At 44.9% G+C, this 57,671-nt stretch carries 48 protein-coding genes and 1 tRNA gene (2 of these 49 cut by a window edge); 37 read left to right on the plus strand and 12 right to left on the minus strand.

All coding sequences use genetic code 11. The features are described from left to right. Positions 1 to 1,111 carry the 3' portion of an aspartate--tRNA ligase gene (aspS, locus tag ZX61_RS22560; RefSeq protein ID WP_049846824.1) on the plus strand. 668 nt of this gene lie to the left of the window's left edge, so 1,111 of the gene's 1,779 nt are visible here — the last part of the coding sequence; the start codon falls outside the window, past its left edge; the stop codon is at positions 1,109 to 1,111. A gap of 71 nt (positions 1,112 to 1,182) precedes the next feature. Here the strand turns inward: aspS and pulA are convergent, their stop codons facing one another. Both pulA and ZX61_RS22570 read right to left on the minus strand, forming a co-directional pair. Continuing rightward, a complete protein-coding gene (pulA, locus tag ZX61_RS22565; RefSeq protein ID WP_235431373.1) occupies positions 1,183 to 5,550 on the minus strand; it encodes a pullulanase-type alpha-1,6-glucosidase in 4,368 nt (1,455 codons plus the stop codon). Positions 5,551 to 5,869: 319 nt separating this feature from the next. Next, on the minus strand, positions 5,870 to 6,562 hold the full coding sequence (locus ZX61_RS22570) for a pseudouridine synthase (protein ID WP_049846825.1): 693 nt from the start codon (positions 6,560 to 6,562) through the stop codon (positions 5,870 to 5,872). A 293-nt stretch (positions 6,563 to 6,855) separates the two neighbouring features. Between ZX61_RS22570 and ZX61_RS22575 the strand changes: the two genes are divergently transcribed. After that, a complete protein-coding gene (locus ZX61_RS22575; RefSeq protein WP_049846826.1) occupies positions 6,856 to 9,081 on the plus strand; it encodes an NADP-dependent isocitrate dehydrogenase in 2,226 nt (741 codons plus the stop codon). Positions 9,082 to 9,163: 82 nt separating this feature from the next. On the opposite strand, the gene cspD is transcribed toward ZX61_RS22575, so the two are convergent. Beyond that, on the minus strand, positions 9,164 to 9,385 hold the full coding sequence (cspD, locus tag ZX61_RS22580; RefSeq protein ID WP_049846827.1) for a cold shock domain-containing protein CspD: 222 nt from the start codon (positions 9,383 to 9,385) through the stop codon (positions 9,164 to 9,166). 516 nt (positions 9,386 to 9,901) lie between these two features. Here cspD and clpS point away from each other — a divergent pair. Both clpS and clpA read left to right on the plus strand, forming a co-directional pair. Next, positions 9,902 to 10,222, plus strand: coding sequence for an ATP-dependent Clp protease adapter ClpS (gene clpS / locus ZX61_RS22585; RefSeq protein ID WP_049846828.1), 321 nt, complete (start codon positions 9,902 to 9,904; stop codon positions 10,220 to 10,222). Between the two features lie 42 nt (positions 10,223 to 10,264). Continuing rightward, positions 10,265 to 12,532: an ATP-dependent Clp protease ATP-binding subunit ClpA gene (gene clpA, locus ZX61_RS22590; protein ID WP_049846829.1), complete on the plus strand. Its 2,268-nt coding sequence runs from the start codon at positions 10,265 to 10,267 to the stop codon at positions 12,530 to 12,532. A gap of 142 nt (positions 12,533 to 12,674) precedes the next feature. On the opposite strand, the gene ZX61_RS22595 is transcribed toward clpA, so the two are convergent. The 3 genes from ZX61_RS22595 to ZX61_RS22605 are packed head-to-tail and all read right to left on the minus strand — an operon-like array spanning position 12,675 to position 15,036. Beyond that, a complete protein-coding gene (locus ZX61_RS22595) occupies positions 12,675 to 13,310 on the minus strand; it encodes a YdcF family protein (protein WP_049846830.1) in 636 nt (211 codons plus the stop codon). Between the two features lie 17 nt (positions 13,311 to 13,327). Next, positions 13,328 to 14,149 carry an NAD(P)H-binding protein gene (locus tag ZX61_RS22600; protein ID WP_049846831.1) on the minus strand — a complete coding sequence of 274 codons (822 nt, stop codon included), beginning with the start codon at positions 14,147 to 14,149 and terminating at the stop codon, positions 13,328 to 13,330. Beyond that, positions 14,146 to 15,036: a LysR family transcriptional regulator gene (locus tag ZX61_RS22605; protein ID WP_049846832.1), complete on the minus strand. Its 891-nt coding sequence runs from the start codon at positions 15,034 to 15,036 to the stop codon at positions 14,146 to 14,148. The genes ZX61_RS22600 and ZX61_RS22605 overlap by 4 nt, the downstream gene beginning before the upstream one ends. Before the next feature lie 89 nt (positions 15,037 to 15,125). Here ZX61_RS22605 and ZX61_RS22610 point away from each other — a divergent pair, with 89 nt between their 5' ends. Further along, a complete protein-coding gene (locus ZX61_RS22610) occupies positions 15,126 to 15,545 on the plus strand; it encodes a PACE efflux transporter (RefSeq protein WP_049846833.1) in 420 nt (139 codons plus the stop codon). Between the two features lie 66 nt (positions 15,546 to 15,611). Then, positions 15,612 to 16,391 (plus strand): substrate-binding periplasmic protein, encoded by a 780-nt coding sequence (locus ZX61_RS22615; protein ID WP_049846834.1) that lies wholly within the window; start codon positions 15,612 to 15,614, stop codon positions 16,389 to 16,391. Here ZX61_RS22615 and ZX61_RS22620 read toward each other — a convergent pair. Beyond that, positions 16,384 to 16,617: a TIGR02647 family protein gene (locus tag ZX61_RS22620; protein WP_049846835.1), complete on the minus strand. Its 234-nt coding sequence runs from the start codon at positions 16,615 to 16,617 to the stop codon at positions 16,384 to 16,386. The genes ZX61_RS22615 and ZX61_RS22620 overlap by 8 nt on opposite strands. Before the next feature lie 501 nt (positions 16,618 to 17,118). Here ZX61_RS22620 and focA point away from each other — a divergent pair. Further along, a complete protein-coding gene (gene focA / locus ZX61_RS22625; RefSeq protein WP_049847004.1) occupies positions 17,119 to 17,964 on the plus strand; it encodes a formate transporter FocA in 846 nt (281 codons plus the stop codon). A gap of 42 nt (positions 17,965 to 18,006) precedes the next feature. On the opposite strand, the gene ZX61_RS24290 is transcribed toward focA, so the two are convergent. Together ZX61_RS24290 and ZX61_RS22630 are read right to left on the minus strand one after the other, a co-directional pair. Next, positions 18,007 to 18,147, minus strand: a complete 141-nt coding sequence (locus ZX61_RS24290) for a hypothetical protein (RefSeq protein ID WP_157633180.1) — start codon at positions 18,145 to 18,147, stop codon at positions 18,007 to 18,009. 216 nt (positions 18,148 to 18,363) lie between these two features. Continuing rightward, positions 18,364 to 19,158, minus strand: coding sequence for an ABC transporter permease (locus ZX61_RS22630; RefSeq protein ID WP_049846836.1), 795 nt, complete (start codon positions 19,156 to 19,158; stop codon positions 18,364 to 18,366). Between the two features lie 440 nt (positions 19,159 to 19,598). Between ZX61_RS22630 and torE the strand changes: the two genes are divergently transcribed. From torE to torA, 3 genes are read left to right on the plus strand one after another with little or no spacing between them, the layout of a single operon-like run. Continuing rightward, positions 19,599 to 19,778, plus strand: a complete 180-nt coding sequence (torE, locus tag ZX61_RS22635) for a trimethylamine N-oxide reductase system protein TorE (protein ID WP_049846837.1) — start codon at positions 19,599 to 19,601, stop codon at positions 19,776 to 19,778. A 50-nt stretch (positions 19,779 to 19,828) separates the two neighbouring features. Then, entirely contained in the window at positions 19,829 to 21,013 is a 1,185-nt protein-coding gene (gene torC / locus ZX61_RS22640; RefSeq protein WP_049846838.1) for a pentaheme c-type cytochrome TorC, read from the plus strand. 24 nt (positions 21,014 to 21,037) lie between these two features. Then, the gene (torA, locus tag ZX61_RS22645; RefSeq protein ID WP_049846839.1) at positions 21,038 to 23,500 is read left to right on the plus strand and encodes a trimethylamine-N-oxide reductase TorA; all 2,463 of its coding nucleotides are present in this window, start codon (positions 21,038 to 21,040) and stop codon (positions 23,498 to 23,500) included. Between the two features lie 67 nt (positions 23,501 to 23,567). Here the strand turns inward: torA and ZX61_RS22650 are convergent, their stop codons facing one another. Beyond that, complete coding sequence (locus ZX61_RS22650) at positions 23,568 to 24,308, minus strand: substrate-binding periplasmic protein (RefSeq protein WP_049846840.1); 741 nt, start codon at positions 24,306 to 24,308, stop codon at positions 23,568 to 23,570. Between the two features lie 355 nt (positions 24,309 to 24,663). Here ZX61_RS22650 and ZX61_RS22655 point away from each other — a divergent pair, with 355 nt between their 5' ends. The 19 genes from ZX61_RS22655 to ZX61_RS22740 all read left to right on the plus strand — a co-directional run bounded on the left by ZX61_RS22655 (position 24,664) and on the right by ZX61_RS22740 (position 42,918). Beyond that, positions 24,664 to 25,635: a porin gene (locus ZX61_RS22655; RefSeq protein ID WP_049846841.1), complete on the plus strand. Its 972-nt coding sequence runs from the start codon at positions 24,664 to 24,666 to the stop codon at positions 25,633 to 25,635. A 254-nt stretch (positions 25,636 to 25,889) separates the two neighbouring features. Then, entirely contained in the window at positions 25,890 to 27,629 is a 1,740-nt protein-coding gene (locus ZX61_RS22660; RefSeq protein ID WP_049847005.1) for a glycoside hydrolase family 36 protein, read from the plus strand. A 53-nt stretch (positions 27,630 to 27,682) separates the two neighbouring features. Next, complete coding sequence (ruvC, locus tag ZX61_RS22665) at positions 27,683 to 28,204, plus strand: crossover junction endodeoxyribonuclease RuvC (protein ID WP_049846842.1); 522 nt, start codon at positions 27,683 to 27,685, stop codon at positions 28,202 to 28,204. 138 nt (positions 28,205 to 28,342) lie between these two features. Beyond that, positions 28,343 to 29,794 carry a methyl-accepting chemotaxis protein gene (locus tag ZX61_RS22670; RefSeq protein ID WP_049846843.1) on the plus strand — a complete coding sequence of 484 codons (1,452 nt, stop codon included), beginning with the start codon at positions 28,343 to 28,345 and terminating at the stop codon, positions 29,792 to 29,794. 78 nt (positions 29,795 to 29,872) lie between these two features. Beyond that, a complete protein-coding gene (gene ruvA, locus ZX61_RS22675; protein WP_049846844.1) occupies positions 29,873 to 30,490 on the plus strand; it encodes a Holliday junction branch migration protein RuvA in 618 nt (205 codons plus the stop codon). 15 nt (positions 30,491 to 30,505) lie between these two features. Next, positions 30,506 to 31,510, plus strand: coding sequence for a Holliday junction branch migration DNA helicase RuvB (gene ruvB, locus ZX61_RS22680; RefSeq protein ID WP_049846845.1), 1,005 nt, complete (start codon positions 30,506 to 30,508; stop codon positions 31,508 to 31,510). Between the two features lie 457 nt (positions 31,511 to 31,967). Next, positions 31,968 to 33,554 (plus strand): cytochrome ubiquinol oxidase subunit I, encoded by a 1,587-nt coding sequence (gene cydA, locus ZX61_RS22685; RefSeq protein ID WP_049846846.1) that lies wholly within the window; start codon positions 31,968 to 31,970, stop codon positions 33,552 to 33,554. Positions 33,555 to 33,567: 13 nt separating this feature from the next. Further along, a complete protein-coding gene (gene cydB, locus ZX61_RS22690; protein ID WP_049846847.1) occupies positions 33,568 to 34,704 on the plus strand; it encodes a cytochrome d ubiquinol oxidase subunit II in 1,137 nt (378 codons plus the stop codon). Positions 34,705 to 34,716: 12 nt separating this feature from the next. Then, the gene (gene cydX / locus ZX61_RS23880; protein WP_000270284.1) at positions 34,717 to 34,824 is read left to right on the plus strand and encodes a cytochrome bd-I oxidase subunit CydX; all 108 of its coding nucleotides are present in this window, start codon (positions 34,717 to 34,719) and stop codon (positions 34,822 to 34,824) included. Then, positions 34,817 to 35,119, plus strand: coding sequence for a cyd operon protein YbgE (ybgE, locus tag ZX61_RS22695; protein WP_049846848.1), 303 nt, complete (start codon positions 34,817 to 34,819; stop codon positions 35,117 to 35,119). Before cydX ends, ybgE begins: the two co-directional genes overlap by 8 nt. A gap of 174 nt (positions 35,120 to 35,293) precedes the next feature. After that, a complete protein-coding gene (gene ybgC, locus ZX61_RS22700; RefSeq protein ID WP_049847006.1) occupies positions 35,294 to 35,698 on the plus strand; it encodes a tol-pal system-associated acyl-CoA thioesterase in 405 nt (134 codons plus the stop codon). Then, the gene (gene tolQ, locus ZX61_RS22705) at positions 35,688 to 36,386 is read left to right on the plus strand and encodes a protein TolQ (protein ID WP_049846849.1); all 699 of its coding nucleotides are present in this window, start codon (positions 35,688 to 35,690) and stop codon (positions 36,384 to 36,386) included. The genes ybgC and tolQ overlap by 11 nt, the downstream gene beginning before the upstream one ends. Before the next feature lie 5 nt (positions 36,387 to 36,391). After that, positions 36,392 to 36,835, plus strand: coding sequence for a protein TolR (gene tolR / locus ZX61_RS22710; RefSeq protein ID WP_049846850.1), 444 nt, complete (start codon positions 36,392 to 36,394; stop codon positions 36,833 to 36,835). Positions 36,836 to 36,846: 11 nt separating this feature from the next. Beyond that, positions 36,847 to 37,872 (plus strand): cell envelope integrity protein TolA, encoded by a 1,026-nt coding sequence (gene tolA, locus ZX61_RS22715; protein WP_049846851.1) that lies wholly within the window; start codon positions 36,847 to 36,849, stop codon positions 37,870 to 37,872. A gap of 52 nt (positions 37,873 to 37,924) precedes the next feature. Beyond that, on the plus strand, positions 37,925 to 39,241 hold the full coding sequence (gene tolB, locus ZX61_RS22720; RefSeq protein ID WP_049847007.1) for a Tol-Pal system beta propeller repeat protein TolB: 1,317 nt from the start codon (positions 37,925 to 37,927) through the stop codon (positions 39,239 to 39,241). A 34-nt stretch (positions 39,242 to 39,275) separates the two neighbouring features. After that, complete coding sequence (pal, locus tag ZX61_RS22725) at positions 39,276 to 39,803, plus strand: peptidoglycan-associated lipoprotein Pal (protein ID WP_049846852.1); 528 nt, start codon at positions 39,276 to 39,278, stop codon at positions 39,801 to 39,803. Positions 39,804 to 39,818: 15 nt separating this feature from the next. After that, positions 39,819 to 40,589 (plus strand): tol-pal system protein YbgF, encoded by a 771-nt coding sequence (gene ybgF, locus ZX61_RS22730; protein ID WP_049846853.1) that lies wholly within the window; start codon positions 39,819 to 39,821, stop codon positions 40,587 to 40,589. A 130-nt stretch (positions 40,590 to 40,719) separates the two neighbouring features. Next, positions 40,720 to 41,781, plus strand: a complete 1,062-nt coding sequence (gene nadA / locus ZX61_RS22735; RefSeq protein WP_049846854.1) for a quinolinate synthase NadA — start codon at positions 40,720 to 40,722, stop codon at positions 41,779 to 41,781. Between the two features lie 102 nt (positions 41,782 to 41,883). After that, positions 41,884 to 42,918: a potassium channel protein gene (locus tag ZX61_RS22740; protein WP_049846855.1), complete on the plus strand. Its 1,035-nt coding sequence runs from the start codon at positions 41,884 to 41,886 to the stop codon at positions 42,916 to 42,918. 34 nt (positions 42,919 to 42,952) lie between these two features. Here the strand turns inward: ZX61_RS22740 and ZX61_RS22745 are convergent, their stop codons facing one another. Next, entirely contained in the window at positions 42,953 to 43,522 is a 570-nt protein-coding gene (locus ZX61_RS22745) for a UPF0149 family protein (RefSeq protein ID WP_049846856.1), read from the minus strand. Between the two features lie 127 nt (positions 43,523 to 43,649). On the opposite strand from ZX61_RS22745, the gene ZX61_RS22750 reads away from it, so the two are divergent. The 4 genes from ZX61_RS22750 to ZX61_RS22765 all read left to right on the plus strand — a co-directional run bounded on the left by ZX61_RS22750 (position 43,650) and on the right by ZX61_RS22765 (position 48,074). Further along, positions 43,650 to 46,088: an ATP-binding protein gene (locus ZX61_RS22750; protein WP_049846857.1), complete on the plus strand. Its 2,439-nt coding sequence runs from the start codon at positions 43,650 to 43,652 to the stop codon at positions 46,086 to 46,088. Positions 46,089 to 46,311: 223 nt separating this feature from the next. After that, on the plus strand, positions 46,312 to 46,761 hold the full coding sequence (locus tag ZX61_RS22755) for an L-alanine exporter AlaE (protein WP_049846858.1): 450 nt from the start codon (positions 46,312 to 46,314) through the stop codon (positions 46,759 to 46,761). Positions 46,762 to 46,906: 145 nt separating this feature from the next. Then, positions 46,907 to 46,994: transfer RNA gene (locus ZX61_RS22760), tRNA-Ser, on the plus strand. 240 nt (positions 46,995 to 47,234) lie between these two features. Beyond that, positions 47,235 to 48,074: an HNH endonuclease gene (locus ZX61_RS22765; RefSeq protein WP_049846859.1), complete on the plus strand. Its 840-nt coding sequence runs from the start codon at positions 47,235 to 47,237 to the stop codon at positions 48,072 to 48,074. 262 nt (positions 48,075 to 48,336) lie between these two features. Here ZX61_RS22765 and ZX61_RS22770 read toward each other — a convergent pair whose 3' ends face one another. Next, complete coding sequence (locus ZX61_RS22770) at positions 48,337 to 49,494, minus strand: phospholipase D family protein (protein WP_049846860.1); 1,158 nt, start codon at positions 49,492 to 49,494, stop codon at positions 48,337 to 48,339. Between the two features lie 223 nt (positions 49,495 to 49,717). On the opposite strand from ZX61_RS22770, the gene mads1 reads away from it, so the two are divergent. From mads1 to ZX61_RS22790, 4 genes are all read left to right on the plus strand, one after another. Next, positions 49,718 to 49,891: a methylation-associated defense system helix-turn-helix domain-containing protein MAD1 gene (mads1, locus tag ZX61_RS22775; RefSeq protein WP_049846861.1), complete on the plus strand. Its 174-nt coding sequence runs from the start codon at positions 49,718 to 49,720 to the stop codon at positions 49,889 to 49,891. A gap of 92 nt (positions 49,892 to 49,983) precedes the next feature. After that, on the plus strand, positions 49,984 to 52,653 hold the full coding sequence (locus ZX61_RS22780) for a type I restriction-modification system subunit M (protein ID WP_049846862.1): 2,670 nt from the start codon (positions 49,984 to 49,986) through the stop codon (positions 52,651 to 52,653). Further along, positions 52,646 to 53,896, plus strand: coding sequence for a restriction endonuclease subunit S (locus ZX61_RS22785; RefSeq protein ID WP_049846863.1), 1,251 nt, complete (start codon positions 52,646 to 52,648; stop codon positions 53,894 to 53,896). The genes ZX61_RS22780 and ZX61_RS22785 overlap by 8 nt, the downstream gene beginning before the upstream one ends. 59 nt (positions 53,897 to 53,955) lie before the next feature. Then, positions 53,956 to 57,671, plus strand: partial view of a type I restriction endonuclease subunit R gene (locus ZX61_RS22790; RefSeq protein ID WP_049846864.1) — the 5' portion only. The gene runs 259 nt beyond the window's last position; the window shows 3,716 of its 3,975 coding nt (coding positions 1-3,716); it begins with the start codon at positions 53,956 to 53,958; its stop codon lies off the right edge, out of view.

Below are 57,671 nucleotides of genomic sequence, written 5' to 3' on the forward strand. Positions count from 1 at the left end.
TGACCGTCAGCCAGAATTCACTCAGATCGATATCGAAACGTCTTTCATGACAGCTGACGAAGTTCGTGCAACCACTGAAAAAATGGTCCGTGACATGTGGCAAGAGCTACTAAACGTAGACCTAGGTGAATTCCCTGTGATGCCATTCTCTGAAGCGATTCGCCGTTTCGGCTCTGACAAACCAGACCTACGTAACCCACTAGAGTTAGTTGACGTTGCTGATCTAGTAAAAGACGTTGAGTTCAAAGTGTTCTCTGGTCCGGCAAACGACGAAAAAGGCCGCGTTGCAGTGATCCGCGTTCCAGGTGGTGCGTCTCTAACTCGTAAACAAATTGACGGCTACGGAGAGTTCGTAGGTATCTACGGCGCGAAAGGCCTAGCATGGATGAAGGTTAATGACCGTGCAGCCGGTGCTGAAGGTGTTCAATCTCCAGTGGCTAAGTTCCTTAACGAAGATGTGATCAATGGAATTCTCGACCGCACTCAGGCTGAGTCTGGTGATATTATTCTTTTCGGTGCAGACAAATCACACACTGTTGCAGAAGCAATGGGCGCGCTGCGTCTGAAGTTAGGTAAAGACTTAGAGCTAACAGATGAGTCTGCATGGGCACCGCTATGGGTTGTTGACTTCCCGATGTTCGAAGAAGATGACGAAGGTAACCTACATGCAATGCACCACCCATTCACATCGCCTTTAGGTGTGACAGCAGAAGAGCTAAAATCGAATCCTGCAGCTGCGAACTCAAACGCATACGACATGGTTCTAAACGGTTACGAAGTTGGTGGTGGTTCAGTACGTATCCACAATGCTGAAATGCAGGCGGCTGTATTCGATATTCTAGGTATCGAAGCAGAAGAGCAGCAGCTCAAGTTTGGCTTCCTACTCGAAGCATTGAAGTTCGGTACGCCACCGCACGCAGGTTTAGCATTCGGTCTTGACCGCCTAGTTATGCTGCTATGTGGTACAGAGAATATCCGTGATGTTATTGCATTCCCTAAAACAACAGCCGCGTCGTGCTTACTTACCGATGCACCAAGCCTGGCTAACCCAGCAGCACTTGAAGAGCTAGCGATCGCAGTGAAAGCCGCTGAGAAGAAAGAAGAACAGTAAGTCTCTCTTTCCGTTGATAATAAAAAGCCGCTTCATACCAATGAAGCGGCTTTTTTACGTCTGTAGATTCTCTACAGAGTACTAATGGTAAGAGCTTTGGTTAAGACGTTAAACTGTACTTGGAAAGCTCCATCACTGTCAGGAGTGAAGCTGATGTTTCCTGAGTTACTGCCAAATGGCAGAGAATTTTCTCCTGCAATAACTGCGTCAAAACCATGCTCGCATTGTCCCCAATCTCCACAGGTGAATTTGAAGTCGTAACTTGTACCACTTGTTAGCGTTGAGGTGGTAAACGTAGCCAGACTACTTGTTGTTAGGTCCATCTTGCGAGCGACAGTATGATCCCAACCACCGGATAGAGCGCCTGGAATGAACCACTCTTTGCCTTCATAGCTTTCGACAAGCTGTGCCTCAATGACGTTTGGAGATACGGTGTTAGTGGCATCAAGCTTGAATTGGTACATCCCCAATTCTTGATAGTTTGAAGGGCAATTGCCACCACCACAACTGTACTGCTCATCCCAAGAACCCATGGTGAACTTGTAACCGGTATCGCTATCTAGCCCAAGTGTCACACCATAGATACCTTCGCCTAGGTAAGGAACTTCAATTGTTGCTGGGTCCCAAACTGAGAGAGGAAATCCTCCAGCGATGTACACTTTACGTGCGCCAAATGGTGGCAGATCACCTTGCTTTTCTGAAACAGGCAGGCCAAGCCCTCGTTCAACTGCGCGAGCTTGTTCGAACACAGCCACTGACCAAGCAGGTACTTCAAATGTTTGTTTACTAGCGTTGAAGTAAGCACCATTAGACATGTTGCCTTGACTATGTGTATCACTAAGTTCAAAGCCGCTAAGCTCAATACGATTACCCAAATGGTCATTGAAATGACCGAATGACTGATGGTTCGGTGTTGCATTAATCATAACTACCAAGGCATCGAGGTTAGGATCCATGTCTGAACTTTGCGTGATACCGTTATCCACAGTCATGACGATTAGACCTGGTGTTTGTGCGCTGCCAGTATTGCGGAAATCGACGCGACTAATGATTTCGTCACCACTTGGCAATGTGAATAGTTTGCTTGATTGACGTAGTTGAAGCAGCTCCTTGTAGTTGGCGAACATCGCATCAATATCAGACGGAGTAGGGTGTGTGTTCGCGTCTGCAATGGCACGCTCAATTTGTTCGTAGTTAGCCAGATCCTTTTCTGCCGCGGGTAAGCCTTTATTCCAGTTGTTGTCTGAACGGTCAAAATCGACAAGATTGTACCAATCACCAAAATCGTAAGAGTCACGCTGCATTGATTTTGAACGAAGCAGTTCACCACCCATATGGTTGAACGGCATTGCTTGTCCTAGTAAAACAGTTGCGGTGCCAATGGTCTGCATTCTGACTCTTACATCAGTGCTTGCTGATTCTGCCACCTTATACATGTTGATATCCCAAAACGTCTGGTTATCGTGTTTAGAGACGTAGTTTTGGATCTCCCAAGGTTGGTCTGCATAGCCTGCCGCTTGACCGTTGTAGTCAACGTCTTGGCCTAACAGCGTTTGGTTACTAGAGTCGATAAGCTTGAACGTTTTTAAGTTGCCTGCCATACCTAGACGAATTAGGTCAGCTTGGTGCAGTGCTCGCGCAAGCTCAGTTTCGGCTTCATTACCGCTATAGTCCGTGAGTTCATTTGCTAGCACTGCGGCACCTGTCGCAAAGCCTTGCATACGACGGATGTCATCGCCAGACTCAAACGGGCTTCCTCCACGAGCGGCGTCGCGCAATCGGTCTGAAAATGATCCTATTCCAGTGCCACCTAAGTGCTTTTGAGTGGCTTGAATAAAGCGTTTGTCATCCGCGACTTCACCAAAGTTCCACCCTTCGCCGTAGAAGTAAACGTCAGGATTAATATCGCGCGCGGCGGCCAGTGTTTGTTGGATCTGACTTAATGGGTGATGCCCCATAAGGTCCCAACGGAATGCATCGATTTTATAGTCACGAACCCATGTTTGGATGGAGTCATCAATAAGCTTGGCAAACATGGCATGTTCAGGTGCCGTGTTTTCGCAACAGGTCGAGGTTTCGACTACCCCCGTATCTGGAACGAGGCGGTGGTAATAAAGCGGCACAACTTTATCAAGTACAGATTTATCACTCTGATAGCCCGATGCATTAGTGTGGTTGTAAACAACATCAACAACCACGTTCATGCCAATATCTTGTTTCACGGCTTGAACCATTTCGCGGAATTCAACGATACGCTGAGTACCTTCCGCGTCCGTCGCGTATGAGCCTTCTGGAACCGTGTAATGGAATGGGTCATATCCCCAGTTGTAGCTGTCTACTGTGCGTACATATTGAGTGAGATCTTGAACCAGTGGAGTCGATTTGTCATCTGAGGTTAAGATTTCAGAATAGACATCAGCGATGGATAGGCCGGTTTCACAGTAGCCACTAAAGTTTGCGTCACTGTTAACCTTTGGTACTAAGTTACATAGCTTGCTAAATGGCTCATCAATGTTTGCTACCTGATCAGGGTCTTCGTTTATGGTAGCAATATCAAATACAGGCATGAGGTGTAAGTGGGTCATGCCTGCTTGCTCAAGTTCTTTAAGGTGGTTAACTGGTACGCTGCCACTTTCAGTGAACGCAAGGTACTTCCCTTTGTTGACGGTTGACGCGTCATGAGCAGAAAAATCTCTTACATGTGACTCGTAAATTGTAAGGTTAGCCAAATCACCGTTGTCTTCATTTTGTGAATGAGGAGCTTGGAGAGCGTCCCATCCCGATGGTTTTAACTCGCTTGCATCAAGATTGATCGCTTGGCTGTGAGTTGAGTTCATTGCCAAGCTTACTGAGTATGGATCCGTGACTTCATATTCAGCGGTAAGTTGCTCTCTAGGCTGAAATACCTTCATAGCATAGCGGTAGTATTTACCGTCGACTGCTTTTACCCGCTTGCGCACGCTCCAACTACCTGAATAGATATCTTCGGTCATTGGGTAGCGTTTGAGTTCAACTTTGTTCTGGTCATAAACCACTAACTCGACATTGTGGGCAGTTGGTGCCCAAAGTCGGAACGTTACTCGGTTATCATCATAAACAGCACCATACTCAAGTTCAGTTGCCTCTTGTGCGAACATGGCGTCAAGTGCACCAGCGTATTGAACGCCGGTTACCGCTCGAAGAGTCGAAGGCCTCTCAGCCCCGCTACTATTAGACGCAACTGCCACCAGGCTGGTTTTTACCAAACCATATAACGCGGCGGGTACCTCATAAGCAGGGTAGTCGGCAAGATGTGGGTAGCGGGTTTTTTGTTCACTGCTTAGCGATGTTGGAGTCAGCTTAATTGAAAGTGCACTTACAATTCCTTGCTCCGAAACTTGGTACTTACCTTGCTCAGAGAACATGAGTTGCACTTGATCGGCACCTTTGGCACCTTTCCACACAAGGGTACGCTCATCTAATAAGATAGCTCCCACCGTATCTACATTGAAGCCTAGGTCAAGGTTGTTGTATACAAAGGTTCGGCTTGCGTAGGCAGTGCTGTCTCCAGGAACAAAAGTCACCGAAGGGTGGGTATCCATGGCTGAAATATCGATAGCAAGGTCGGATCCGATGATTTTGTCTTTGTTTCCATTGCGGACAATCGCGTTGAAACACTGGCTAGGGTCGTCGGTTACGGGCACGTACCAAATTGGACCAAAATGATCAGCCGCATCTGGTGTTATCGAAGTATCGTCCCAACCGTTGTTGAATCCAGCAGGATCGCCTGCAGCGCAAGGCGTTCCATTGTTCCACAGGTGCAGGTTGTAGTTAGCGTAGCCGTTGAGAGCTTGTCCCACCTCTTGATAATCGCCCATAGGATCATAGAGTTGAATGGCGAAGTGGCCTGCTGGTGGTGCAGCGAGCTCTCCCGGAGCATCAATTTGTGGAAGCTTAACATCTGTCCCTTGTTGATCGAGCCCTAGTGATGTTAACAGGGTTGCACGGCGGTTCTCATTAACCACTTCACCGTGTTCTGTGATGCCTTGAAATTTGGCTTGAGGATCAAGAGTCACCGAGATGACCTCGGAGTCCTTGTGGTTGATGGTACATGCGCCAGTTGTTTTTCGGGATTTAAGTAGCCAGTATGGGCCGTACTCATCCGAGCCACTTGCGCGATATTTTTTGTTGCCACATTCTAGTACCCAATCTCGCTTTTTTGTGCGATGCGAAAGGTGCGAGCTACTCTCTTCGGGAGCCATGATGTAGCTAATTAAGCGCCGTTTTTCCTTTACCTCCGGTTCTATTGGCATCTCACACCATGCTGGGATGTTGATTTGATCTGCAGATTGCTGAGGAGAGGTACAGTCGGTTTCTTGCTGGCAAGCCATGAGCAACGGTACTGTGAGTACCGGTAGCATTGCTTTGGTTAGTGTTGACAAGTTTAGTTGTTGTTTCACGATTCACGTCCATTGTTATAGTTAAGCGTAACGATTTTAGGGGGATCGTGAGCCAACAATGTGTGAGCGATTTAAGCTAAGTTATTTCTTAGTGCGAAAATTACCGTTTCGGGGCTCGCTGTCACAAATCGTGCAGTGATAGGCAACTGAATGCGTGATGTGGGATCGATTGTTTCAGCAAACTTACGCTTGGGGACGTAGAGAGGGAGGAGGATAAAACCTCAATCTCATCCCTAACGTAATGTGATGTGTATGCATAAAATGAGCAGCTTGTTTTGCTATACAAAAAAGCTAACTCAATGATAATTGGATTAAAGTCTTAGATCTGGATTTGTTTCCATTCTCCCGGTAACAGGTCACCTAGCTTTATATCCCCCATTGAGTAGCGAATCAAACGCAGGGTAGGAAAACCGATATTTGCCGTCATTCGACGGACTTGTCGGTTGCGTCCTTCAATAATGGTAATCGCTAGCCATGTAGTAGGAATGTTGGCTCTAAAACGAACGGGCGGGTTGCGATCCCACACTTTTGGTTGCTCTATTACTTCTACTTTTGCAGGAAGTGTCATGCCATCTTTTAACTCTACGCCCTTACGCAGTTTATCTAAGTCAGATTTTGACGGTGCGCCATCAACTTGCACCCAATAGGTTTTTGGTGACTTAGATTGAGGCTGGGTGAGCTTAGCCTGCAAGATACCGTCATTGGTGAGTACCATTAAACCTTCACTGTCACGATCAAGTCTGCCAGCAGCATAGATGTCTTTAACAGGGATAAAGTCAGCCAAGGTTTTTCTACCTTCACCGTCTGTAAACTGGCTAAGAGTGTCGAAAGGCTTGTTGAATATAACCACCTTGCGATCCTCAGGTGCTATTCTTGGCTTATTGCTGGCCAGCTTCTGGCGATTTCGAGACGAATGTTTATTGCTCTTTTTTGCCGAAGAAGGGCGTTTAAAACCGGGATTACCGTGACGTGTTGAAGACGGTTTGGACTCACGGTGTGAGCGTGGGGACATGTTAACTACCTTGCAAAAATGTAAACGAAGTGTGGGTATAACTTTTAACGAGATGCCAAATAAGCTACCATTTGCGCGCCCGAAAACAGGATTGGCGAACAAGATAATAGACTATTCTTGTCATTTTGTTTAATTATAACGAATCGCTCTCAAGGATGTCGCTGACTAAGTGACGAAAACAAAAAGAGACGGACAAAGCGCAACAAGTGAGGGGATTATTCATAACTTGTTAGCGGAAACACACACAGGATCACTTCTCAAAGCGATCCGGTTAGAACAAATAGGGAAATTTCATGCCTACAGAAAAACCTACAATCATTTACACGATTACTGACGAAGCACCTGCGCTAGCGACATACTCACTACTACCAATTATTCAATCGTTTACTGCTTCTTCAGGTATCAATGTTGACACTCGTGATATCTCTCTTGCTGGGCGTATTATCGCAAACTTCCCAGAGCATCTAACAGACGAGCAACGCATTGGTGACGCACTAGCTGAATTAGGCGAACTAGCGAAAACACCAGAAGCAAACATTATTAAGCTGCCAAACATCTCAGCTTCGATTCCTCAGCTCAAAGCTGCAATTAAAGAGCTGCAAGATAAAGGTTACAACCTACCTAACTATCCTGAAGAGCCTAGCACGTACGAAGAAGAAGCGATTAAAGCGACCTACGATAAGATCAAAGGTAGTGCAGTGAACCCTGTGCTACGTGAAGGCAACTCTGATCGTCGTGCACCGCTATCTGTAAAGAACTACGCCAAGAAGAACCCGCACTCAATGGGTGCTTGGTCTGCGGACTCTAAATCACACGTTTCTAGCATGGCTGGCAACGATTTCTTCGGTAGTGAAAAATCGCACACGGTAGTAGGCGCAACTGACGTTAAGATTGAATTTGTTGTAGCTGATGGCTCGGTGAAAGAGCTAAAAGGTGCTTTCCCACTCCAAGACCAAGAGATCATCGACTGCTCTGTAATGAACAAGAAAGCGCTAGTCGAGTTCTTTGAAGCACAAATCGCAGAAGCGAAAAAGCAAGATGTATTGCTTTCACTGCATATGAAAGCGACCATGATGAAAGTCTCTGATCCCGTGATCTTCGGTCATGCTGTTAAGGTTTACTACAAAGACGTTTTCGCGAAATACGGAGATGTGTTTGACAAGCTAGGCGTTGATGTAAACAACGGCATTGGCGACGTTTACGCTAAGATTCAAGCGCTTCCTACTGCTCAGAAAGAAAAGATCGAAGCGGCTCTACAGGCTGTTTACGAAACTCAACCGCCATTAGCGATGGTTGATTCAGACCGCGGTATTACGAACTTGCATGTACCAAGCGACATTATTGTTGATGCGTCTATGCCTGCAATGCTGCGTTCATCAGGTCAGATGTGGGGCCCAGATGGCAAACAGAAAGATACCAAAGCGCTAATCCCAGATCGTAGCTACGCAGGTATCTACCAAGCGGTTATTGATTTCTGTAAAGAAAACGGCGCATTCGATCCAACTACAATGGGTAGTGTGCCGAACGTGGGCCTAATGGCTCAAAAAGCTGAAGAGTACGGCTCGCATGACAAAACATTCATTCTAGACGCTGCTGGTACGGTGCGTGTTGTTGACGCTTCTGGTGCTGCTCTACTCGAGCAAGCAGTAGAAGAAGGCGATATTTTCCGTATGTGTCAGGTTAAAGATGCGCCAATCCAAGACTGGGTTAAGCTTGCGGTAACTCGCGCTCGTGCAACGGGTGTACCGGCAGTCTTCTGGTTGGACGAAAACCGCGCACACGATGCTCAGTTAATCAAAAAAGTAAACGCCTACTTACCTAACCACGACACTTCAGGTCTAGAGATTAAGATCTTAGCGCCATTAGAAGCATGTCAATTCTCTCTAGCTCGAATCAAACAGGGCCAAGATACAATTTCTGTAACGGGTAACGTACTTCGTGACTACCTAACTGACTTGTTCCCAATCCTAGAACTTGGTACTTCAGCTAAGATGCTGTCAATTGTTCCACTGATGAACGGTGGTGGCCTGTTTGAAACGGGTGCTGGTGGCTCGGCTCCGAAGCACGTTCAACAAGTTGAAAAAGAAAACCACTTACGTTGGGACTCACTGGGTGAATTCCTAGCGCTAGCAGCCTCTCTAGAGCACTTAAGCACAGTAACGGGCAATGCGAAAGCACAAGTTCTTGCTGATGCTTTAGATAAAGCAACAGGTGATTTCCTCGACAACAACAAGTCTCCATCACGTCGTGTGGGTGAGCTAGATAACCGTGGTAGCCACTACTACCTAGCGACATACTGGGCACAAGCATTGGCTTCTCAAAGCGCGGATGCGGAGCTAGCTGCGGAATTCGCACCAATAGCACAGGCACTATCTGCAAATGAAGAAAAGATTGTTGCAGAGCTAAACGACGCTCAAGGTGTGGCGGGTGAACTAGGCGGTTATTACGCGCCGGTATTTGATAAAGCAGCACCACTGATGCGCCCAAGCGCAACACTTAATGGTGTAATCAATCGCTAAACTTAGCGAGGCAAATAACAAAACCCGCCAACTGGCGGGTTTCTTTTTTTGATGATTTAAACTTAGTTTAAGTTGGCAGCGATTATTTTGCTGGTTGAGCTTCAACCGGAACCACAGAGCTAGCGTGGTAGCCTTTAGGTCCTTCTTCCACTTCAAAACTCACTTGTTGGCCAGCTTTCAGAGTACGATAACCGTCCATTTGAATTGTGGAGTAATGCGCGAACACGTCTCCATCTTCTCCCTCAGGACAAATAAAGCCAAATCCTTTGGCGTTGTTAAACCATTTTACTGTACCTGTAGCCATGCTATACATCCCTCATGCATATTGTTACTGATGTTGTTAAGGTGTTTACATTGATTCCTTGTAAACAGAAAGTGAATTTTCATTCAGCCGCTGCCAAAATTTCAGTCACTATTTGACCAATGTAGCCAATGATGGGTGACAGTCAATAGGAAAAAGGTATTACAGTCTACATATTTGCAAGCAAATCGCTTTTGAGATTTACATTTTTGCAACTAATGATTTTGTTAATTATGCATAAATATAGATGAGGTGAATGGTTTTTGGTTTCTTTTTAATCAATTAGATACAGCTCTTCCGATAAGTGAAATCTTTTATTTGCAGCGACTCTAATGCTGCATTAGTCTCTAAGTAAGGGCAAAAAAAGTTTGACGTATTTTGTCTGAAGCTATGCTGGTCTTTCTCGCGAAAATCAACCATGTAAGATAAACAAACCGTTAATAGTTAGAACTAAATTCGAAACTTACGCTCAATGAAGTGGTAAAATTAACAAAGATAAAACAGCAGCAACGATGAGTCATGAGCAAACATTTTGAATGGGTCACTCCCGGTTCCGATTTACTGGAGTTAGAAAAAACAAAAATTAAGCCGCCGTCCATGTATAACGTTGTGTTAAACAACGATGATTACACCCCGATGGACTTTGTGATTGAAATCTTAGAACGTTTTTTTTCTATGGATATCGACAAGGCGACACAAGTGATGCTCAAGGTGCATTATGAAGGCAAGGCAATTTGTGGCACGTATACTGCAGAAGTTGCTGAGACGAAGGTAGCGCAAGTTACTATGTATTCGAAAGAGAATGAGCATCCTTTGCTTTGTACAATGGAGCAAGCATAGCGCTTGTTCGAGCAACCTAAGTTGTTCTTAAAGGAGGTACTTATGCTGAATAAAGAATTGGAGTCGAGTCTGAATGGCGCATTTGCTCGCGCTAGAGACAAAAGACATGAGTTTATGACCGTCGAGCACCTCCTGTTAGCATTGCTAGAAAACGATGCTGCGCGTGAGGCCCTGCAAGCGTGTCAGGCAGATATCGAGGCCCTTCGAGGTGAACTCGATGTATTTATCGATCAAACAACACCTCTTATCCCAGAAAACGACGAAACTCGCGAAACGCAACCCACTTTGAGTTTTCAACGCGTTTTGCAAAGAGCAGTGTTCCATGTTCAGTCTTCAGGACGCAGCGAAGTCACAGGTGCAAATGTACTGGTGGCAATTTTTAGTGAACAAGAATCTCATGCGGCTTACCTTCTTAAGAAAAATGATATTAGTCGCCTAGATATTGTTAACTTTATTTCTCATGGAATTACGAAAGCTTCTAGTTCTGGTGATGAGCCTTCTTCCGATTCATTTGGTAGCGAGAGTGCTGAAGATACGGGTTCAGAAGAGCGTCTAGAAAGTTTTGCAACCAATCTCAATCAATTAGCCAAACAAGGTCAGATTGATCCACTTATCGGGCGCGATAAAGAGCTTGAACGGACGGTTCAGGTTTTGTGTCGTCGCCGTAAAAACAACCCACTTCTTGTTGGCGAGGCAGGTGTAGGTAAAACTGCAATTGCAGAAGGTCTAGCATGGCGTATTGTCGAAGGCCAAGTGCCAGATATCATTGCTGATAGCGTTATTTATTCTTTAGATATTGGCTCTTTACTCGCTGGTACTAAATACCGCGGAGATTTTGAGAAGCGGTTCAAGGCGATTTTGAAGCAGCTTGAAAAAGAAGACGACGCCATTCTATTTATTGATGAAATTCACACCATTATCGGTGCGGGTGCGGCATCGGGTGGCCAAGTAGATGCGGCTAACTTAATTAAACCTCTACTGAGTAGTGGTAAGCTACGTTGTATTGGTTCAACGACTTACCAAGAGTACAGTAATATCTTTGAGAAAGAGCGTGCTCTGTCTCGACGTTTCCAAAAAATCGATATTGTCGAACCTTCTTTGGATGACACAACTAAGATTTTGATCGGTCTGAAACCAAAATATGAAGCTCACCATGAAGTCCGCTACACCAACAAGGCACTTCGTGCTGCCGTTGAGTTGTCGGCGAAATACATTAATGAGCGCCATTTGCCAGATAAGGCGATTGACGTCATTGATGAAGCCGGTGCACGCAGCCGTTTAGCGCCAGCAAGCCGTCGTAAGAAGACGGTAAGCGTAGCCGATATTGAAGCAATGGTGGCGAAAATGGCCCGTATTCCTGAAAAATCAGTGTCGTCTTCTGATAAAGAGATTTTGCAAAAGCTTGATGAGAAGATGAAGATGCTGGTGTTTGGTCAAGATGATGCGATTGATGTGCTAAGTGAAGCGATCAAACTCACGCGTGCAGGCCTTGGAGCGGACAACAAACCTGTTGGTTCATTCCTGTTTGCAGGCCCGACAGGCGTAGGTAAGACAGAAGTAACTGTGCAGCTTTCTAAACTGCTCGGCATCGAGCTATTACGCTTTGATATGTCTGAATACGGTGAGCGCCATTCTGTGAGCCGTTTGATTGGTGCCCCCCCAGGTTATGTTGGTTATGACCAAGGTGGTTTGCTAACAGATGCTGTTATCAAACATCCTCATTCTGTTGTGCTATTGGATGAAATCGAGAAAGCTCACCCAGACATCTTCAACTTGCTGTTACAAGTCATGGATAACGGTACATTAACTGACAATAATGGTCGCAAAGCTGACTTCCGTAACGTAATTGTCGTGATGACTACTAACGCGGGTGTCCAGATGACAGAGAAGAAATCGATTGGTTTGATCCAACAAGATCATAGCCATGATGCGATGTCTGAAATTAAGAAAGTGTTTACACCAGAGTTCCGTAATCGTCTTGATAATATCATCTGGTTTAACAGCTTAGATGAGCATGTTATTCACCAAGTGGTTGATAAGTTTATCGTTGAGCTTCAAGCTCAACTGGATGCTCGTGGTGTATCCCTTGAAGTCTCTGATGATGCTCGCGACTGGCTTGCAACTAAAGGGTACGATAAAGCGATGGGCGCTCGTCCTATGGGTCGTGTGATTCAAGACCAGCTTAAGAAACCACTGGCCAACGAATTATTGTTTGGTTCTTTAATTGATGGCGGCACGGTGAAAGTAGATCTTAAAGGTGACGAGCTTAGGTTTAAATACTTAAGCGAGAAAGAAGCAGCGATTCACTAAGTAGTCGTAGCAGAAGTAAGGAAAAGCCAGAGCAATCGCTCTGGCTTTTTGTTGTGTGGTTTACTTAAAACCCTAATGACGCAAAGCTGGATCTGTTCTAATAACCTCGCTAAAGGCTCTAGCCATAAGTTTGCAGTTGTATTTATCCAAATACTGTCTTGAGCAAATGATAAGAGTCATCGATTTCTTGAGGAATTTTTTGCTCGACCTGAAAGCCAAGGGCAGGGTATGTCTTAATCCTTTCAAAGTCTCCTAGCATTGCAGTGACTGTTGTTTCAAGATCAATATCTTCGTTGAAATAGTCGCAGAATTTGGTCTTGGGAGATGTTACACAGATGGCCTCATATGGGATTGGCCACTGTTTCGTAAATGTGGCATAAGTTCGCCTTTCCATATAAGGTTTTTGAACGAGGATAAACGAGCGGAACTCTTCGCCCAATTGGTTCATCAGCTCATATGTAAAACGAATGTTTTCGCCCGTGTTGGTGGCCTTATTTTCAATAATAATACAGTCGCTAGGAACGCCCATATCGCGCGCAAGGGCTGCGAACGTCAATGCCTCGGTTGATTCAAATATCCCGTCGGTAAGGCGTCCGACGCCGCCAGAAAATATCAGCTTACCTGCCCAACCGTCTAAGAAAAGCTGCGCGGCATACTCAGCCACACGTACATCATTACTTCCCAAAACAAAGATGCAATCCGATTTCGTCAATGTATGGTTAAGTTGCATATATGACCATAGACGCTCGATATGTTGGTATAGCTTAAGTTTACTCATCATCGACTCTTTGACTGTTAAACCAATTCTAAGGTGTGTTGATAGTGGAAGCGGTAACCCAACTCAATCAGTTTACCTGCGATAATTCTTTTATCGGCTTGCTGGGAGATGGGGGGTAATGGCTCTGCGGAACCGACACTACTTAGTGCCGCCTGATAAAACTCAGCTTTGCTGACTGTGTTAGGTGTCGTTGCATTTACTGTGGTCGATTTCGCGCAAAAAGCCATGTGACTAACAGCGCCAATTGCATCTTGCAGATGAATCATATTCGCGGGGGCTTGTTGGCTAACCTGTTTTAGCTTGGCGGCAAACCTTGAAGGGTGGCGGTCTGGACCGACTAGCCCACTACAGCGAACAATAGCGAAACTCAGCCCTGAATTGATTAACGCATCCTCTGCTTGCAGCATAGTTGTCGCATTGTCGCTAAAATCTGGACTTCCCTTCGCAAGCGCGAGGGTAGCATCTTCTTCGGCCATCTCTTTAGCAATGTTTGGATAGACAGTTGTCGAACTCACCATGACAACGCGAGAGACCTCCTGTTGCTTAGCAGACTCAATCAGGGCAGCCCACTGACTAACGTATTGCTTTCCTCCACGTTTTCGGAATCCTGGTGGAAAACAGCCAATCACTATCTCGCTCGGATGGTTATTTAGGTGAGCGGTAAGTGCTTCGCTACCACCATTTAGGTCGCATAGAAAGCTGTCGATTCCTTTACTGCGCAGTTCATGAACACCTTCGGCCGTCGTCTTGCTTACATAGACTTTATGACCGATAGAAGTAAGGTATTGACCAAGAGGCTGACCAAGCCAACCTCCGCCGACGATTGAGATCGTTTTCATTGCTCTGTCCCTGATAATAACTTACGCAATTCACTACGTAAAAGTTGGTGTATCGGCTTAAAACCGTATGCTTGATGTTGAATCACATCGACATTAGCGTGCCAACATAGTTGTTCGTAGCGAACCGGAATTTTGGTAATTTTCCCACTTTGCTCATACACAGATGCGATATGAGTAGGTAAGAAGCCCCAGCCAAAGCCATTGCTGATCAACTCCAGCAGAACGTAGTAGCTGTCTGCATACCACAGGTCTGGACTATGTGCTTGCTGGAAACCACTAACTTTTGCATTTTTAGAGCGTAACAACAATTGTCGATGAAGCAATAGCTGGTCGACATTTTCGGACTGTTGGTTGGCAAGTGGATGAGTATGTCCAACATAGAGATCAAACTCAATATGCCCCACTGACTCAAAATCGACATTTGGTGGAAGTTCAATCTCAGAAAAAATGAGCCCAGTGGTGACCCGTTTATCTGCGACTAGCTCAATAATGTCGATACTTGAAGCGACGAGAACTTCCACTTTTAACTCGGGATAGCGGCTTGAAACGGAATCGAGTGCGCGCGAAAAGTTTTCGACCGGAATGCCCTCATCAATAGCGATGCTGATGTTCGACTCTTCTTCTTTAAACAATGATGCTGAGCACTCGACCAACCTTTTATGCTGTTTTAAGGTGGCATTCGCATGTGGAAGAAGGCGTTTACCTGCTTCGGTTAATGTAGGGTAGCGACCAGCACGATCAAACAGATCAACACCGCAATCAAGTTCAAGGTTCATAATATGCTGACTGATGGCCGATTGGACTTTATTCAATTGACGAGCCGCTGCTGAAAATGAACCTGCCTTAACGGTAGCCACAAAGGCCTCTAGTTGCTCAATACTAAACATATCGCTTTTACTGATGGTATCTAACTTTTTAATATCGTTATTATAGATGAAAATAAGCTCATCGTTTGTGACTAAAGAGAGAAATTAACATGCAAACTAGAGAACGTATTTTCCACGCACTATTTTTTGAATTGATTGCGCTGGCCATCATTATTCCCGTAGCTTCACTGTTTTCGGGCAAAGGGGCGAGTGATTTAGTTGTGGTAGGAGTTGGGCTGAGTTTGTTTACGGTGGTCTGGAACTACTTTTACAATATTGGCTTTGATCGCGTTTGTCGTGTTCCTAGGGCTGAGAGAGCATTATCAACCCGTATTTGGCATACGGCGGGCTTTGAGGGAGGGCTTATTTTTGTCACTTTACCAACTGTTGCTTGGTTCTTAAATATAACATACCTCCAAGCACTAATGCTTGAAGCTGGGTTTCTGGTGTTCTTTTTCTTTTACGCGACAGGCTTCAACTGGCTATATGATCGCCTTCAGCCATACAAATGGTGCTTTGAGCGCGCCTAGATAATTAAACCACTGTGCCTATTATTAACTATGTAGGTGTTGTTTACCTACATGTCAGAGGTGAGCATGAAGTGGTTGTTAATAGTAATACTCATATTCAGTGTCATTCCATGCGGGGCGACTCAGAGAGTTTATATGACCTCACTTGAGTGGCCGCCGTATTCTGGGGAAGAACTCGAAGGATATGGGTTGTCGGTTGCTGTTGCACGTGAAGCATTTGCTGCCATGGGATATGAGCTTATTGTTGAGTTCAAACCATGGGTGCGCACTGTTGCGCTGGCAAACAAAAGCAATAAGTATATTGGCTACTTTCCCGAATATTACTTTGAAACCGACGAGTTTGTCTTTTCTAACTCTATTGGTCAAGGGCCTCTAGGGCTGGTTGAAAATACCAAATTCCCTATTAAATGGAATTCACTCGATGATCTAACTCTGTATCGGATAGGTGTCGTTCAAGGGTATGTAAATACGACCGAGTTTGACCTACTAGTGGAAGAAGGGCTAATTCAGGTTGAAGCGTCAGCAAATGACCTCCGCAACATATACAAAGTGGCTAAGGGGCGCTTGGATGCTGCTGTTATAGACTCTAATGTACTCGAGTATTTGATCGGTATTGACCCTAGAGCAGACGTGCTAGCTAATCGAGTAAGAATGAATGAGCGACTACTTGAAAGCAAAGAGCTGTACTTAGCGTTCAAAAACACGCCAGACGGGCAAAACTGGCGTGATGTATTTAATGATGGTTTGGAAAAGATTGATATTTCCCTAATTGTCGAAAAGTACAGCCGCTATTTATCGAAGAAAAAAAGTATTAGCTCTCCAATTGTTCCTTATCGTGCTAACTAGTTAGGACTCTTAGTGCTTTGTCAGCGTGTTCAGCCATTTCAATGCCTTCGTCAGTTAGGTATCCACCATCAGGTAACGTACATAGACCTTTTTCATAAAGGCGCTGAACGGCTGCCTGCATCTCTTTAGAAGCTTCATGATGAACCTTAATACCTGTCGCGGCACTGCTGATGTCAAACTGAAGTAAAAGGTTAAGTTCAGACATATGTTCAGGCGTAAATTTCATAATCGAATCCTTTTAGAAAGTACTGTTTTCAACTTAATCATGAAGTTATAAATCGGCAATGTTACGAGTTGAGAAGTGTTAGCTACCCCTTACTTTCACTTAAGGAATTGCAGGGATTGGTTAGTAGTTGTTCAATCGCCCTGTCACTAGATCAGAATCAAAGATTGTCAGACGCTTTTGTTGGTCAGTAGCACGTTGTTCTTCTTGTAATGAAAATAGTGAATAAAAATGGCTGTTGTTATGAAAAATAAGACTAAAGTAGTGTCAGAACAAAAATATGATCATTGCCCTTTAGTTAAGTGATTGATTATTATGGTATACATGTGAAATGGTAATGGCTAATTTAGTTATTTTTAGCTCTATATTGTCAACATATACTAAGTGTTTTCTGTAGAGAAATAACATTTTGTCTTGTGTGGCTAATTAACGCTTGAATTTGAATAAAAATCGAGTGATTATCCGCCTCCATCAATCCACATGTTGCAAAATGTTTCACTCATGATGAACTTAAACCACCAGTTTGATTCTCTCCTACCCCCACAAATGGCTGAGCGCGCTGCAGAAATTGGCGTTGGCAAAGCGACGAAAGATCCCGTTAAATCTTTTCTGTTGGCGATATCTGCCGGAATACATATTGGTATCGCTTTCGTCTTTTATACCATTGTTACTACCGGCGCCGGTGAGCTACCTTGGGGCATCACTCGCCTTCTAGGTGGGTTCGCGTTTAGTCTAGGTCTTATCTTAGTCGTAGTGACTGGCGGTGAACTATTCACCAGTTCAGTCTTGACTCTGGTTGCACGAGCCAGTGGCAAAATAACTTGGAAAATGCTGTTTAAAAATTGGGCGGTCGTTTACGGTGGCAACCTTGTAGGTGCCTTGCTTTTGGTGGTGTGCATGCTACTAACAAAGCAGTACATGTTCGACCATGGTCAAGTGGGCCTTAACGCTATGGCAATTTCACAGCATAAGTTACATCACACTTTTCTGTCCGCAGTATCACTAGGGGTGATGTGTAATGTTTTGGTATGTATTGCTGTTTGGATGACATTCAGCGGTCGTACACTGACGGACAAAATTGCTGTGCTGATATTGCCAGTCGCTATGTTTGTCTCTGCGGGGTTTGAGCACTGTATCGCCAACATGTTTCAAGTTCCAATGGCTATCGGGATCAAGAATTTTGCACCCGCAGAGTTTTGGCAGATGACAGGGGCGAATATTGCAGACTACGCCGATTTGAACATGATCGATTTCATCACCAACAACCTCATTCCTGTGACACTTGGTAATATTATCGGTGGTGGAGTCTTCGTTGGCATGTGGTACTGGTTAATCTATCTACGTGACTAGCGTACTTGATGTTTTTTGAAGGCTCACATGATGTGAGCCTTTTTAATGCCAGCAGCCAAATTCTGATTCCGGAATCTCTTCTCTTGGAGCCATCTCTTTCGGCAGAGCAATCAGCCAGTCTCGGATGTTGGTAAGTTCAATTTCTTGAACTTCTACATCATAGGTGTCAATTGGGGTCAACATAACGCACTCCTTGGTTAACTAGCTTCAAACCTATGAGCTTGGTATGACATCTTTATTACACTTCTCGAATTAAATTATATGCGTATGAATGCAAAGAAAATTTTTATTGAGAATTCTCTTGAATTCTGGATAGACCAGTTGTTTCCTATGTATCACCACGGTTATCCACAGAATCTGTGGATAAGATCCCCAAGGCATTTTACTTTGCACAAACGATCAATGTGGAGGCTTGGTTTTGACTAATACTCTTCCTTCTTTGTTAATGCATCTTCTAATGGTTAGGTGCAAAGAGAGTGTCACCGAGACCGACATCATTACCAAGATCGCAACCATAATCATGATTTGGTACTTAATCGCAACAATTGGGCTAGCGCCCCCAAGGATTTGCCCTGTCATCATTCCTGGTAAAGTGACCAGCCCTGTGGCGCTCATCGTCGCTAGTGTGGGAGCGAGAGAACGACGAATGGCATCTTGAACAAAGGGTAAAGTGGCATACGAAGGTGAAGCCCCTAATGAGATAGCTGCTTCATATTCACTTTTTCGTTCTTCTATTGCGGTAAAGAAGTTTTGTAAAGCAACGATATTGCCGCTCATCGAGTTGCCGAGCAACATGCCAGCGAGAGGGATCACGTATTGAGTGCTATAGAAAGGTTGCGGTTGAATTACAACGAGCGAGATGACAGCTAGCATAGGGAATAAAGCGGTTGCTAAAGCCATAGTGACAGGAAATAGCAGCGTTCGTTTTGGGAGCGTAGCCTTTGCTATGATGGCACTCGCACCTATTAGAGTCATTATTACTAACCACAGAGTGTTAATGGCCAAGCTATTTAGTTGAAAAAGGTACTGAAGATAGATACCCACCATCAACAATTGCAAGGTCATCCGCGACACACTGATAATTGCCTCTTTACCTATCTTCAATTGATAGTGATGGCTTATAAGCAGAGGAACTGCTAGTAGGCTGAAAAATAGTGCTAAAACAGGCCAAGAGATATCTACCACACTGTCCATATTTTCTCCTTCAATCACGCCATTATTGTACGCGAAATTGCCTTTTCGTCACCCCATCTTGAAAGCCGAATTAGAGTAAGAAAGGGTCGTGAATTGAAACAAGCTTGTTACATTTGAACTAGAATTACCACGTAATAGGCGTGCCTCTAAAGTGGTAGATGTTTCGTCTTGCTACCAAATTGTTACGTAAAATGGTTGAGTTTTACGGGCTTGTTTCTGTTAATAATCATTCATATTTAGTGGCAAGTTTATATATACAATCACGATCAAACACATCTCGGGATGAGCTCAAAAAAGTATTGAATAACAAGGAATGAAAGGGCGTATTTGATTGAACCTTACAAAGAGTATGGTCTAACATTTCTTCTTAGAGATGGTAAAAAAAATTGGCTCGACCATAAGAGCTGACCAATAACACTAGATACAAAATAGGCAAATGTATGAGTGATGTTAACAAAATTGAGAGCGGTGAAAAACGTTCTCTGGAGTGGAAGTCTTTCCTCTTCATCGCGGTTGTTCTCTTTCCAATTTTGAGTGTGGCGTTCGTAGGTGGCTACGGATTCCTTATATGGATGCTGCAAGTATTCGTTATGGGACCGCCAGGCGTGCATGGCCTGTAAGCCATTGAGCTCAATTCCACATTTTTATAAAAATTTTAAGAGAGCAAATCATGAAATCATTGATCGTTAAACTGTGGCGTACCATGACGCGCCCAGCGGTTCATATCAGCCTAGGTGTGCTGACTATGGGCGGCTTTATCGCGGGTGTTATCTTTTGGGGTGGCTTCAATACCGCATTAGAAGCAACTAACACTGAAGAGTTTTGTATTAGCTGCCATACCATGCGTGACAACGTATACGTTGAACTACAAGACACTGTGCACTGGAAAAACCACTCTGGTGTTCGTGCAACGTGTCCAGACTGCCACGTTCCGCATAACTGGACAGATAAGATCGCGCGTAAGATGCAGGCTTCTAAAGAAGTGTTTGCCCAAGTGTTTGGTAACTATGATGAACCGGGTGTGTTTGAAGAGCGTCGTATCGAGCTTGCTAAACACGAGTGGGATCGTTTCTCTGCAAATAAGTCTCTAGAGTGTAAAAACTGCCACAACTACGAATCTATGGACTTCGAACAAATGTCGCCAACGGCTCGTATCCAGATGAAACAGGCTGCAGAGAAAGATCAAAGCTGTGTTGATTGCCACAAGGGTATTGCACATAACCTACCTGCTGGAATGGACAGTATTGGCGGTATCGTAGGTGATCTTGAGTCTATGGCTTCGAACACAAGCTACGATGTGGGTCAAACCCTTGTAAGCGTGCGCCACCTACCTATCTATTTCGATGCACAAGGCCAGAAAGAAGCAGGCCTTCTAAACCCTGCCTCTTCAGTGAAAGTACTTGAAGAAAAAGGTGAATTCGTTTCAATCGAAATTGATGGCTGGCGCAAGGCGAAAGGCTTTGGTCGCGTAATCCAAGAAGACTTTGGTAAAAACATTGCCGTTGCTTCTCTTCTTAAAGAAGCGTCGACAAATGACAGCATTGTTACAACTGGCGAGAAGAAAGTCGATGAACTGACAGGCCTTCCTTGGGAAAAAGTGGCAGCCACAGTATGGATTAAGAAAGAATCTATGCTAAATGACATTACTCCTGTTTGGGAAAAATCAGCAGAAGCTTACAAAACAAACTGTTCTGTGTGTCACACCCAGCCAGATGAAGCGCACTTTGATGCCAACACTTGGCCAGGTATGTTTGACGGTATGCTTGCATTCGTTAACCTAGATACAGACAGTGAAGCATTGATCTTGAAGTACTTACAGAAGCACTCTTCAGATTATGCTGAAGGCCACCACTAATAAGCGTCAGACGGAGTATTTGAAATGGCTATTACACGAAGAAGTTTTCTTAAAGGTGTAGCGACAACGAGCGCGGCATCAGTCATCGGTCCAAGCTTATTGGCATCTGCTTCTGCTAGCGCTGCAGAATCAACAGGTACTTGGAAGGTTACAGGTTCACACTGGGGCGCGTTTCGCGCCCACATCTACGCGGGTAAAGTTCAAGAGATCAAACCGTTAGAGCTAGATAAGAACCCGACAGAGATGCTGAACGGCATCAAGGGTATCATCTATAGCCCATCGCGTGTCCGTTACCCAATGGTACGCCTAGATTGGCTGAAGAAACATAAATACAGCGCCGACACTCGCGGTGACAACCGATTCATCCGTGTGACTTGGGATGAAGCAATCGATCTGTTCTACCGCGAGCTTGAGCGAGTACAAAAAGATTATGGTCCTTGGGCCCTGCACGCAGGTCAGACAGGTTGGAACCAAACTGGTGCATTCAACAACTGTACAGCGCATATGCAACGTGCGGTTGGTATGCACGGTAACTTCATTACTAAAGTAGGGGATTACTCTACAGGTGCAGGTCAAACCATCTTGCCATACGTACTAGGTTCAACTGAGGTATACGCACAAGGTACTTCTTGGTCTGAGATCCTAAAAAATGCAGATAACATCGTTCTTTGGGCAAATGACCCAGTGAAGAACCTGCAAGTTGGTTGGAACTGTGAAACGCACGAATCTTTCGACTATCTGTCTCAGCTAAAAGAGAAAGTAGCGAAAGGTGAGATCAACGTACTTTCTGTTGATCCAGTTAAGAACAAAACGCAGCGTTACCTAGAAAATGACCACCTGTACATCAACCCGATGACAGATGTGGCATTCATGCTTGCTGTTGCTCATGTGTTATACAACGAAGATCTGTACGACAAGAAGTTCATTGAGACTTACTGTCTTGGGTTTGCTGAGTTCATTCAATATGTTCAGGGTGAAACCAAAGATAAAGTGGTTAAAACGCCTGAATGGGCAGCCGAAATCTGTGGTGTTAAAGCTGACAAGATCCGCGAATTTGCTCGCATGCTAGTGAATGGTCGTACCCAAATCTTGATGGGTTGGTGTATCCAGCGTCAGGAGCATGGCGAACAGCCATACTGGGCAGCAGCGGTTGTCGCAGCTATGGTTGGTCAAATTGGTCTACCTGGTGGCGGTATTTCTTACGGCCATCACTACTCTAGTATCGGTGTTCCTTCAACTGGTTTTGCTGGTCCTGGTGGTTTCCCACGCAACCTTGACCAAGGTATGAAACCAAAATGGGACAACAATGACTTTAACGGTTACAGCCGCACAATCCCAGTTGCACGCTGGATTGACTGCTTACTTGAACCAGGTAAAGAGATCCGTTACAACGGCGGTAAAGTGAAGCTACCGGATTTCAAGATGATGGTAATTTCGGGTAACAACCCTTGGCACCACCACCAAGATCGCAACCGCATGAAGAAAGCATTCAAAAAGCTTCAGACTGTGGTAACGGTAGAGTTTGCTTGGACAGCAACATGTCGTTTCTCTGACATTGTTCTTCCTGCTTGTACTCAGTGGGAACGTAACGATATCGACGTATACGGTTCATACTCAAGCAAAGGTTTGGTCGCGATGCATCGCTTAGTGGATCCATTGTTCCAATCTAAGCCTGACTTCCAGATCATGAGTGAACTAACTCAACGCTTTGGTCGCCGTGATGAATACACACGTGGTATGAGCGAGATGGAGTGGATCGAGAGCCTGTACAACGACTGTAAGAAGTCTAACGAAGGTAAATTTGAGATGCCTGAGTTCGCTGAGTTCTGGGAACAAAGCGTGCTAGACTTCGGTCAAGGTAAACCTTGGGTTCGTCATGAAGCGTTCCGTAAAGACCCAGAGATCAACCCGTTAGGTACGCCATCTGGCTTTATCGAAATTACGTCGCGTAAGATCGGTCGCTACGGTTACGATCACTGTCAAGAGCACCCGATGTGGTTCGAGAAATCAGAGCGTTCACACGGTGGTCCAGGCTCTGATAAGCATCCGTACTGGCTACAGTCTTGTCACCCTGACAAGCGTCTGCACTCTCAGATGTGTGAGTCTGAAGAGTTCCGTGCAACGTATGCGGTGCAAGGTCGTGAGCCGGTATACATCAATCCAGTTGATGCGAAAGCGAAAGGAATTAAAGATGGTGACTTGGTCCGTGTATTCAACGACCGTGGTCAACTTTTGGCAGGCGCTGTTGTGACTGATAGCTACCCTAGTGGTGTTATCCGTATCGAGGAAGGTGCATGGTATGGTCCTCTAAATGAGAAAGAGGGTGCAATCTGTACTTATGGCGATCCAAACACGCTAACTCAAGATATCGGTTCTTCTGAACTAGCGCAGGCAACATCGGCTAACACCTGTATCGTTGACTTTGAGAAGTTCAAAGGCAAAGTTCCACCAGTGACTTCATTCGGTGGCCCAATCGAAGTGGCGTAATCGACACTAGAATTAAAAATACCAGCCAAGCGGCTGGTATTTTTTTATCTGTAGTTTGCTATTTAACTTATTCTGCTAATCCATATTTAATTTTTAGCAACTGAAGTTGGCGGTCACCGTGAGCCTTAAAATAAGCATTGAGTGCTGCGACGATCTTTTGCGCTTCGGGGTGGTTTTTTCTAATTGCTGCGTAGAGTGGGGTTGTATCTAAATAGATCGGGCTAAAACTCAGTTTCGAAGCATCTACTCTCATTTCTTTAATTGTCCAGCGACCAACGGCTTCGTCGGTGACTAGGACATCTGCTCTATCCGTCAGGATAAGGCGAATACTATTAGGTAAATGAATCGAGCTAACCGGAATTAGTTCTTGGTAATCTACAAGTTGTGCTCCGTAGGCGTAGTTATCGATCATCGCCACGCGAACTCCAGCCAAGCTATGGAGAGATGAAAACTCGAAATTGGCGTCTTGGCGTGAAACGACCGCCATTTTATTGTGCATGTACATATCAGTAAAAATGTAATCTCTAGCTCTCTGATCTGTTTTCCAGATCGCGATGATTACGTCATTTTTGCCATTGATGGTTTCTTTAAGAACACGTGTCCAAGGCTTGACCGAGTACTCAACTTCAAAGCCAGCTGAAACCAACCCTTCAATCACCAGGTCATGGGCTATACCACTGCCCAGAGCAGAGTTCATAACGTAGGGTGGCCACAAGTCTTGGGCGACTTTTATCGGCTCGGCAAGGGGAAGGCTACTCCAAAGCCATAAGATGCCAAGAATGAGTTTGTTCGATTTGTATCTTTTCACCTGATATGTCCATCTATCAACTCACCCTTAAGTTTAGGCATAGATAACTAAAAATGTGCTTTAGATACGATAAGTATCGGTACTTTTTACTTGATGTTTTGAACTTTACCAGTCGCTTAATCCGGCACATTCGGCTTCCCTAACTGTTTAGCTATGGCAGTGAAACCCACGATTCACCTAACTTTACAGCTAGCCATTAGAGATATTTAGCTTTTGACCAAACCCTTAATCACAATAAGAGGGCTGCTTTTTTAGTGATTCATTTGTTAATCATTGTCAGCACCAATAGTTTTTGTTTTCAGAGCGATCAGATGGCTTTTGACGCTCATAAATAAAAATCTATAGGAACAAAGAAATGAAAAAGACAGCACTAGCAGTAGCACTATCTCTTGTAGCCGGTTCAGCAGTAGCAGCAGAAGCGCTTTCAGGTGATCAATTTACCGTTTCTGGAGAGTTTGCGATTGGTGGCTATTACCAAGAAGACCGTAAAGAAAACGGCGCGGTAAACAACGTTGAACAGCAGAAAGATGAAGAATTCTACAACGGTGGCGTAACGGGGTTCGATATTTTTGCTGACTACGAAAACGGTAACATTGTTGGTAAGTTTGGTGGTGAGTTTGATGTTGAAGATGACTACGGCACGTCAGATTCAACGTTTACGATCACTGATACTTGGGTAGGCTACAAAACGGGTGCTGGTGTAGCGTCTATTGGTTACGCAAATGACACCGCTCTTGATGCAGTAGATGGCGCAGCTGACAAAACAATCGAGTTCCTATGGTCTCCAAACGATGCCTCTGATGCACGTCAAGTTGTGAAATTTGAAGGCGACAAAGAAGGTGTTAAATACGGTATCTCATACTTCGGCGACCGTAACTATGAAGGTACAGACCGTCAAAGTGGTTACAACGGCTACCTAGGCTACGAAAACGAAACCTTTATGGTTAACCTTGGTTACGAAGACAACGATGAAACTGAAGGTGATACAGACAAACTATACCTAGTTAACGGTGCGGTTAACCTAGGTGCGGTCGGTATTGGTGCGACATTCGCAGAAGAAGAGTTTGCAGACGGCAAAAAAGTGAAAATGTACAACACGTCAGTTGGCTACACACTTGATGCGCTTTACCTAGCAGCAGGCTATGTCACGATTGAAGATACTCGCGAAGCGGTTAACTTCGGTGGTTCTTATGCGTTTACCTCGAACTTCACTGCGCTGGTTGATATCGCTTACCACGTGTCTGATGAGGGTTACAACTCTGCGACAGGCGTTGGCGCTGAGAAAGGTGATATCGAGTCATTCCTAAAACTGGCTTACGCATTCTAAATTAAAGTTCGTCTCTACGTTTTTAGCCCACGTCAGTGGGCTTTTTAAAGCAGGATGCTTGATGCATAATCCACTGCCTTTTCACCCTCCGGAGTTGGAGGGTTTTTTCGTCTGTCAATGAGACAGATTCAATCTTCTGATCTATCAGGATGGCAGAAACGTGATCGTCGTATAGCTATGTGTTGTTGGGCAAATAGACAATGACGTGCGCCAGTGCTCTAATTGAGACAAATAACTACAAAGCTGAGCGTTATATGTCGCAAGTCCTGCACTTAGCCAATGAGCGTATCATTCGGATCCCCAACAGTGATCTTTCTGCCGAGCTAAACGGCAATCAAGTCTCCTTTAATTATCGTGGTTTATCCAACGAACCTATCTCCGAGCAGTATCTACTCTTTGACACTGACTTTGATTTTGAACGTCGCGCAACACTGCTTGGTGATGGCTTTCAAATGTTGGCTCAGACGACAGGTACTTTTGATGACCCAGTGGATATTGGGCGTTGCCCAGATAATAGTTCGAGCTATCGTATCTATTCGTCTCAAGAGCCTAAACGTTACTATAACTACTTGGTGGTCGAAGACTCATTAGGCTACGCCTTGTTTGGCTTTACTTCGTGTCACCGGTTTGCAGGTTACTTCACCATCAGTCATCGAGAAGGGCAATTGAAAATCAATGCTTATATTGATGGTGAACAGACTGCCCCCCAAGATTGGTCAACGACTTGCTTAGAGTCAGTTGTAGCTCTGAGAGGAGATTCGTTGTCTGAGTTGTATGAGCAATACAGCCAATTGATTCAGAGCCACCATCCAATTAGAGCAGGGGTGAAACAAGACTCACCATTAGGTTGGTGTTCTTGGTATGCCTATTATGCTGAGGTAACAGAGCAAAACATCCATGCCAACGTAGAGCAAATGCGTGAGCATCTCAAATCATTTGACTATGTACTTTTAGATGATGGATACCAAGCCTATATGGGTGATTGGCTAACGCCGTCTGAAAAATTCCCTTCAGGGATCAAGTCTGTGCTAAGAGAGATTCGCGCAAATGGTAAGAAACCGGCGATTTGGATGGCTCCTTTTATTGTTCAACCCGAATCTGAGGTGTTTCGACAGCACCCGGATTGGTTTGTTCGCCACAGTGATGGCCGCTTGCTGAAAGCAGAAGATGTCACTTACGCAGGTTGGCGTTGTACACCTTGGTACATCTTAGATACGACCAATCTAGAAGTGCAAGAACATCTAACTCGCGTTGTGCGTACTATGCGTGAAGAGTGGGGCGTTGAGATGTTTAAACTCGACGCCAATTACTGGGGCACGTTAAAAGGTGTTCGTAGTCAGTCCGGTGTGACGGGCGTTGAAGCCTATCGATTAGGTATGCAGGCCATTATAGAGGGCGCAGGCGAGGCGTTGGTCCTTGGCTGTAATGCACCAATGTGGCCTTCACTAGGGCTGGTGGATGCCATGCGAGTCTCTGACGATGTAGAGCGCTGTGCGACGCGTTTCGAGCAAATTGCCAAAGAGACATTTTACCGCAGTTGGCAGCACCGAAAACTGTGGCAGATTGATCCTGACTGCGCAACCTTTGTCTCTTTGGCTAATCAAGCCACAGAGAGAAAGTACTACGAATTTCACCGAGATGCCTTGTTGGCGAGCGGTGGTCTGTTGCTTTCTGGTGATCCACTTACTGATCTAACACCGTTTGCCAAGCGGACATTGGCGAAGTTGACGATTCGGCACAGACATAATCAAGATGCGGCGAGATTTACCGCCCTCAATCTTCATCATGCATTTTTGCAACTGACTGAGCGTAATGATCTTCATTGCCTGTTTAATTATCACAACACAGCTCGCGAGGTGACACTAACCGCCAATTTCCCCGTCAACTGGTATGATTATTGGACAGGTGAGAAGCTCGTCAATGAGCCAACGCAAGTCCTCGAGGTCGGTTTAGAATCTGGGTTGTCGAGCAGAGCGATAATTACCTCGCTATAGCGCTTTGGCTAGATTAAGATGTCGGGCTAGATTTAGCGATAACAAAGAAAACAATGTCAATCATACTAGGTATTGACCCAGGTTCGCGTATCACTGGTTATGGAGTGATTCGTCAAACGGGTCGTCATCTGCAATATCTTGGTAGCGGCTGTATTCGTACCTCTGAAAAAGAGCTACCCGGGCGTCTTAAGCAAATTTACGCGGGCGTTTCTGAGATCATCACTCAGTTTCAACCCGATGTATTTGCTATCGAGCAGGTGTTTATGGCTCGCAATGCAGACTCGGCGCTTAAACTTGGTCAAGCACGCGGTAGCGCTATTGTTGCCGCGGTAAATGCTGAACTACCTGTCTACGAGTACGCCGCTCGTTTGATCAAGCAAGCGGTCGTAGGAACGGGAGCGGCTGACAAAGAACAAGTACAGCATATGGTTCAACATATGCTTAAGTTACCTTCGAAACCTCAGGCTGATGCTGCTGACGCTCTAGGGGTGGCTATTTGTCATGCCAACACTAACAAAACACTGGTTGCACTTGCTGGCAAAGCGACCAGTGCAAGACGGGGGCGTTACCGTTAGCCATTCCACATTATTTGCTTCCTATTGATTCAAAACTGAGACATATAAAACAGATCTGAATATGAGGTTTGTTATAAAAATGTTGCATTAATATAGTGGTCAGAGGTCTAACAAAATATCAATCAAGGAAGATTGAAAATGAACCCTGTCAACTTATGGCGACGACTTTGCATGCCAGCACAATCTCAATGGACAAAAAATCAACAGCGCCAGGCGGATACCCTTTCCCTCTTTACTTTCATTGCGTTTTTTGTCGGTATTTATAGCCTGATCAAATGGTCTAAACACGGTCATGACAGCTTAATCATGACGTCGGTACTTTTGATTGGCTTCGAACTGGCGGCAGTGGCTTGCTTAAAAGCGATTAAAAATCCTACCTTTGCGCTTAATCTTGGTTTTATTGGCATGTCAGTTCATGCACTAAATATTATTTACCAAAGTGGTGGCGTGGTTGAATCCACCCAAACGTATTGGGTACCACTACTAGTGGTTGCGTTCTTTTTGTCTGGTACGAGAGGGATGGCAATCAGTTGGAGTGTTACCGTTATAGTGTGTGCTGCGTTCATGACCTATATGCATGTATCAGGAAGCGAATTTCCAGTGTTAGAGCTATCTGAATCTGCACGGCGCGTCGAGATCTGGTCGGGTACTGTGCTGCCTCTTGCTGTGATCTGTATTGCTCAGGCCTTTACCGCCAAGCAGAGAGATAGAGCGATCGAAATTGCAGAGCAAGCTAAAAGTGATAGTGAAGTCATTGCTGAAAAAGCGACGCTTGGTGAGCAAAGTCTATCGCATGTATTGGCGCAAGCAAACCAAAACTCATTGCAACTAAAAGATGTATCTCAAACCCTTGAGTCACAGTCGCTTACCTTAGACGATCAGGTCTCTAATTTGAACATTAACTGTGAATCCCAAGCTAGTGCAGCCGAGCAGATGAGTCAGCAGGTTCATCAGTTAGCAGAAGGAATCGAAGGCTCGACGCGATTTGTTGATGAGTTAAGAGAACGGAGTGATGCCGTTCACCAACAAGCAGAAACAAGCTCACAACTGCTTGAAGACTCTACCTCTGCAATAAGCCAGATTATTGGTAGCCATCAAGAGATCATGAAGGTCGCTGATCTGATCACCTCAGTTGCCGAGCAAACTAATCTGCTAGCACTTAATGCGGCGATTGAAGCCGCACGGGCAGGGGAGCAAGGTCGTGGTTTTGCGGTGGTTGCTGAGCAAGTACGTGACTTATCAGCTAAAAGCAGCCATTCCGCCGTTGAGATAAGAAACCTGCTTGATAGAAGCGAAAAGGAAGTCAAGCATGGTCAAGATGTGGTCAATTCAAGCGCGGGGAAAATGAGATCTATGATTGCTGAGGTCTCGGCAATTTCGCAAGACGTGAATGGATTAGCGAATATCATGTCAAATCAGATGCTGGCATTGAAAGAGCTTGATCAAGCCAGTAGCGAAGTCGCCAACGGTGTGGTTGAAACCAAAACCATCTCAGAACATGTGGCGCAAAATGGCGCTCATTTGACCGCACAGGTCGATGCAGTCCGAACCCTAACTTCTCAACTCGATCAAGTGGTCTCAAAAATCTAATCTCATTCAATAAAGAACTGGATGTCTATCCAGTTCTTTATTATCCTGTCGCAAATTCATTTCTAAAGAGTCATCACCGTGATTGGACGTCTGCGCGGCATTCTTATTGAGAAACAACCCCCTGAATTACTGATTGAAGTCAATGGCATTGGCTATGAAGTCCAAATGCCGATGAGCTGCTTCTATGAGCTACCGAATATCGGCGAAGAAGCCATCATCTATACTCATTTTGTTGTACGCGAAGATGCGCAGCTACTGTATGGTTTCAACACGGTGAAAGAGCGTGCGTTGTTCCGAGAAGTGATTAAAGCCAATGGTGTTGGTCCTAAACTTGGCTTAGCTATTCTTTCAGGGATGACAGCAAGTCAATTTGTTGCCAGTGTTGAACGTGAAGATGTCTCAACATTAGTTAAGTTGCCTGGCGTAGGTAAGAAAACAGCAGAACGCTTAGTGGTCGAAATGAAAGATCGCTTAAAAGGTTGGAGCGCCGGTGACTTGTTTACTCCATTTACCGATGCAGCACCAGTAGACTCTGCTCCGCAACCTGCTCAGTCTAATGCCGAAGAAGAAGCGATCAGTGCACTGCTTGCACTTGGTTACAAGCCGACTCAGGCGTCTAAAGTGGTTTCTCAGGTTAAAATGGAAGACATGAGTAGTGAGCAGCTTATCCGTGAAGCGCTGAAATCGATGGTATAGAGAAAGGCTTGAATAATGATAGAAGCGGATCGCTTAATAGCACCAGATAACACGGTTTATAAAGAAGAGGATGTGATCGATCGTGCGATACGTCCTAAAAAGCTTGAAGACTATAAAGGTCAAGATCATGTTCGTAGTCAGATGGAGATCTTCATTAAGGCAGCACAGCTACGTAATGAAGCGCTCGATCATCTGTTGATATTTGGTCCACCAGGATTGGGGAAAACCACCTTAGCGAACATTGTCGCCAATGAAATGGAAGTGAATATCCGTACCACATCTGGACCTGTATTGGAAAAAGCAGGGGATTTAGCCGCGCTTTTAACCAACTTAGAAGAAAACGATGTGCTATTCATTGATGAGATCCACCGTCTTAGCCCTATGGTAGAAGAGGTGCTTTATCCCGCAATGGAAGACTACCAGCTTGATATTATGATCGGCGAAGGTCCGGCTGCTCGCTCTATAAAAATTGACTTGCCTCCATTTACTCTGATTGGCGCAACGACGCGTGCAGGCTCATTGACCTCACCATTGCGTGATCGCTTTGGTATAACTCAACGTTTGGAGTATTACAAGATCCCGGATCTGCAAAACATTGTTCAGCGCAGTGCCGACTGTCTAGGTTTGTCGATGGAATCTGAAGGGGCACTAGAAGTGGCAAGACGCGCCCGCGGTACACCACGAATAGCCAACCGATTACTACGTCGCGTTCGTGACTACGCGGAAGTGAAAGGTAATGGCCATATTTGTGCCGATGTTGCCGACAAAGCACTGAATATGCTCGACGTGGACGCGCAAGGCTTCGACTATATGGATAGAAAGCTGCTTCTGGCAATAATGGAGAAGTTTGCTGGCGGCCCTGTAGGGTTAGATAACATGGCGGCAGCGATAGGTGAGGAAAAAGACACCATAGAAGATGTCCTAGAGCCTTACCTCATTCAGCAAGGCTACCTCCAACGAACGCCACGAGGAAGAATTGCCACGGATCGCGCCTATCTTCATTTCGGAATTGAAAAATAAGTTTTCAGTAGCCAGCTCTCAGAAGCTGGCTTTTTAATTTGGTGATCTATATCACACTAATGTAATTTACTTACTACTTAATAGGTAGCGCAATTGAGTGACTTGTTAACTGCTTGTTTTGCATAAATACTTAGCACCCTTGCGGCAATAACCCCTTCGTAACAAAATGACCTTCAAACTATTGATACAGATCAATGTGATGGAATTTTAATCAAAAATGCCGAACAAAACTTGATACAAATCAAAGCGAACTTTGGCTATAAACCTTTTGAAACAACCCGTTTTTAGCAGTAATATTAGCCGCAGCTATATTAGCTGATGCTTAACAATTAACTAACCATTACGGTACATTTTTGCAACAGAGTGACTATCTTTGATAACACTATCTAAGTAGTTCAACCTTTAATAACAATGCATTAATGTAAAAAGTGTCTTCAGCCGACACATAGGAGTAATCATGATCGATGTTGTTGATCTATCGCGACTGCAGTTTGCACTGACAGCGATGTATCACTTCCTATTCGTACCGTTGACTCTAGGTATGGCCTTCTTACTGGCCATCATGGAATCAATGTACGTAATGACGAACAAGCAAATCTATAAGGACATGACAAAGTTCTGGGGTAAGCTATTCGGTATTAACTTTGCACTTGGTGTGGCTACCGGCCTTACCATGGAGTTCCAGTTTGGTACTAACTGGTCTTACTATTCGCATTACGTAGGTGATATTTTCGGTGCACCTTTGGCGATCGAAGCCCTAGTAGCCTTCTTCTTGGAATCTACCTTTGTTGGTCTTTTCTTCTTTGGCTGGGATCGTCTTTCTAAACGTCAACACCTTGTGGTTACTTGGTTAGTTGCTCTAGGCTCTAACTTCTCTGCACTTTGGATCCTGGTAGCAAACGGCTGGATGCAAAACCCAGTTGGCGCAGAATTTAACTTTGAAACCATGCGTATGGAAATGGTGAGCTTTGCTGAGGTTGTTCTAAACCCAGTTGCTCAGGTTAAATTTGTTCACACCGTGGCATCTGGCTACACGACTGGTGCAATGTTCATTCTAGGCATCAGCTCATACTACCTACTAAAAGGTCGTGACATCGCATTCGCTCGTCGTTCATTTGCTATCGCAGCATCTTTCGGTATGGCAGCTATCTTGTCGGTTATCGTTCTTGGTGATGAATCAGGCTACGAGCTTGGTGAAGTTCAAAAAGTGAAACTAGCCGCAGTAGAAGCTGAATGGCACACAGAACCAGCCCCAGCAGCATTCACACTGTTTGGCTTACCAAACCAAGATGAGATGCATACCGACTACGCAATCAAGATTCCATATGTGATGGGTATCATCGCAACACGTTCTCTTGATGAGCAGGTTACAGGTCTGCGTGATCTACGTGATGATCACGTTGATCGTATTCGTACGGGTATGTATGCGTATGAGCTTCTAGAGAAGCTACGTGCTGGTGACAAGTCAGAAGAGAACATGGCAGCGTTTGATGAAGTGAAAGGCGACCTAGGTTATGGCCTGCTTCTTAAGCGTTACACGGAAAATGTCGTTGATGCGACAGAAGAGCAAATTCAAGCGGCAGCGGATGATTCTATCCCTACTGTTTGGCCTCTATTCTGGTCATTCCGTATCATGGTAGCGTGTGGCTTTATTATGCTATTCGTATTCGGTGCTGCATTCGTGCAAACGTGCCGCCAAAAAATTGAGCAGAAACCTTGGATTCTGAAAGCGGCTCTATTCAGTATTCCTCTTCCTTGGATTGCAATTGAAGCAGGTTGGTTCGTTGCAGAGTACGGTCGTCAGCCATGGGCGGTAGGTGAAATCCTTCCGACACATGTAGCAGCTTCAGCTCTGACAATAGGTGAACTTTGGACTTCTCTATTTGCCATCATTGCGCTGTATACAGTGTTCCTGATCGCAGAAGTTTACTTAATGCTTAAATTTGCACGTAAAGGTCCTAGCAGCCTGAAAACGGGTCGCTACCACTTCGAACAAAACGCTGACTCTGTTGAAGACAAAGTTGGTCGTTCAGTCGAAGTATAAGTGAGGGAATATTATGTTTGATTACGAAATCTTACGACTTATTTGGTGGATTCTGATTGGTGTTTTACTGGTTGGCTTCGCCGTAACTGATGGCTTCGACATGGGTGTTGCTACACTTTCACCTGTTATCGGTAAGAGCGACACTGAACGCCGTATTATGCTCAACACTATTGCCCCACACTGGGATGGTAACCAAGTTTGGCTAATTACAGCGGGTGGCGCATTGTTTGCTGCATGGCCTCTAGTTTACGCAACGTCGTTTTCTGGATTCTATCTAGCAATGTACGTGACCCTAGCTGCACTTTGGTTACGTCCACTGGCTCTTGATTACCGTTCTAAGATTGAAGATCCAAAATGGCGTAAGGCGTGGGACTACGCACTTTGCTTTAGTGGTACTGTTCCGCCAATCATCTTCGGTGTCGCATTTGGTAACCTGCTTCAAGGTGTACCATTTGAGCTAAACGATCTGCTAATGTCACAGTACAAAGGTTCGTTCTTCGCGCTACTAAACCCATTCGCGCTACTTTGTGGCGTGCTTAGCCTGATGTTATTCGTACTACAAGGTGCGACTTGGCTTCAGATGAAGACAACAGAAGCGCTACACTTACGTGCGCGCAATGTTGCTCAAATAGCGGGTCTAGTTGCGACGGCATTGTTTGTTTTAGGTGGTTTCTGGGTTCAATCAATCGATGGTTACGTGATTACAAGTACTATCGATACCATGGCAGCGTCGAACCCACTGAATAAAGAAGTGGCAATCCAGGCAGGTGCATGGATGCAGAACTTTGAAACTTACCCAGCAATGTGGGCAGCACCAGTTATTGGTGTGCTAATGCCGCTATTGGCTGTATTCGCTTCTCGCATTGAACGTGGCGGTTTTGCTTTCTTGTTCTCAAGCCTAGCGAACGCAGGTGTGATTCTGACGGCAGGTTTTGCGATGTTCCCATTCGTCATGCCTTCAAGCCTGGTACCTAGCCACAGCTTAACTATGTGGGATTCAACAGCAAGTGAACTGACACTTGGTCTGATGACGCTAGTAGCAGCAGTGATGGTACCTGTGATTCTTGGCTACACGACTTGGACATACTACAAAATGTTTGGTCGTCTTGATAAGAAACACATCGAAGACAACGACGTTTCAGCTTACTAAGGAGCAACGATTATGTGGTATTTCGCATGGATTCTGGGTGTATTACTCGCTTGTGCATTCGGTATCATTAACGCTCTTTGGTTAGAGCACTCTGAAATGATGGATAAAGACAGTGAGTGATCTCGCTGCGCAGGTAGCTAAGCTACATGCACCTGTTGATAAGGTTCTGTTTCGAGCCTTATCTCTGGTTCTTGGTTTTTACCATGTCGCTATGGTGATGTGGGATCCAGAACTGTATTCCGCTTCAATTGGTGGGTTCAATGCCATTATTTCGCCAATGCTGATCTGGGCGGTTTGCTCTAGCATGGTGTTTGGTCTTGGTTTTAAACCTCGCAATTGGTACTGGCAGGTGCTGTTTAGCCCATATTGTTCTCTTACGATTCTTATCTACCTAACGGTACTTCGTTTGATCTAGGGGCTAAACTCCGCTCATTTTGTTTAAAAAAAGCGCGACGCATTGAATGGGTTGCGCTTTTTTTTGTTTCAAGCTTTGAATTCACTTATTAACGCTTGCATAGACAGTAATGAGTTGCGTTATAGTAACCGTCTAGAACAACAAGTTGTGGACGCTAACGTGCAAGAGCATGGAATGACATTTGAGTGGCCGGTGACGGTTTATTATGAAGATACCGATGCTGGTGGACTGGTATACCATTCGAACTATCTCAAGTTCTTTGAACGAGCTAGAACCGAACTGCTTCGAACAATTGGCGTATCTCAGCAGGTCCTATTGGAACAAAACATCGGTTTCGTAGTCCGACACATTGACATCGATTTTTTGCAGGGGGCTCGTATTGACGATCACCTTACCGTAAGGACGCAAATCGCTGACCTTAAAAAAGCGACACTCTGTTTCTGTCAGGAGATCGTTAATCCTGACGGTAAGATATTGTGTAAGGCAATGGTTAAGGTAGCATGTATCGACAATATAAAAATGAGGCCGAAAGCAATGCCTCAATCAATAGTTATGGAGTTAACTAATAGTGACCGCTGATATTTCGATGCTAGACCTTTTCTTGCAGGCGAGCCTGCTTGTAAAAATGGTTATGCTGATCCTTTTAGGCATGTCGATTGTTTCTTGGGCAATGATCATAAAACGCAGCAAAGTGTTATCTCAAGCTTCTAAAGAGACAGAAACCTTCGAAGACAAGTTTTGGTCAGGTACCGATCTGTCGATTCTTTATCAAAATGCCAAGAAGCGTAAAGACGACTTAGCGGGAACAGAAGAGATCTTCTATTCAGGCTTTACTGAGTTTGCCAGATTACGTAAATCCAACGCAGATTCTCCAGACTTCATTATGGAAGGCACTGGCCGTTCAATGCGTGTCGCCGTGGCGCGTGAAGTCGACGAACTTGAAACCAACCTACCATTCTTAGCTACTGTTGGTTCTATCAGCCCTTATATTGGCCTGTTTGGTACTGTTTGGGGCATTATGCATGCTTTCATTGCTTTGGGTGAAGTCAAACAGGCGACACTCGCAATGGTTGCCCCTGGTATCGCTGAAGCGCTAGTTGCAACGGCGATGGGTCTGTTTGCAGCAATTCCAGCGGTAATGGCATATAACCGATTCAGCAGTAAAGTGGGTAAGCTAGAGCACAATTACGCAACCTTCTCAGAAGAGTTCCACAGTATTTTGCACCGTCAAGCAATGGCTGGTCGCGATACTGCAAGTAAGGAATAGTTGCTATGGCTGGTTACCAACCTAAAAAGCGCAAAATGACTGCCGAGATTAACGTTGTGCCTTATATCGACGTTATGTTGGTTCTTCTGATCATTTTCATGGTGACTTCACCCTTTGTTACACAAGGGGTCGACGTTGAACTGCCAAAAACCGCTACGGCTAAGCCAGCTTCTGACCTCGCAGGTGATAGCGATGCAAGCTTTATCATTGTCGAGATAGACAAAGACGGAAACCTTGGCCTAAGTGTCAACGATGAAGAAGTTACGCGAGGCATCTCACTGCAAGATATGATCGTACGTGTGAAAGCTGAATTGTCTTTAAAACCTGATTCACCCGTAGCGGTGGGCGGTGATGCCGCTACGCCTTATGCAGAAGTCGTATTGGTATTAGACGAATTGAGTCGTGCAGGCATTCCGAAAGTCGGTTTGCTGACAGATATTAAGGAATAATCGTCGCTGCGATGAAAGAGAACAAATCTAAAAAGAACGATTTCAAGAAGCCGATTATCATATCGGCTGCTTTGCATGCGCTTCTTATTGCGGCTTTGATTTGGGGCACGGACTTTACCATGTCTAAGCCAGAACCGACTGGGCGCCTTGTACAAGCGGTGGTCATTGACCCGGATCTTGTTAGGCAACAGGCACAACAAATTCGTAGTAAACGGGAAGAAGCGGCAAAGAAAGAGCAAGATCGCTTAGACAAATTGCGCCGTGAGAGCGAACAGCTTGAAAAGAACCGCAAAGCCGAAGAAGAACGTATTCGTAAGCTGAAAGAACAGCAAGTGAAAGAAGCCAAAGCGACACGCGAGGCAGAAAAGCGTCGTGTAGCGAAAGAAAAAGAGCGTAAAGCGGAAGAAGCGCGCGCGAAAAAAGAAAAAGAACGGGCTGCAAAACTAGAAGTGGAACGTAAAGCCAAAGAGCAGGCGATTGCCAAAGCTGAGCAAGAGCGCATTGCGCGTGAAAAAGCGGCGAAAGAGGCTGAAGAAAAGGCCCGCCGTGAGCGAGAAGCAGCCGCAAAAGCGGAAAAAGATCGAATAGCGAAAGAAAAGGCCGCTAAAGAGGCCGCAGAAAAAGCGCGTAAAGAGAAAGAGCGCTTAAAGCGTATTGAGCGTGAGCGTAAAGAGCAAGAAGCGGCACTTAACGATATCTTCTCAGGCTTAGAGACGGAAGCAGAGGCGAATACATCTGCTCGCTCTAGCCATGTCGCGAGTGAAGCGGATCGTTATGGGGCTATTTACACTCAGCTTATTCAGCAAAACCTTTTGTTGGAGGACAGTTTTCGGGGGAAGTCTTGTCGAGTTAATTTGCGTTTAATCCCTACAGGAGCAGACGCAATACTAGGTAGTCTTTCTGTTCTGGATGGTGACAGTCGCTTATGTGCCGCAACTAAACGAGCAGTGGCAAAAGTAAATAGCTTCCCGTTGCCCAAAGATCAAGACATCGTCAGCAAAATTAAGAATATCAATTTAACCGTAGTACCTGAGTGATAAGGAAAAGCTTGTGTTAAAGCGACTAGTAATAGGATGTGTACTCACTATGATGAGTGTGTTCCAAACTGCCAATGCGGCTTTGGAGCTAGTGATTACTGATGGTATCGATTCGGCAAGACCAGTCGCAATCGTACCTTTTAAGTGGGAAGGCAACGGAAAGTTGCCGCAAGATCTATCTGCTATCGTTGCTTCAGACTTACTTCGTAGCGGGAAATTCAAGCCAGTCTCAGTTTCTGCTATGCCAGAAACACCGCACTCTGCTTCAAATATCAATTTTGAAGAATGGATTAAGTTAGGTGTTGATGCAATGGTAACTGGAACGGTGACGCAAGATCCTGCGACTGGAAAGTATGTTGTCAACTACCAATTGATTGACGTGGTTAGAGGTCAGTTAACGAGTGGGCAAGCAAAGTCATTGAGTCCAGATGGACAGCTAGTTCTATCGCATGACCACATATTGCTCAATAAGAAAATGACAATTGTACCTAAGCAGATGAGAGCTGCTGGTCACCGTATTTCAAATCGCGTTTATGAAGCTTTAACTGGCGAAAAAGGTGCATTTGAAACCAGAATTTCTTATGTCGTTGTTAATGACAAAGATACATACCCTTACCAGCTACGCGTATCAGATTACGATGGTTATAACGAGCGACTAGTACTGAGTTCTAAGCAGCCACTGATGTCTCCTGCGTGGTCACCAGATGGTAAAAAACTTGCGTATGTGAGTTTCCAAAATGGGCAAGCTGAAATATTCATCATGAATATTTATACCGGTGAGCGTGAGAAGCTGACGTCATATCCTCGTCATAATGGCGCGCCAAGATTCTCTCCTGATGGCAGTAAACTCGCTTTGGTTTTATCTAAAACAGGTAGCCTACAAGTTTACACTCTGGATCTTAACACCAGAAAACTGACCCAAATTACACGCGGTAGATCGAATAATACCGAACCATTTTGGCATCCAGATGGTAAATCTCTGATCTTTACCTCGGATCGGGGTGGAAAACCTCAGATTTATCAAGTAGATTTGGCAAGTAATTCGACCAAGCGTTTAACATGGCAAGGCAGCCAGAACCTTGGCGGGCAAATTACCCCAGATGGTCGCTTCTTAGTGATGGTTAATCGCAGCAACACTGGATTCAATTTAGCCAAGCTAGATATGGAAACCGGTGCGATGCAGATTCTGACGAAAACACTGTTAGATGAATCACCGAGTATTGCACCGAACGGTGGAATGGTCATTTATAGTTCGATCTATAACAAGACCAATGTTCTTTCAATGGTCTCCATTGATGGGCGCTTTAAAGCAAGGTTACCGGCAACAAATGGTCGAGTTCGTGCACCAGCATGGTCACCGTTTTTGTAGCAAGTAAGTATTAATAACAAAGGAAACTATAACAATGCAACTTAACAAAGTTCTTAAAGGGCTTCTAATTGCGCTACCAGTTCTAGCGGTTACAGCATGTAGCTCAAGTGATGACGCAGCGAACACTTCTGGTTCTGCTGAAACGAACCAAGTTCAAACGACAGATAACACGGCTGTTTCTCCACTAGAAGCGAACGGTCAGCTTACTGAGCAAGAGCTTAAAGAGCAGGCACTGCGCGAATCTCAAACTATCTACTTTGCTTTCGACAACTCTACAATCGCGGGTGACTACGAAGAAATGCTAGCGGCTCACGCAGCATACCTAAGCAAAAACCCAACTCTAGAAGTTAAAATCGAAGGTCATGCAGATGAGCGCGGTACTCCAGAGTACAACATTGCTCTAGGCGAGCGTCGTGCTGAAGCAGTAGCAAAATACCTACAAGCGCTAGGTGTTCAAGCTGATCAAATCGAAGTGGTAAGCTACGGTGAAGAAAAACCACTTCTTCTAGGTCAATCAGAAGATGTATACGCTAAGAACCGCCGCGCTGTTCTAGTGTACTAATTGAGGAATTGCCTCATGTTCAGTAACCTTAAGCGCGTTGTTACGCTTACGTTACTGGCAAGTGCAGCGAGTAGTGTACTCGCTGCACCAGCTCCAGTATCCGATCTAAGCGGTAGCAATACTGCCACTTCGTCATCTTCAGTTCGTGGCAACGAAACTGATGTTCAGCGCTTAGAGCGCCTATTGGAAAACCGCAATCGCGTTCAGTTGCAAATGCAGCAACAGCTAGATGAAATGGCTCTAGAAATTAGTGAACTCCGCGGCCAGTTAGAAAAAAGTACTTATGACATGCAGCAGATGTTGCAGCGTCAAAGAGAATTGTTTATCGAGTTGGATAAAGTTCGTAGCCAAGCGTCAGTACCTGTTGTTCAAGCTACAAGCGATACCTCTGAAAAACCAAAAGGTGGTACATTCAGCTCTGATGTTGATGAGCAAACTGCTTATCAAAACTCTGTGGACTTAATCCTAAAGAAACGTGACTACACTGGAGCGATTGCCGCGTTCCAGCAGTTCCAAAAGGATTATCCAGATTCAACCTTTACGCCTAACTCTCATTATTGGTTAGGGCAACTTTACTTTGCTAAGAAGCAAGATAAAGAAGCGGTGAAGAGCTTTGCGGCGGTGATCGCGTATAAAGAGTCTAACAAACGCGCAGATGCGTTGGTAAAACTTGGTGATATCGCTCAGCGCAATAACAATGCGGAACAAGCGAAAAAATACTACCAGCAAGTGGTTGAAGAATATCCTAATAGTGCGTCGGCTAAATTGGCAAAAGAACGACTATAGGGTTGAGTTTCAAGTTTAAAAAGGGGTGCAGAGCACTCCTTTTTAGTTTTCATTGGCGCCGAAGCTGGAATCTGCAATAGCGTTAAGGTTACAATACTCGGATTACTGGAAGTAGCGTAGCGCAAAAGCAATGAGCCACATATTAGATAGAATTGACACAGTTTACCCATTCCCACCAAAACCAATCCCGCTAACAGAACAAGAAAAACAAGCACACATTGAAAACATCAAAGTGCTGCTTAAAGAAAAAGATGCGGTATTGATTGCTCACTATTATACCGATCCTGAAATCCAAGCTTTGGCAGAGGAAACGGGTGGCTTTGTTGGTGACTCGTTAGAAATGGCCAAGTTTGGTAACCGTCACCCTGCAAGTACACTCATCATTGGTGGGGTACGTTTTATGGGTGAATCTGCAAAGATCCTGACTCCTGAGAAGCGCATTTTAATGCCAACTCTTGAGGCGGAGTGTTCGCTAGATCTAGGTTGCCCTGCCGATAAATTTACAGAGTTCTGCGATGCACACCCAGACCATACCGTTGTTGTATATGCTAATACGTCAGCCGCAGTTAAAGCTCGCGCAGATTGGGTAGTAACATCGAGCATTGCACTTGAAATCGTCGAGCATCTAGACGCGGAAGACAAGCCGATTATCTGGGGGCCAGATCGCCACTTAGGATCATACATCGCTAACCAAACTGGCGCAGATATGCTGCTGTGGCAAGGTGAGTGTGTGGTGCATGACGAGTTTTCGGCAGATGCATTGCGTAAGATGAAAGGACTCTACCCAGACGCAGCTATTCTTGTTCACCCTGAGTCACCAGCGAGTGTGGTTGAGCTAGCGGATGCGGTGGGTTCTACTAGCCAACTAATCAAAGCAGCGAAAGAGCTACCTCAGAAGAAAATGATTGTCGCAACAGACAAAGGCATCTTCTTTAAAATGCAGCAACTTGTACCAGAAAAAGAGCTGATCGAAGCACCAACCGCAGGCGCAGGTGCCACATGCCGTAGCTGCGCGCACTGCCCTTGGATGGCAATGAATGGCCTAAAAGCCATTGAAGCAGCCTTACGTGATGGTGGCGAAGAGCATGAAATTTTTGTTGGCGAAGAGTTACGTGTTAAATCTTTGATTCCATTGAACCGTATGTTAGATTTTGCTGAACAGCTTAATATGCAGGTAAAAGGCAACGCGTAAACGGGCGCTTGTCACAGTTATAAAGACCAGCCTCAATGGCTGGTTTTTTTGTTTTGGCTCTTGAGCTTAAATACATACAAGTAACAAAAGTGAAGGAGCACTATGTCTCTTTGGTTAACATTTAGAACCTGGTTAAACTCCAACATGTTTAACCTCAGTAATCGCAATTTAGCCATACTGCTTGCGATTTATATCGTTTTGTCATGGGTTTTATTACGTGTAAGCGGTGAGCATGCACTCACTAACGACTTATCAACCTTTATCTATTTCTTGATGGTGACTGCATCGACGGTGGGTTATGGTGATTACTCACCAGAGACGTCGATAGGCAAATGGGTCGTGGTGGTGTTTGTTATCCCTGGAGGTCTGTCTCTTTTTGCTGCCTTGATTGGTCGGTTAGCAACAGGGATGGTGGAGTATTGGCGTGCAGGTATTTTAGGAAAGCGGAGAATGGGTGTGGAAAATCATATCGTACTATTAGGTTGGAATGGGCAGCGCACCATGCATTTGATTCGCATGCTGCAACATGAAGAGCACGGCAAACGCCCGATTGTCTTGTGTAGCCGATCTGATATAGAAAACCCACTTCCTGGCGAAATTGGTTTTGTGAAGGTCAACAGCTATACCGACTCGCAAGAGATGGAAAAAGCGGCAATAGAAACGGCAAGCTGCATTGTGGTCGACAACTTAGAAGATGACGTCACGCTCTCGGCTGCGCTCTACAGTGCTAACATTAATCCGAATGCGCATTTGCTCGCTTATTTCAAAGATGAAGCCCTGAGTAACCTATTGAGCCAGCATTGCCCTAACGCTGAATGTATCCCTGCGGTTGGTGCTGAAATGCTCGCGAAAGCGGCGGTGGACCCAGGTTCAAGTGCATTGCACCAAGAGCTTCTCGCGTCAACAAGGGGGATGACCCAGTATTCAGCCGTATATCCTGAAAAGCTGCCAACGATCAAGGTTGAAGATGCTTTTCAGTTTATGAAACGAGACTATCAAGCAACATTAATTGCATTAGATATTGGCAAAGGGATAGAGCTAAACCCAGATCTCGACAAAGAGATAACTCCGGGCGCCAAGATCTTTTACATTGCTGATGAACGTATTGAAGATTTTGATTGGCAGTCAATTGGATAAAAAATCGCAGCGAGAGCTGCGATTTATCGTTTGGCTATTCTTGCTCTGCTAACATCGAGCCACGCATGGTCAACCCGCACAGCATGGTTGGCATCGCTTTAAATATCTCTTCAAATTGCTCTAAGCCTTCGATACCTTGCTCCGCCAGTGTCGCGATAGATGTCTCCGGATCGTACAACATGCTTAAAGAAAGCAGTACACCACCTAATAGAGCGTTATCTTCGCTATCTTCTGGCATGATGGTTTCCCAATCGTCTCGAGCAAGCTGCCAGCCTTGAAGTACGCCTTCGCAGAAATCACGGGTAGCTTCAGTCACGATTTCTTCTTCATCCAGCGTGCACCCTTGCGGCCATTGCCAGCGATTTTCTAGCAGAGCAGGACGATACTCGTTCCAAATAGCAATAATGTGCTCGATGTAAGTCTCTAATTGCTCACCATCAGCAAAAGGGGCCACCTCTTCGCCACCCCAAAGGAAAGGTAGCCATTCATGCGGAGTCAGCATATGGGGAGCGGCAGCCATCGCAGTAACGAAGCCATGCGTCCTAGCTTCGTTAATCAACTTACCTTCAAGTTCAGGTAAGGATAGAAGTTCTTGTAAGGTCAAAACAAACGTCCTATATCAATCGGGAGTTGTGATATCGCAATGGTAACAGCCTACAGAAGTGAGAAAAAGGTTGCCGCATCGATATATTCGCTATAATTTTTTATAAACGGTCAAAATTCAAAGATTTATGGATATTCGTTCATCGCTAAAAAGGAAGAGCATCTTTGCCTTAGCTATTTATCTTGCTATGGCAATCGCTTTGATTGGTACTGTCAGCTACTTGGTCGTCGAGCCGCCGACTAGAGATCAGCTCGAGCAAAATCTAGACCTAAGAACCGAGCTTATTTCTACGCAAATCGAAGAGCCGATCAATAGCTCTATTGGGATATTGCAAGCGGTAGTGAGCATTGGCAGCAACCACGAGACTCAAGAACACCAAGCATTTTTACTTCATAAACTTTTTTCGCTTGTCGAAGGTGTCGCGGTGAGCGGCGGTTTGTGGCCTGTACCTTACTCGATTGACGGACAAACGCCATACCAAAGCCTTTTCTTTAATCGTACAATCGATGGTAAAGTCGATCGGGTCCTATCGTGGGACAACCCAGAGTCGGGGGGGTACGATAAGGAGCTTTGGTACACCTCGGTTATAAAAAAACCAACAGGAACCGTTGCTTGGTCTCCTGTTTACATCGATCCATTTACTCATGTCCAAATGATCACCGCCTCCTCGCCGTATTACATTGATGGTGAGTTTTCTGGTGTCGCGACGGTTGATCTCTCTCTTGAAACCTTAGTCGCTTTTGTTCGCCTACATGCGGAACAGTACGATTTAGGCGTTATCCTCCGTGACGGTTATGGATATGTGATTACCGAGCACAACTTCCAACTGGCTAAAGATATCTACATCAGCCAGAACGAGTTTGGTGGTTTTAAGTGGAGTGTGGATGTAGTTAACGCTAAGCGATTGGTGGCTGAACAGGTTTATGATTTGGTGTCTAAAGTCGAGGCGGTGATCATGCCGATCTTGCTTGCCTGCGTCATGCTTGGCTACTTTCTGATTAATCGGTTTTTAATCTCGCCTATTGTGGTTATCGCGCGTAGCCTTGATGAATCCAAACAAGGTGGCGCGATTGATATTGATTACAAAAGCCACGATGAGATCAAGTACCTAATAGACTCTCTTAATGAAAAGACCGTCTATCTTGAAGAAGAGAAAGTCAAAGCTCAGGCCTCGACAAAAGCGAAAAGCGCCTTTCTCGCGACACTATCTCACGAGATTCGAACGCCAATGAATGGGGTTCTTGGTACCGCGCAAATACTACTCAAAACAGACTTAAACGAAGATCAGCGTAAACACCTTAAAACCTTGTACGAGTCTGGCGAGCACATGATGACGTTGCTCAATGAGATTCTCGACTTCTCGAAAGTAGAGCAAGGGCATTTAGAGCTTGAGTCATCACCATTTCCACTAGAGTCGATCATCGGCAGCATCAACAGCGTCTATTTTACTCTTTGCGCCGAGAAGGGGCTGCAGTTTAAAGTCTATTCTGAAGTCCCACATGAACGCTGGTACATGTGTGACAAAGCGCGTTTAAGACAAATCTTGTTTAACCTACTCAATAACGCGGTTAAGTTTACTTCTCGTGGATATGTTGAAGTCTATTTTAAGGAAGAGCTTCGAGAGGGTGAGAACTTTCTACTTATACGTGTAAGAGATACAGGGATAGGGGTGGCGCGCGAGGCCCAAAATAAAATATTTAAACCTTTTGAACAAGCAGAGTCTTCAACCACACGCCGCTTCGGAGGAACAGGTTTAGGTTTGGCAATTGTTAAACAGCTCTGTGAGTTAATGGGTGGCAGTGTAACGGTTAAAAGCGAGCTAGGTATTGGATCTAGTTTTGAAGTGTCCATTCGTAGCGACATTAGCCAACCTGCTTTTGCTGAGTACCGGGAATTAAGAAAGCTCAATTATAAAGGGTTAAGAGTACTTATTGTAGAAGACAACCGGACCAACGCGATCATTCTACATACCTTCATGACCAATAAAGGCTTCTCTTGCGAATCGGTTGAAAATGGAGAACTTGGTGTTGAAGCCATCGCTCAGGGAGATTTCGATCTTATTCTGATGGATAACCATATGCCCGTGATGGATGGTGTGGAATCGACCACCGCTATTCGTGCTTTAGCTGGAGAACGATCCAATATACTGATTTTTGGATGTACTGCCGACGTGTTCAAAGATACCAGAGAAAGGATGCTTGGCGCTGGTGTAGACTACATTATTTCGAAACCTATTGATGAAACAGAGCTTGATGATGCGCTCATCAGCTACTCCGAAAAGCTTTACCAGTTTAAACCACAACTCTTAAAGGGGACTGGGAATTCGAGTGAGCTCAAGATTGAAATCGAAGAACCGCTGATGATGTTTTTCATGGCGATTGAAAACGAAGATCTGCCGCATGCTAAAAGCAAATTTGAGCAGATAAAACAAAACCTTGATAGCGTCCAAACCCCAATACTCGACGACAACCTTTTTAATATTGAATCTAGGCTGATGGCAGGGGAATTCCCGCATCAGGAAGAGTTAGATCTACTAGCAGTACAAGTAAAAGATTACTGTAATTAAATTACGTTAATTTGCTCAAAAACTATCCTTTGGTCGGAGTTGTAGCGACATAATCTAGTTTTAATACGAAATTTGGTTGTTTATTTACCTTCTTTAAATAACTTTGAAATCTAAAACTGAATAAATAATGTTTTAATAGCGATATTGACTGGCTGTCTACTGATAGGTTGGCTTTTCGTTTTGTTTATTGGTTTGTTTTCTAGTTATTTATGTTGAGGTAAGAATGAAGTCTCGTGGGCCTTTCTGTATTCGTAACGCTGCAGCAGATACGTTTGCAATGGTTGTATTTTGTTTTATTTCCGGAATGTTCATCGAGATTTTTGTATCCGGTATGACCTTTGAGCAGTCTTTAGCCTCAAGAACATTATCGATCCCTGTCAACATCGCTATCGCGTGGCCTTATGGTTTGTTTCGTGACTTCATGCTACGCCAGGGTGCTCGCTTATCTGACACTGGGGTAATGAGAAACATCTCTGATCTTGTCGCCTACGTGCTTTTCCAATCACCAGTGTATGCGGCAATCTTGTTTACCGTTGGCGCATCAACCGATCAGATTATTACAGCGGTCGCTTCTAACGCGGTAGTTTCTTGTGGAATGGGCGTGTTATACGGTTATTTTCTAGATATGTGCCGTAAGTGGTTCCGCGTACCTGGTTACTATCAAGAAGCCTAAACTGGCCGATTCACGTTCGAATTAGCTAGTTAGTAACCAAACAGCAGCAGTGGGGCGGTTTTTTTAGGGAATAGGCTTGACCTAACCCAATAGAATCATTAAATTAGCGCCTCGTTGGTTAACGAAACCAACCACAATTTGATTCGGTGAGTTGTCCGAGTGGCTGAAGGAGCACGCCTGGAAAGTGTGTATACGGCAACGTATCGAGAGTTCGAATCTCTCACTCACCGCCAATTTCTAAAGCCCCAGCAGAAATGCTGGGGCTTTTTCGTTTTCTGTCAGTGCCATCATAGTGGTGAACGATTTATTCGCAGCCTGTGGTTTTGTAACCAATTAGTCTCAGTCTTTTGTTAATAGCTAAATACACGTTTAGTTTTCAAAGAATAGAATTCTAATTTATCTCAATAGTGAGTTCATGGGGTATCAATGGCATATACTCATTGATATCGTTACATTGATCAAAGTGAACCTGCATGAAAATTGGAAAGTTAGTACAGGCACTGCTACCCAAAGTACTTGAGTATTGCGAGCAAAAAAGCCACAACGAGTTCGAGCGCCTTTGTGATGCTGAGTACTCCAAACGCAACTTTAACCTCAACTTTCCTTTTTTGATTCCAATAAGCAGTCTTCCTTCGGATTTATCTAAACGATATTGGACCAAAGTTTACTTGGTGCGTGGGCAAACTGTTCGTGCATGTAGTCAGTGGTTTGAAAAAGACGCGGTCTACTTTGATAAGTACTTAAAACGGATCGGCATCGATTATGACCAATCTCAGTTCGAGAGTGAGTTACTTGAATCAAGAGCAACACTCTCACGTAAGCTATCAGCGCCAACCGCCAGAGCCAATAGCCGCTACCGTGGTAATGCGATAGGCAATGCTCAAAACCTATTAGTGCGAAATATCCTTAGTAACCTTGGGACAGAGCAGTTTTCTGAAGAGGATTGGCAGGCAACCAAAGCCTACTTCAACCATCAATGTGCTTATTGTGGAAAGTCAAAGGAACTGGTGATTGAGCACGCAATCCCTATTAATAAGGTTTACCTAGGAGAGCATCGTCTTGGGAATTTAGTACCTAGCTGTAGAGAATGTAATAGCGCGAAGGCAAACACAGACTTTCGCGAGTTTCTAGAAGGGCGGGATGACAAAACTGCGGTGATTGAAGCTTATATGGACGAGAAAAACTACGTACCTCTTGAAAACAACGAGCAGGTATCAATGATTCTCGAGATGGCCTATCGAGAGGTTGGCACAGTGGCTGAGCGATATATCACAATTATCAGCGAACTGTTTGTGAGTGAAGATGAACAATGAAACCTCGCCATTGAAAATATTGAACAGGCACGTACGGCTTTGTTAAAGCTCTATCAATATGCTAGGGATATGCAGCAAAGATATGTTATTCATTGCCGTGCTGGTACCTGTAAACGTTGCGGGGATTACTTAGTCGTGGACGTAGTGGGTTAGTGATTAAATGTGATGATCAGGAAACATATCGATATTTGAAGTCTTGTGGTATGAAAATCTTATAACACAATCACCACCAGCTTCTGCTGGTGGTGATTGTCTTTTTGACTCAACCAAAGCCTAGTATTTCCAAAGCTCTGTCAGATTTTTTATTCCAAATGGGGTACTTGTTAGGATAGTACCAGCCATTAAATTCTTTGATAGCTGAATCCCCAAGGCCGAATAAAGATAAGCTACTTCTTTGTAAATCGGCTACTCTCTCAGAAATCGGTATGGCTTCATTCGCCAAGTGATGAAGTGAATTTAAGACTTGCTTAGAAGTATTACGTGTCGCAAATGCCTCTGCCTTGCCAGTGTAACGATCATCGACATAACGGGATGCGTGAAAAGTAAGGTAAAGCTCTTTTAATTGATTTTTGTTGAGGGAGCTTGAAGAGAGCAGTGACCTAAGGTTGTTCGCTCGTTCGAGCATCTGGCGACAATATTGCTCACCAGCTTGGTCCCATTGGATAAACTCTTCGAAGAGGGCTCGAGTTAAAGGTTCGCTTGGCCCATTGACAGTTTGTTGCCTAAGGAACTCTTTATCACTTCTCTTTTCTTCCACAATGAAGTGCCAAAAATGATCAATAACAAATGATGTTGGTATATCAGAATAATTGAGGTTGATGTCATCCTCGCAGAGCTTAGCGACATATTTAACCGCATTCTGCACTCGTTCGTAGCCAGCACCTAGCACCGCAGGTGAAGCAATGATGTCATTGAACTGTGGTTTTTCAAATGTAGCTAACTCTTCTTCGTATCGATCTAGGACGTCTGAGGTTAGCGGACTACCTAATTTGAATATTTGTTGAGCGTGTAAATATCCTTCTTCAGCTTGTTTACCTTCTAGAAGTATGTTCGTTTCAATATTGTTGTATAGGCCGCCGTAGGTCATGTTCGATGAGCCAATAGCTACGTTATATTCAGTACCCGACAGTGAGTTTCTATCACCTTTTTCAAATGCGTAGATTTTGGAGTGTAACACTCGACCCAAACAGTGGACCGTCACATTTGGAAGTAACAATGTTTCCCTGAGCGCTCTTGGGCATGTTGGTGGCCTAAGCGAGATAGTAAGATGAACTTTTTTACCAGCACGGCTCAGAATTTTTACTTGTTGCTCTTGAGTATAAAAAGCTGTGATGAAAAAGGCTTCGTCGCAATCGTCGCCAAATTTAGTTAGCTTCGCTGCAAAGGCTTGTTTGTCATCAAGTCCATTGGTAATGATCAAGGTATTACTCCTAACTTTAAGTTGTAGCTAATTAACGCACGAATAAGGCAGATCTCAAATGGAGGTGATTTAGTTCTCTAGGCTTAGTCTCAAATTGAACGTCGGTTAAAATAAATGCAAGCAATCTCATAATGCGACTAAGTTAATTGCCGATTCCCCAATTTTCCCATATTCTCTCACCATCAAACTTATCAACAAAATTGGTTAGAGCTAACACGCTGAAATGAATGATCAAATATTAACCTTGAAAGAGGTGGCGGCGTATTTAAAACTTGCCGAAAAAACCGCCTACAGACTCGCTAGTGAAGGCAAGCTACCAGGCTTTAAAGTAGGTGGTTCTTGGCGCTTCAAGTGCGAAGATCTCGAAGCGTGGATAGAGACGCAAAAAGGTGCGTGAGAGTAGCCTGCTGGCAACTAAATTCCTCTAGCCTTAGCCCATTATCGAATTCAATGGTTCTGCACTTGCTGAACACAATAACTGAGAAAACTATGCAAAAACTGACGCTTAACAAACTGTCTAGTAAGCTATTCAAAGCTTGTGACATCCTACGGGGTAAAATGGATGCCTCCGAGTACAAGGAATACATCTTTGGTATTTTGTTCCTTAAGCGTATGTCGGATCAATTCCTAAAGGATTACCAAGCGAAGGTTAAAGAGCTCAAGTCAGAAGGGCATGACGATGACGAAATTGAGCTTCTGCTAGAAGATGAAGAGCAGTTTGATTTCTACGTGCCGGAGAAAGCACGTTGGGAAAACCTCAAGCACCTGAAAACTAATGTCGGCTCAGGACTAAACAAAGCACTTGAAGCACTGGAAGAAAAGAACACCGCTAAGGGCTTGGAAGGCGTGCTCAAGCACATCAACTTCAACCGTAAAGTAGGCAAAAAACCTATTCCTGACGAGCGTTTGGTTGAGTTTATTCAGCACTTTGACAGCATCCCACTTTCAAATGAAGATTTCGAGTTCCCAGACCTATTGGGTGCTGCCTATGAATACCTGATCAAATACTTTGCTGACAGTGCAGGTAAAAAAGGTGGTGAGTTCTATACCCCTGCTGAAGTGGTCCGCCTGCTGGTGGAGATTCTTGAGCCAACTGAAGGCATGGAGATCTACGATCCAACCTGTGGCTCGGGCGGTATGCTGATCCAAAGCCGCAACTACGTGCAGGAAACGGGCGGCAACGTTAAGAAAATTCACCTGTTCGGCCAAGAAGACAATGGTGGCACCTGGTCTATCTGTAAGATGAACATGATTTTGCACGGAACAGGTGGCGCAGACATTGAAAATGGTGACACGCTAGCTACACCGCTGCACCGAACCAAATATGGTGAACCTCGTCCTTTCGACCGCGTGATTGCCAACCCTCCGTTTTCACAAAACTATAAGAAAGCGGATATGCAACTCAAAGAACGCTTCAACACCTTTATGCCAGAGTCTGGTAAGAAAGCGGACTTGATGTTTGTGCAGCACATGTTGGCCTCGCTCAAAGCCAACGGTAAAGCTGCCGTGGTAATGCCTCATGGCGTATTGTTCCGTGGCGCGGAAGAGCGCACTTGCCGCCAAGACTTTATTGAGCGTGGTATTCTTGAAGCCGTGATTGGCCTGCCACAAGGTTTGTTCTACGGTACGGGCATTCCTGCCTGTGTGTTGGTGCTCAACAAAGCTGGACGTGAAAACCGTGATTCAGTGCTGTTTATTAACGCTGACCGTGAATATCGCGAAGGCAAAAACCAAAACAGCCTGCGCCCTGAAGATATAGAGAAAATCACCAGCGTCTATAAAGCGATGCTGGAAGATGATAAGCATCCTGGCGTCGAAAAATATGCGCGGCTGGTTCACAAAGACGAACTCAAGCGTGAAGACTACAACTTCAATATTCGCCGCTATGTCGATAACAGCCCAGCTCCTGAGCCTCAAAACGTTAAAGCGCACTTAAACGGCGGTATTCCAACCAAAGAAATTGATGCGTTGCAAAGCACTTGGAATGATTACCCAGGATTGAAAGAAAGCCTGTTCGTTCCGCGTTCTAACAACGAGTTCCAAGACTTTTCTGAAGAATTTGAAGCGCTGTCATCGCTCAAACCGCACGTTGAAAACTACCCAGCAGTACTGAAAAAACATGCTGTTTTCCAAGCCGCCTTGGATGATTGGAAACAAGACTTTGCTGGCTTTGAAGCTCTGGGAGACAAGAAGCTCGGTGATGAAGGCGTATTCGCGTTGCGCCGCGAATCTCTGAATACCATTGAAAAGCACCTAATGCCGATCAAACTGCTGAACCAATACAAGGTGCGTGGTGCATTGGCAGATTGGTTTAAAACCTTGGAAGCGGATTTTAAATCTGTCGCTGCCAGTGGTTGGAATGCTGAGCTCATTCCTGACGAAGTGCTGTTTGCCAGCCAGTGCGCGGATGTGGTGGAAGAGCTGGAGGCTAAACAAGCGCGTATCAGTGAACTGCAAGCCTTTGTGGATGCAGCCGATGAAGAAGACTACGAGCCGACTGATGAAAACCCTGCGCTGCCGTCTGAGTATGTTAAACAGCTTAAAGACGAGCTGAAAGAACACAAAGCGACGATCAAAACCAGCTTGGCAGTGCTGAAAGCCCAAATCAAAGATGCGTTCACCCAGCTTAAAAACAGTGCAGAACTACCCAAAGGCACGAAGCAAGGGGATTTTGCAAAAGGGCTAACAGGCAAAGAGCTTAATTTTGCTGTCCATAGCGAAATTCTTGCTTTGGCGGATGAGCTTGGTGTTCAGTTAGATAACCTTGAGCTGATTAAAGAACACGCGAGAAAAGGTTCAATGGCTGCTGCTGAAGCAACGGCAATTGAAGCAAAGTTTGCAGCACACAAAGCGTTAGAAGATGAGTTGAAACAACTGAAAGCAGAAATTAAGGAAACAGAAAAGCGCCGTGATGAACTGCTTGAGATTGCTCGTGACGCAATTACAGCAGAAGAAGCGAAAGAGCTGATTCTGGATCGGTTCAAAACCGAGCTGGATCGCCAATACCAAAGTTATGTTCGTGCATTGCTGCTTGACCGCATCGCTGCAATTGAAAACTTCCATCGTAAATACCAGGAAACCGCGAAAAGCATTATTGCCAAGCGAGAACATGAAGCGAGCAAGTTAGCTGGCTTTATGAAGGAGCTTGGGTATGAGTAATTGGCAATATAGGAAGCTTGGTGAATTAGCTAAGACATTTTCAGGGGGAACACCTAGCCGTGGGGTTTCAGAATTCTATGGTGGTGAAATACCTTGGGTTAAATCAACGGAAGTTAACCAAAGCAAAATTAATCGTACTTCAGAGTTCATTACAGACATTGGATTAAAGAGTTCAAACTGTAAATTAGTGCCTAAAGGAGCAGTTCTGATTGCGATGTATGGAGCTACCGCAGGCCAAGTATCACAGTTAAAAATAGAGGCTGCGACTAATCAAGCTGTACTTGCAATTGTATGTGACGAAGAAGTACTACTACCTGAATTTGTGTACTACGTGCTTTTGCAAAAAAAGAGTGAATTGCTTTATTTAGCTCAAGGATCTGGGCAGCCAAATCTTAGTAAATCTCTAATTGATAATACGTTGATTCCATTATTGCCGATAAAACAGCAATCAAGAATTATCGAAATATTCAGTAGCCTTGACTTGCTAATCGGCGCCACACAAGCTCTTATCGACAAATATACTGCTATTAAACAAGGCATGATGGCAGATTTGTTTAGTCGAGGTATTGACCCAGAGACCAAAGCCCTTCGTCCAACGTTTGAAGAAGTGCCAGAGCTTTATCATAAGACGCCGTTGGGGATGTTGCCTAAGGGGTGGGGTATAAGTTTGCTTGAAGAAGTAGCTCCTGTAATTGACCCTCAACCTGATCACAGAACTCCTCCACAGGTAAAAGAAGGTATTCCTTATGTAGGGGTTGGTGACTTTACCTGGGATGAACGTATTGACGCTAAGAAGTGTCGTAAAGTAAGTCGTAACGCATATCTAAAACAGCAGAGCCGATTTAAAGTAGAGATGGGCGATGTAATTTTCGGGAAAATTGGCACCATTGGGCAACCTAAAGTCATTAGAGAAGATGGTGAATTTGCATTAAGTGCCAATGTGTTGTTAATCAAGTCAGGTATGAAAGGCAACTATATTCGTGATGTTTTGATTTCCCAATATACTTTGGCTCAATTAGATAAAATTGTGAACGTAACATCACAGCCGGCGGTAGGAATTCAGACAATGAGAGAATTAATGATTCCAATGCCTGATGCTATTGAACTTGAGTTGATCAACTCGAAATTACAAAGTTTGGAAAGTTATATTTGGAGCGAAGTTTCTTCATTAAACAAGTTAAAAGCCCAAAAGGCCGGCCTAATGCAAGATCTCTTAACAGGTAAAGTTCCAGTACCCGCATAAAAAAATAAGAAAATGGCAGCAGACAAATGCCTCGCTGCCAGTAATAAGGATATCAAACAATGTCAGAGTACCAATTGGTTGAAAAGCCGCTGCTAAACCAGCTTAAAAGCATGGGCTGGGATGTAACGGATTTAGGGCAAGGTGTGCCGACCGACCCAACCACCAGCTTTCGCGGCTCTTTTCGTGAAGTCATCTTAAAAGACATTTTTAAAACCGCAGTACATCGCATCAACACCACTGATGGTGGTAAGCCCTGGCTGACGGATAGCCAACTCGATGTTTTGCTCGATGATGTCACCGACTTTGGTACTCACAAGTTGCTGGCGGCCAATGAGGAGTTTATTGGCCGTCTCCACAAATGGCAGCTCGACCGCAACGAACTGAGCGGAGAAGAAGAGCCGGTAGTTAAACTGATTGATTTCGATAACTGGGAAAACAACACCTTCACTGCCATCAATCAGTTTCGTGTTGATACGCCTGGGTTAGGGAAAGAGCACATTCGCCCTGACGTTGTATTGTTCGTCAATGGCCTGCCGCTGGTGGTGATTGAGTGTAAAGAGCAGTCACAGCATTGCTGCAACCCAATGGCAGCAGGCATTGACCAATTACGCCGCTATGCAGACTTGCGTGAGCCTGAACACAGCAAACTGCGCGAGGGTGAACCCGCTTTGTTCTTTACCAACCAGTTGATGATCAGCACCTATGGCGATGATTGCAAAGTGGGCACCATCACTTCAAATGAAGATTACTACCTCAACTGGAAAACCATCTACCCCGATACTGAGCCTTATATTGCACTGGAAATTGGCACCCATCGCAGCCAGGAAAAGCTCGTTCAGGGCATGCTTCACCCACAAAGACTGCTTGATATCACCCGTTGTTTTACCCTGTTTATGGATACCGACAACGGCCCACGTGTAAAGGTGATTTGCCGTTACCAACAATTTCGCGCGGTGCAGAAAATCATTGAGCGTATGGAGCAGGGCGAAACTGGGATTCAACGTTCAGGCGTGGTTTGGCATACGCAGGGAAGTGGCAAAAGCCTGACTATGGTGTTCTTGGTGCGTAAGCTTCGTCGCCATCCTGATCTGAAAAGCTACAAAGTGCTGATGGTCAACGACAGAAACGATCTAGAAGAGCAGCTCACTAATACAGCGGCTTTAATTGGTGACAAGGTCGTTGTCATTAAAAATACGAGAGATGCGAAGGCGGAGCTTGCAAACGATACGTCAAATACCAATATGGTGATGGTACATAAGTTTCGCGAGCAAGACAGTGGTTTCCTTCCGGAGTCTGTGCGTAAGCTGTTGTCTAAACAGCTTGCGGGAGCGAAAGAGGCCGGTGATGTTGAGCGTATCGAAGAGCTAGAGTCAGACTTTGATGCCGAGATCGTCATGCATCAGCCTTTCGGCGTAATCAATGAAGGCGAAAAAGTCCTGATCTTAGTGGATGAAGCGCATCGCACGCAGCGGGGAGGTAAAGACCGTCCAAGCCTTTCAGATAACCTGTTTGATGCATTCCCGAATTCCACTCGAGTGGCATTTACAGGAACGCCGCTCATCGCGGACCACCACACTTATCCAACCTGGAAGCGCTTTGGAGTCAATCAAGAAAAAGCCTATGTCGATAAGTACAAACTTCAGGATGCGGTCGATGATGGCGCGACGTTAAAAATTCTCTACGAAGGTAAAACCGCAGACAGTGCGATTTACGATAAAGCGGGTTTTGATACCAAGTTTGAAGATCTATTTGCTGACAAAACGGAAGAAGAACTAAGAGAAATCCGTAAAAAGTATGGTGCGGAAGGGGATATTCTTGAGGCAGAAAAGCGCATTGAGGAAATTGCTGAGGATCTAGTTAAACACTACCTAAGACAAATCCTACCAGCAGGTTTTAAAGCGCAAGTAGTGTGTTCTTCCAAGCAAGCAGCTATTCATTACCAAACCTATATTGAAAAGGCACTGGCGAAAGAAATCGAGTTATACAAAAAGCAGCCAGAGCAATGTATCGATAAAGCTTGGCTTGAGCGCCTTGAGTTTTTGAAAACGGCGGTTGTGATTTCAAGTGATGACACCAATGAAGCAGCTTCTTTCACATATGCCAGAAAGCAGGCCAAAGAATTAAAAGCAGTCGATAACTTCAAGAAGAAGTTTGATCACAGCAAGCCAAATACCGGCGTCGCTTTCTTGATTGTCTGCGACATGCTGTTAACGGGCTTCGATGCGCCAATTGAACAGGTGATGTATCTCGACAAGAAACTGCGAGAGCATAATTTGCTGCAAACCATTGCCCGTGTAAACCGCACAGCGAAAGAGAAAAAACGTGGCTATATTGTCGATTATATTGGTCTTGCTCATCACTTGAGAGATGCACTGTCGATGTACTCTCAAGATGATCAAAACGACATCATGGAAAGTATGCAGAACATTGATAGCGAAGTGCCGGTGTTGGAAAGTCGTTATCGTCGTTTGCTTCAGCTATTTTCCGAACTCGATGTTCACAATATCGAAGCATTTGTGAACCAGAAACTTAGTGTGGATGAGCACTATCAAGTGCAACTTCAGGCGATTTCTGTTTTAGAAGACCCTCGCCAGCGTGACAGTTTCAACGTGTTCTTGAAGAAGTTTCTTCAGAGCATGGACATCATCATGCCGAACTCCTTGGCGGACCCGTACAAAACGCCCATGTACCAGTTTGTGCATATTCAAGCGAAAGCACGCCAGCGTTACCAGGATGACAGCATGAGCTTCCAAGGTGTGGGCGCAAAAATTCGCCACCTGGTGAACGAGCATCTGATCAGCCTGGGTATTAACCCTAAAATTAAACCGATTGACCTGTTCAGTGATGCGTTTATGACGCACATGGGTAAAGAGCCTGACTTACAAGCGCAAGCGAGTGAGATGGAACACGCCATTCGTAAGCACTGCAAAGTAAATGCGGATGATGACCCAGTCTTTCACAAAAAAATGAGTGAGAAGCTGGATGAGATAATTAAAAAGCACTCTGGCAACTGGGAAAAGATGATCCTAGAGCTAAGTGCTTTGCGAGATGAAATCGATGCGGGGCGTGGTCCTAACGCTCAGATATCCGACCCATTCTTTGATTTGATTGTCAGTATTGCATTCCCGGATGGCGAGCCTGTTAAGCCTCTGGACAAGGTGAAAGCCTGTGTTGACGCCATTATGGAAGAGCTAGGCGAGAACATCAGTAGCCTAGACTTCTGGGAGCGTGAGGATTTAGTGTCTGAGTTGAGAGGGCGCATCAAAAAGCGCTTTATTCTCAGTAAAGTACCGCAGCTGAAAGACGCGCGTGAACAGCTAACGATTGAGGTGGTAGCGCTGGCTCGTAGACGGGAACAAATGCTTTTATCTGATCATGAGCTGACCATCAAAATTGAAAAGCTCATAGACGCGATAAAAGAGCTAAAGATAACAGGTACAGAGGAAGGCGATCGAAGAATACTGGATATGCTGAAATATTCGGTATGTGGCACGGAGCTTTATTTAGCAAGTGAACTTGAGCAGTACGAGCAGTTTATCCGAGTGGCCTCTGTGACTGTCAGAACTGACATCGACGTTCCCAATGCGCCTGAAGCTCCCTCGTCAGACAGTACTATGCCTTATGAAGTTAAAACTGAATACGACCTAATGTCAGCACTCTCTCAAGAAGCTCTTTCAGACATTGTTTCAGCGTTACAAGATGAATTAACCGTTGATGGACTTGGTAGCCCTTTCATTGCTCTCAAACAGACAAGAAGAGGGAGCCAAGACTTCGA

The organism is Vibrio sp. VPAP30 (assembly GCF_001188205.1).
In the GTDB taxonomy this organism is placed as follows: Bacteria; Pseudomonadota; Gammaproteobacteria; order Enterobacterales; family Vibrionaceae; genus Vibrio; species Vibrio bivalvicida.

What these genes read in the sequence shown, in the direction of transcription:
- ZX61_RS22570 (WP_049846825.1), bottom strand. Translation starts at nt 6,562, where the DNA reads ATGTCCCCACGCTCACACCGTGAGTCCAAACCGTCTTCAACACGTCAC.
- ZX61_RS22575 (WP_049846826.1), top strand. Translation starts at nt 6,856, where the DNA reads ATGCCTACAGAAAAACCTACAATCATTTACACGATTACTGACGAAGCA.
- cspD (WP_049846827.1), bottom strand. Translation starts at nt 9,385, where the DNA reads ATGGCTACAGGTACAGTAAAATGGTTTAACAACGCCAAAGGATTTGGC.
- clpS (WP_049846828.1), top strand. Translation starts at nt 9,902, where the DNA reads ATGAGCAAACATTTTGAATGGGTCACTCCCGGTTCCGATTTACTGGAG.
- clpA (WP_049846829.1), top strand. Translation starts at nt 10,265, where the DNA reads ATGCTGAATAAAGAATTGGAGTCGAGTCTGAATGGCGCATTTGCTCGC.
- ZX61_RS22595 (WP_049846830.1), bottom strand. Translation starts at nt 13,310, where the DNA reads ATGAGTAAACTTAAGCTATACCAACATATCGAGCGTCTATGGTCATAT.
- ZX61_RS22600 (WP_049846831.1), bottom strand. Translation starts at nt 14,149, where the DNA reads ATGAAAACGATCTCAATCGTCGGCGGAGGTTGGCTTGGTCAGCCTCTT.
- ZX61_RS22605 (WP_049846832.1), bottom strand. Translation starts at nt 15,036, where the DNA reads ATGTTTAGTATTGAGCAACTAGAGGCCTTTGTGGCTACCGTTAAGGCA.
- ZX61_RS22610 (WP_049846833.1), top strand. Translation starts at nt 15,126, where the DNA reads ATGCAAACTAGAGAACGTATTTTCCACGCACTATTTTTTGAATTGATT.
- ZX61_RS22615 (WP_049846834.1), top strand. Translation starts at nt 15,612, where the DNA reads ATGAAGTGGTTGTTAATAGTAATACTCATATTCAGTGTCATTCCATGC.
- ZX61_RS22620 (WP_049846835.1), bottom strand. Translation starts at nt 16,617, where the DNA reads ATGAAATTTACGCCTGAACATATGTCTGAACTTAACCTTTTACTTCAG.
- focA (WP_049847004.1), top strand. Translation starts at nt 17,119, where the DNA reads ATGAACTTAAACCACCAGTTTGATTCTCTCCTACCCCCACAAATGGCT.
- ZX61_RS24290 (WP_157633180.1), bottom strand. Translation starts at nt 18,147, where the DNA reads ATGTTGACCCCAATTGACACCTATGATGTAGAAGTTCAAGAAATTGAA.
- ZX61_RS22630 (WP_049846836.1), bottom strand. Translation starts at nt 19,158, where the DNA reads ATGGACAGTGTGGTAGATATCTCTTGGCCTGTTTTAGCACTATTTTTC.
- torE (WP_049846837.1), top strand. Translation starts at nt 19,599, where the DNA reads ATGAGTGATGTTAACAAAATTGAGAGCGGTGAAAAACGTTCTCTGGAG.
- torC (WP_049846838.1), top strand. Translation starts at nt 19,829, where the DNA reads ATGAAATCATTGATCGTTAAACTGTGGCGTACCATGACGCGCCCAGCG.
- torA (WP_049846839.1), top strand. Translation starts at nt 21,038, where the DNA reads ATGGCTATTACACGAAGAAGTTTTCTTAAAGGTGTAGCGACAACGAGC.
- ZX61_RS22655 (WP_049846841.1), top strand. Translation starts at nt 24,664, where the DNA reads ATGAAAAAGACAGCACTAGCAGTAGCACTATCTCTTGTAGCCGGTTCA.
- ZX61_RS22660 (WP_049847005.1), top strand. Translation starts at nt 25,890, where the DNA reads ATGTCGCAAGTCCTGCACTTAGCCAATGAGCGTATCATTCGGATCCCC.
- ruvC (WP_049846842.1), top strand. Translation starts at nt 27,683, where the DNA reads ATGTCAATCATACTAGGTATTGACCCAGGTTCGCGTATCACTGGTTAT.
- ZX61_RS22670 (WP_049846843.1), top strand. Translation starts at nt 28,343, where the DNA reads ATGAACCCTGTCAACTTATGGCGACGACTTTGCATGCCAGCACAATCT.
- ruvB (WP_049846845.1), top strand. Translation starts at nt 30,506, where the DNA reads ATGATAGAAGCGGATCGCTTAATAGCACCAGATAACACGGTTTATAAA.
- cydA (WP_049846846.1), top strand. Translation starts at nt 31,968, where the DNA reads ATGATCGATGTTGTTGATCTATCGCGACTGCAGTTTGCACTGACAGCG.
- cydB (WP_049846847.1), top strand. Translation starts at nt 33,568, where the DNA reads ATGTTTGATTACGAAATCTTACGACTTATTTGGTGGATTCTGATTGGT.
- cydX (WP_000270284.1), top strand. Translation starts at nt 34,717, where the DNA reads ATGTGGTATTTCGCATGGATTCTGGGTGTATTACTCGCTTGTGCATTC.
- ybgC (WP_049847006.1), top strand. Translation starts at nt 35,294, where the DNA reads ATGACATTTGAGTGGCCGGTGACGGTTTATTATGAAGATACCGATGCT.
- tolR (WP_049846850.1), top strand. Translation starts at nt 36,392, where the DNA reads ATGGCTGGTTACCAACCTAAAAAGCGCAAAATGACTGCCGAGATTAAC.
- tolA (WP_049846851.1), top strand. Translation starts at nt 36,847, where the DNA reads ATGAAAGAGAACAAATCTAAAAAGAACGATTTCAAGAAGCCGATTATC.
- tolB (WP_049847007.1), top strand. Translation starts at nt 37,925, where the DNA reads ATGAGTGTGTTCCAAACTGCCAATGCGGCTTTGGAGCTAGTGATTACT.
- pal (WP_049846852.1), top strand. Translation starts at nt 39,276, where the DNA reads ATGCAACTTAACAAAGTTCTTAAAGGGCTTCTAATTGCGCTACCAGTT.
- ybgF (WP_049846853.1), top strand. Translation starts at nt 39,819, where the DNA reads ATGTTCAGTAACCTTAAGCGCGTTGTTACGCTTACGTTACTGGCAAGT.
- nadA (WP_049846854.1), top strand. Translation starts at nt 40,720, where the DNA reads ATGAGCCACATATTAGATAGAATTGACACAGTTTACCCATTCCCACCA.
- ZX61_RS22740 (WP_049846855.1), top strand. Translation starts at nt 41,884, where the DNA reads ATGTCTCTTTGGTTAACATTTAGAACCTGGTTAAACTCCAACATGTTT.
- ZX61_RS22750 (WP_049846857.1), top strand. Translation starts at nt 43,650, where the DNA reads ATGGATATTCGTTCATCGCTAAAAAGGAAGAGCATCTTTGCCTTAGCT.
- ZX61_RS22755 (WP_049846858.1), top strand. Translation starts at nt 46,312, where the DNA reads ATGAAGTCTCGTGGGCCTTTCTGTATTCGTAACGCTGCAGCAGATACG.
- ZX61_RS22765 (WP_049846859.1), top strand. Translation starts at nt 47,235, where the DNA reads ATGAAAATTGGAAAGTTAGTACAGGCACTGCTACCCAAAGTACTTGAG.
- mads1 (WP_049846861.1), top strand. Translation starts at nt 49,718, where the DNA reads ATGAATGATCAAATATTAACCTTGAAAGAGGTGGCGGCGTATTTAAAA.
- ZX61_RS22780 (WP_049846862.1), top strand. Translation starts at nt 49,984, where the DNA reads ATGCAAAAACTGACGCTTAACAAACTGTCTAGTAAGCTATTCAAAGCT.
- ZX61_RS22785 (WP_049846863.1), top strand. Translation starts at nt 52,646, where the DNA reads ATGAGTAATTGGCAATATAGGAAGCTTGGTGAATTAGCTAAGACATTT.